Origin of the sequence: Rahnella sp. CG8 (assembly GCF_023701875.1) — a bacterium.
Lineage (GTDB): Bacteria > Pseudomonadota > Gammaproteobacteria > Enterobacterales > Enterobacteriaceae > Rahnella > Rahnella aceris.
Genome location: NZ_JABAED010000023.1, coordinates 1 through 57671, shown reverse-complemented (window position 1 = coordinate 57671; position 57671 = coordinate 1). Strand labels below are relative to the sequence as shown.

The following is a 57671-nucleotide window of genomic DNA, read 5'->3' as shown; positions in this document are numbered from 1 at the left end:
GGACAACGGCTGATGCACCTCGATATAGCGTTTACCGTCCGGTTCGATATCAAACTTGATTGGCTGATTCACGATTTGTACGCGTGTCCCTTTAGGCACCGAGTTAAACAGCGCTTCGATATCGTCAGGACGCAGACGGATACAACCGGAACTCACGCGCATACCAATGCCGAAGTTCGCATTGGTGCCGTGGATCAGATACTGTCCTGTTCCTGCAGACAGACGCATCGCAAACAAGCCCATCGGATTATCCGGCCCGGCTGGCACCATGCCCGGCAATGTGATCCCCTCTTTCAGATAAGCTTTACGGATATTGGCAGTGGGCGTCCAGGTAGGATTGGGGATCTTCTGGCTGACTGATGTCACCATCTCCGGTGTGTTACGCCCTAACTGGCCGATACCAATCGGATAGACAATGACTTTGTCCTCGCCTTTCGGATAGTAGTAAAGACGCATTTCAGCCAGATTGACTACGATACCTTCACGTTTGGTATCCGGTAACAGCATCTGCGAAGGAATGGTCAGCACAGTTCCGGCTTTTGGCAAATAAGGGTCAGTTCCCGGATTCGCTTCCAGCATCGCAATCAGGCCAATCTGGTATTTGGCTGCCACGTCTTCCAGCGGCTTACCGTCGTTGGGCACAACATACGTTGTATTTTCGCCAATCAGGCGGCTATTATCCGGCGGCAATGGATATTCTGCTGCACTTGCGGTCATGGAATGCGTTGCCATTATTGTGCCAACTAACATTGCCAGAAGGGGTAATGCGCGTCTCATACTCAGTCCTTTTTCGGCCTGCGCTCAGCGAATCTGAGGCAAGACAATTATCTTGTCTGGTAATATTAGCAGCACAGAATTTCATGGCAATCAAACCACTGTAAATCAGAAAGTTACCTTACAGAAGTCAGAATAAAAAGCAGGAGGATAGTGGGTTGAAAAATCAGGAGTAAAAGGAGATATACGCAGAGAAAGAAGTCATCTGCCTTGCTCATTAGCAGATAATTCCTAATGAGCAAGGCAGTACAGCAGCGAGCGGTATTAAGACAACTCTGCGGCTTTAGCGCGAATAGAGCGAATCATCGCTTCCAGCCCTTGCGAGCGTGAAGGTGTCAGATGCTGACTCAGTTCAAGTTCAGTGAAAAACGGACGTACATCCAGTTCCACCACATCACGAGGCGTTAAACCCTGATACAGGCTGAAGACAATCGCGACCAGACCTTTAACAATGGCTGCATCACTGTCACCTTCGAAGGTCAGTGCACCATTTTCATCAGTGCGCATCACAATCCATACCTGACTCTGGCAGCCGGAAATCAGGTTTTGATCCTGACGGTGTTCTTCCGGTAAAGCCGGTAACTGGCCACCCAGCTCAATCACGTACAGATATTTTTCTTCCCAATTCGGGCATCGGGAAAAATTTCTGACTAACTTGTTTCTATCTGGCAAAGCCATAAAGACATCCTGATCTGGGCTGTCAGGATTAACCCAACAACCGGTGAATACGTTGCAGTCCAGCGACCAAACGGTCGACTTCTTCACGTGTATTGTACATCGCAAGCGACGCGCGGCACATAGCCGGAACACCGTAGAAGGACATTAATGGCATCGCACAGTGGTGACCGGTGCGGATGGCAATACCGTATTGGTCAAGGAAACTGCCTACGTCGTACGCATGGTGTTTGCCGAGATTGAACGCAATAACCCCAGCTCGGGTGGCAGGGCCGTAGATCTGAATATCAGGCACCTGCGCCATCGCGTTGAGCGCATAGCTCATCAGTTCCTGTTCATAAGCATGGATATTTTCCAGACCCAGCTCAGTCACGTATTCCATTGCCGCACCCAGCCCCATAATTCCGCCGGTGTTGGGTGTGCCCGCTTCAAACCGCCACGGCGCCGCCGCGAATGTCGTGCCTTCGGTCAGACTGACATGTTTGATCATTGAGCCGCCACCTTCCCACGGAGGCATCTGATCCAGCAACGCCTTGCGGCCGTACAGAATACCAATACCGGTCGGCCCGTAAAGTTTATGTCCGGACCAGACATAGAAATCACAGCCCAGCGCCTGCACGTCAACCGCATGATGCATGACCGCCTGCGCGCCATCGACCAGGACGGTCAGACCAGCAGCCTTCGCCTGAGGGATGATTTTTTCGATCGGGTTAACAGTGCCCAATACATTGGAAACATGCGCCAGCGTCAGTAATTTTGTGCGTGGCGTGATCAGCGATTCAAGCTGTGACAAATCCAGCTCACCTTCGGGTGTCAGGTGCCAGACATCGATATGAAGATCACGTTCTTTCGCCAGCATCTGCCATGGCACGATGTTCGCGTGGTGTTCCATTTCAGTCAGAATAATGTGGTCGCCGGCGTGTAAAAACTCACGTCCCCAGGTATTGGCGACCAGGTTAATGGCTTCCGTGGAACCTTTGACGAAGACGATTTCTTCCGCCGATGCGGCATTCATGAAATGGGCGGCCTGAGTGCGGACGTTTTCCATCTGCTCAGTCGCTTCCGCGCTCATGGTGTGAATACCACGGTGAACCGCAGCATAACCTTGTTCGAAGAAAGACATTTCTCGTTGAATAACCTGATGCGGTTTCTGCGCGCTGGCCGCGCTGTCAAGGTAGGCCAGCGGCTGGCCGTTAACTTCACGGCTCAGCACAGGGAAATCGCTACGTACTCTTTCCAGTGGAAAACTCATTACTTACCTCGATTTAGTCTGCCTGCAATACGGGCAATGACGACTTCACGCAGGGTTTCATTCTTAATGGCTTCCGTCAGTTCGGCAGCAAAAGCGAAGATGATCATTTGCTGAGCATCCTGCCCGCTGATCCCACGGGTACGCAGATAGAAAAGCTGTTCGTCGTCGATACGACCCACTGTCGCACCGTGGCTGCACTTCACGTCATCGGCATAAATTTCCAGCTGAGGTTTGGTATCAACCTCAGTGTGTTTGCCCAGCAACAAGTTGTTGTTGGTCATTTTGCCATCAGTTTTCAGTGCGTGCTGGGCCACTTTAATCATGCCGTTGAAAATCGCTTTAGCGCGATCGTTCACGATCACTTTGTGCAACTGTTTGCTGTTGCAATAGCCTTTATTATGTTCCAGATACGTCCGGGTATCGGCAATCTCAGAATCAACCGGCAGAACCAGACTGTTGATATCCAGATTGCTGTTTTCGCCGTTAAGCTGCGCGCTGGTGTTATTTCGGGTCAGGCCCGCCCCCAGCAGGAAACTGTGGCTGGAAACACGTGCATCGCGCCCGATGACCAGATCATTATGCGAGAAGTGGAAACTGGCCTGGCTTTCAAAGGCCAGTTTGTAATGCGTGAAATCTGCATTATCGCCCACATTTATCGTCATACGTGCACCGGTGAAATGTCCCTGGTCGTTCAGACTCAGGTAATGCTCGATAACTTCTGCATTCGCACCATTCTCAATCGCCAGGTGATAACGATGATGAACGGTATTCATTTCGCGCGACTGGTCACGACCACTGCTCAGATGGAGCAGATACAGCGGTTTCTCAGCGTGCTTGCCTACAGGCAAACGCACAGAGAAAGAATCCTGCGCCAGACTTTCAGTCAGATGTAAAAACACCTCTGACTGAATCGGATCCGGTAACGTTTGTTGCGCGGAAGGGCTCAGTTTTTCGATTTCAAACGCACCGGTATCGCTGTCGCTCAGGCTCGCATCAAAACGGCCATCCACGAAAACCAGACGGTAGCACTCCAGTGGCAGCGCAAGGGATTTGATTTTCTCAACCGTCAGCGCCTGCTGCTGAGGAGCAAAGAACTGATTGCCCAGCAGTGAAGAAACCGGCGTGTATTTCCAGTCTTCCAGTTTGGCATGCGGAAAACCGAGGCGCAGCACCTGTTGCCAGTGAGCATGCGCGTGGGGGGATTGCTCACCGCCACGGCTTTCAAAAAGACGGTAAAGTTGCTGCATGGCGTGCGAACTGCCCGCCGCAGGGACATTACTCTTCGTCGGTAAGCCAGCCATAACCTTGCTCCTCTAACTGTTTAACCAAGGTGAAATCGCCGGATTTAACAATGCGGCCCTGATACAGAACGTGCACGTAGTCAGGCTTGATGTAGTCGAGGATACGCTGGTAGTGGGTGACAATAACGAATGAACGTTTGCCGTCACGCAGTGTGTTGACACCATCAGAAACAATCTTCAGCGCATCGATGTCCAGACCGGAGTCGGTTTCATCAAGGATGCACAGGTTTGGTTCAAGCGCTGCCATTTGCAGAATGTCGTTACGCTTTTTCTCGCCACCGGAGAAACCTACATTCACTGAACGGGTGAGCAAATCGGCAGGCATCTTGAGCATCGCGATTTTCTCTTCGATGAAATCTGCGAAGTCAAAACGATCCATCGGCTCCTGCCCGCGGTATTTACGCACCGCATTCACTGCTGTTTGCAGGAAGAAATGGTTGGTCACACCAGGGATTTCTACCGGGTACTGGAAAGCCATGAATACGCCTTCGCCAGCACGATCTTCCGGCGCGAGTTCCAGCAAATCTTTACCGTTGAAGATGACGGAACCGTCAGTGACTTCGTAATCTTCACGGCCAGCCAGTGTCGCGGAGAGCGTACTTTTACCTGAGCCGTTCGGGCCCATGATGGCGTGTACTTCACCCGGTTTGATCTCCAGATCAAGTCCTTTCAGAATTTCCTTTTCTTCGACACGGACCTTCAAATTCTTAATGCTTAACATACGTATCCTTGAGTTTGCGCCTGGGCGCTCATAATTCTGTTTTATGCTGTGACTTTGAGAACTCACACCTGCACGTCGCACACATCACACCATGCTGCGACGGCAGGGAAAACGTACGGCGAATTAACCGACGCTGTGTTCAAGGCTGATCGCCAGCAGTTTCTGTGCTTCGACAGCAAACTCCAGCGGCAGCTCGGAAAAGACATCTTTACAGAAACCATTCACAATCATGGAAATAGCGTCATCTTCGCTGATACCACGTTGCAGACAGTAGAACAGCTGGTCATCGCCGATTTTTGACGTCGTGGCTTCATGTTCCAGCTGAGCCGTATTATTGCGCACTTCAACATACGGGAACGTATGCGCGGCACTGTCGGCGCCAATCAGCATGGAGTCACACTGCGTAAAGTTACGGGCATTTTCTGCACTTGGCAGGATCTTCACCAGACCGCGATAGCTGTTCTGGCTGTGACCGGCGGAAATACCTTTGGAAATAATGGTCGACTTGGTATTTTTACCAATGTGGATCATCTTGGTACCGGTATCCGCCTGCTGTTTACCACTGGTCAGCGCAACCGAGAAGAATTCACCGATTGAGTTATCACCTTTAAGAATAACGCTTGGGTATTTCCAGGTGATAGCTGAGCCGGTTTCAGACTGCGTCCAGGACATCTTCGAGCCAGCGCCTTCGCACAATGCACGTTTAGTCACGAAGTTCAGAATACCGCCGCTGCTGTCTTTGCTGCCGGAGAACCAGTTCTGCACGGTGGAATATTTCACTTCCGCGTCTTTGTGCAGGATGACTTCAACCACCGCTGCGTGCAGCTGGTAGGTATCACGTACCGGCGCGGAGCAGCCTTCGATGTAACTGACATAACTGCCTTCGTCAGCAATCAGGATCGTACGTTCGAATTGACCGGTTTTCGCTGCATTGATACGGAAGTAAGTCGACAGTTCCATCGGACAACGCACGCCTTTAGGCACGTAAACAAAAGTACCATCCGAGGCCACTGCCGCATTCAGCGCCGCAAAGAAGTTATCCTGCGCAGGCACGACGGTACCCAGGTATTTGCGCACCAGCTCAGGGTATTCATGAATTGCCTCACCAAATGAGCAGAAAATGACGCCCGATTCAGCCAGCTTATCGCGATACGTTGTGGAGACAGATACGGAGTCAAAAATCGCATCAACGGCGACTTCTTTGCCTTCACGAACCGGAACGCCCAGCTGTTCGAAAGCCTTTTCAACTTCGCTGGTCAGATAATTATTCGCTTCGCCCGCAGGAACACCGAGGGATTCGCCGCCCGATTGCTGCGTCGCACCCGGTTGTGAGCCACAACTATCATCGCAGCTGCCACAAGATGGCGCGGAATAATAGCTGTAATCCTGGTAATCCAGAGGCGTGTAATACGCCTTCAGCCAGTGTGGCTCTTCCATTTTCAACCAGGCATGATAAGCCTGCAGACGGAACTCCAGCATCCACTCAGGCTCGTTGCGCTTAGCGGAAATCGCACGCACCACATCTTCGTTGATGCCTGATGCTAATTCATCGGTTGCCAGCTGGGTAAAGAACCCTTCCTTGTAATTCGTCCCCTCGCCGACCCAAGACTGCACATCATCTGGAATTTCTACGTTGCTTCGTGACATGTTGGTTACATCGCTTTGTTTACAATAATCTTAGAAACAGAAAGTTTTAAACACCGAAACTTTCGCCACACCCGCAGGCATGCTGAGCTTTAGGATTATTGAATTTAAATATCTGATTCAGTCCTTCGCGGACAAAATCTACCTCGGTTCCGTCGATGAAAGGCATGGCCTTCAGCGGAACAAACAGCAAAGCGCCGTCATGTTCAAACACCAGGTCATCGCTGGCCGGTTGTTTGGTTAAATCCAAAACGTAGCCAAAGCCAGCACAGCCCGATTGTTTCACGGAAAGCTGGAGACCTTTGACTTCGGGATCCTGAGCCACCAGAGTATTAATCTGTTTCGCTGCAGAATCTGTCAGGCTAACGCCTTGCCATACGTTGTCGTCTAAAGAGAAAGAGCCGACAGTTTCAGTTTGCATCTGTCTTACCTCATAATTTTACGGTCATAGACAAGACCTATTGTCTCTATTCTAGTGATAACATTAATCACTTCAACCTCTTGTTTTAAGAGGGTATAGCGATTACACACGAGGAAAGACACTCAATGTGCACCGTCTTTACATCTGGCCACTGGCGGGTCTTGAACACCGCGACCATCAACTGATTGAATAAATTGTCAATTTTTTGTTAAAAATTGAAATAAACCTTATAAAAGGTAAGGTTTAATAGCTTTCATTGTGTCTATTATAAAACATTCATCGGAAATGCCTATTTATGAATTCGCCATATTTGAAGAATTAAAGCTCTTTTTGCTTACTGGTTTAATTACACAAAAATAAAAAAACCGGATGAAAACGTTGATCCGGCGATTTTTTGCCAATATGATGTTCATTATTTGATAATGATTATCATTCAGATAACCCGGAATACTGAGAATGACTCAATCGGTAAATGCGTGGTTGCAAGGCAAGATCGACGAATATAAATCGAGTGTCCGCGATGCCACCGTGGATTTTTATATGGCGGATGCCGCCTTACGACGCCCGGATGCGCATCTTTGCCAGCTCAAACGCTTCAACAGCATCTGTCTGGATATGGCCAATCTGTGCCTGCAAAACGGGGATGATCACAGTTATCTTCATGCGTTATGCAAATTACATAACCGCCTGATCCTGGAAATCAACAGCGTGGTTCGGTGTGAACTCTTCCGTGTTCAGAGTTACCATTTCGCACGGCACACGTTAAAACTCATTTGTCAGTATTATGCCATGATGGGCATCTGGGAAAAAGCAACGGCATTTCAAACTGACTTTGCCAAACGCGTTCCGTTCCAGCTTTGATGTGCTTTCAACAGGTTACTTCCCTTTACTAAGTCAAATAAAAAAGCGGACACATTCATCATGCATCCGCCTGTCCACTTTCTGACTGTATGATCAGTGTTGATTAACAGCCTGTATTAATGTTCGATTACCATGGTCGTCAACCGCGATACGCAGCACAGATTCCCTTTCTGATCAAAAATCTCAATCTGCCACACCTGACTGCGGCGGCCGGTGCGCAATGCGCGGCAAACACCGCGCACATGCCCTTCCCGTGCAGACTGCATATGGCTGGCATTAATTTCCACGCCCACTACAGTTTGATTTCCTTCGCAGCATAAATAACCCGCCATTGATCCCATCGTTTCGGCCAGAACAACAGATGCGCCGCCGTGCAGTAAACCAAAAGGCTGTGTTGTGCGTACATCTACCGGCATGGTCGCTTCGAGGAAATCCTCACCCAACTGCGTGAACTCAATCCCCACATGGCCCACCATACATCCTTGACTGCGCTGATTCAGGGCTTCAAGCGTGGTACTCCGTTTCCAGAATGACATAATACTTCCTTATTGTTAGGGGATGATTTCCAGCAGTGCCTGTAACGGATGGCGAACACCGTTTCCTTCGATTCGTTTTACCTGGCTGCGGCAGGAATAACCGGTTGCCAGACAGCGCTGGCGTGGCAACCGTTGCAAAGAGGTATGCCAGGAAAGCTCATAAATTCCCAGTGAGTTTTCGAGATTCTTGGTTTCATGACCGTACGTCCCTGCCATTCCGCAACACCCGACACTGACGTTTTCCAGCTTCGCACCGTAGCGGGCAAAGATGTCGCCCCACTGTTTGCCGCTGTTGGGCAAGGCGGTGCTTTCCGTACAATGTCCGAACAGATACCAGGACTCGCCACTTTGTTGTTGTGCCGGACGCTCAGCCAGCCAGCTGCCAAGCCATTCATGCACAAGCTGGACCTGGAACGATCCGCGTGTGTCACCGAGAATTTCTTTATATTCATCGCGATAACACAGTACCAGCGCAGGATCGACCCCCACCATCGGCATTCCCAATTGCGATACACGGTTAAGGAACAGTGACGTTTTCTTCGCTGTTTTGGCAAAGCGGGTCAGGAAACCTTTTATGTGCTGCGCTTTGCCATTAGGTGAGAAAGGCAACAGAACAGGTTTAAGGCCCAGTTTTTCAATCAGACGGATAAAATCAGCAACGACCTGAGCATCATAAAAACTGGTAAACGGATCCTGTACGACCAGCACGTATTCACCACGCCGGGCAGGCGGAATGGCTTCCAGTTGTTCAAGCGTCATCTTACTGGCGCGATGCCCTGATAACTGCTCGCGCAGTGTCGGAGAAGACAGCAAAGGCAAATCAACCATGCCGATATTTTTCCGGCTCATCTCGCGCAACCAGGGTTGCCTGAGGAAGAAGTTGAACACCTTGGGGGCTTTGGCCATCAGGGGGGCATAGCTTTCAACACTCGCAACAAAATGGTCGCGTGCCGGGCGCAGATAACGCGTGTGATAAAGCTGCAGGAAACGTGAGCGGAACCCCGGCACATCAATTTTTATCGGGCACTGCGTCGAGCAGGCTTTGCAGGCCAGACAGCCGGACATTGCCTCTTTCACTTCATGGGAGAAATCATATTCGCCTTTATTGGCATGCCAGGTGTTACGCGTACGTTCGATCAGGCTGCGGAAACTCATGCCTTTCTCCGGCAGCGCATTCTCAAGCGCCAGCGGATCTACACCTTGTTCTGACAATAAACGCAACCATTCGCGAACCAGACCCGCGCGACCTTTTGGCGAGTGGATACGGCTGCCGGTAATTTTCATTGACGGACACATCGGGCTTTTCACATCAAAGTTAAAGCACAGGCCGTTACCGTTACATTCCATCGCACCGCGGAATGACTGACGGACTTCCAGCGGAATACGGCGATCCAAGGTTCCGCGTTTTGGCGCATCGACTTTCATCATCGGTTCATCGCACTCAAGCGGCGCGCAGATCTTACCGGGATTCAGGCGGTTATCCGGATCGAATACGGTTTTGATCCGGCGCAGTTCATGGAACAGCGCTTCGCCAAAGAATGCCGGGCTGTATTCTGCACGGAAACCCTTTCCGTGCTCTCCCCATAGCAAACCACCATATTTAGCGGTCAGGGCTACGACTTCATCGGAGATTTGTTTGAGCAATATCTCCTGTTGCGGGTCACACATGTCCAGTGCGGGACGCACATGCAATACACCCGCATCGACATGCCCGAACATGCCATAACTGAGATGATGACTGTCGAGCAGCGCACGGAATTCGACAATATAATCCGCCAGATGCTGGGGAGGCACACAGGTGTCCTCCGCAAACGGCAACGGTTTAGCCTGCCCTTTGGCATTACCCAGCAGACCGACGGCTTTCTTGCGCATATTATAAATACGCTCGATACCAGCCAGATCAGCGCAAATCTGGTAGCCAATCACACCGCCTTCTTTATCACTTATCAGGCTATCAAGGCGTTCGCACAACGCACTGACCTGAGTTTCAATCAGGTCTGCATCATCTCCGGCGAACTCAACAATGTTCAGTCCCTGCATGTCTTTGCCTTCAACGTCGGTGATGTAATCACGAACGCTGTGCCAGACAATGTCTTCTCGCGCCAGATTCAGTACTTTGGAATCGACGGTTTCAACCGATAGCGCCTTCGCCTCCACCATAAAAGGCGCATTACGTAACGCTGAATTAAAGGAGTCGTATTTGATATTGACCAGACGACGCACTTTGGGGATCGGCGTGATATTCAGACGCGCCTCGGTGATAAAGGCCAGCGAGCCTTCTGAACCGGTTAGAATGCGTGTCAGGTTGAAGGTTTGCAGATCGTCACTCAGCACATGGCGCAGGTCGTAACCTGTGAGGAAACGATTAAGTTTCGGGAATTTTTCAATCACCAGCGCGCGGTTATCACGACAACTGTCCAGCACGGTGCGGTAAATCCGTCCAATGACCGAATCCTCTTCACCCAGCTTATCGGCCAGCGCCGTCGGAATAGCGGTGGTATCCAGCATGTCGCCACCGAGAACAATCGCACGGACACCGAGAACGTGGTCAGACGTTTTGCCGTAAACCAGCGAGCCCTGACCGGAGGCATCGGTGTTAATCATGCCCCCCAGCGTCGCACGGTTACTGGTTGATAACTCGGGAGAGAAGAAAAAGCCAAACGGGCGCAGATAATCATTGAGCTGATCTTTGATCACCCCGGCTTCGACCTTGACCCACCCTTGTTCCACGTTGATATCCAGAATGCGGTTCATATGACGGGACATATCAACCACAATGCCGCGGTTCAGTGACTGACCGTTGGTACCGGTACCGCCACCGCGCGGAGTAAACACGAGTGTTTTAAAACGTTCCTGCCCCGCAAGGCGGGCAATCAATGCAACGTCTGACGTCGCGATGGGGAATAAGACCGCATCCGGCAGCAACTGATAGACGCTGTTGTCCGTCGCCATCGTCAGCCTGTCGGCATAAGTTGTTGTGACATCACCCGTGAAACCGTTGCTTTTTAATGCTTCCAAAAAATCGAGCACCAGCTGGATGACACCCGGTGCCTGAGAAATCTGTGGGATCATTGAATTATGACTCTGTCTTTGTTGTATGCCTGGCGGGCCCGAGGCGACCTGCCGGATCTGCCGGGCAGATCCACCCTGTTCTTTATCCAGAATAAAAACTAACATACTTCGTTTTTAAGCGCTCCGTCTGGTTCACCTTTGTTGCAGATGTTTCATGACGTACCGCAAAAAGCACGTACGGCAACAACGCCTTGCAACTAATTATGTGGCGGGCTATCCAAAAGCCGTCGTATGTTCCATGCTTATTTTTAGCCCCCTGTTTATGAATATAGTGTTTGGAGGCACAGGGTTTGTGCCTTACTTCGTTTATCACATTGAGAAACATGAATGAATCTCCCAATTAAACGTTATGACTTGCCCCAGATTATGTTTGGGGTGCTATTTATTGCCCTGATGACCGTTGCCAGCATCTGGATTGTACAGCCCTTTATTCTCGGGTTTGTCTGGGCCGGGATGGTAGTCATTGCCACATGGCCATTAATGATCAAGCTCCAGCGCCTTCTCTGGGGACGCCGTTTTCTGGCCGTCATTATCATGACGCTGTTGTTGATCTTATTATTCGTCTTGCCTATCGCCTTGCTGGTCAGCAGCGCCGTGGAAAATGGTGCGCCGCTGGTCGAAATTGCGAGCCATCCTTCATCGTTACATATGCCTGATTTTCAGTGGCTGAACGCGATCCCGCTGGTGGGTAATAAGCTTTACAACGGCTGGCATGCCCTGATCAATGGCGGCGGGAACGCGCTGATGAGCAAAGTGCAGCCCTACGTCGGACAAACAGCAGCCTGGTTTGTGACGCAGGCAGGTCATCTGGGCCGTTTCATTGTCCACTGTGCGCTGATGTTATTGTTCAGTGCCCTGCTTTATAGCCGTGGAGAAAATGTTGCCATGGGTATCCGCCATTTCGCGGTGCGACTGGCAGCAGAACGTGGTGATGCAGCCGTTATTCTTGCCGGTCAGGCAATCCGTGCCGTGGCGTTAGGTGTCGTTGTTACCGCCATTGTTCAGTCAGTTCTGGGTGGGATCGGACTGGCCATCGCTGGCATTCCTTATGCCACCGTGCTGACCGTCGTGATGTTCGTGTGCTGCGTCGCGCAAATCGGTCCGTTACTGGTTCTGATACCGGCCATCATCTGGCTGTACTGGTCCGGCGACAATACCTGGGGCACCGTTCTGCTGGTATGGAGTTGCGTGGTTGGTTCCCTGGATAACGTGCTTCGCCCGGTTCTTATCCGCATGGGTGCGGATTTACCGATGCTGCTTATCTTGTCCGGTGTTATTGGTGGTTTATTTGCTTTTGGCATGATTGGCCTGTTTATCGGACCGGTCGTGCTGGCTGTCTCATATCGTCTGATTTCGCTTTGGGTCAATGAGGCTCCTGAGCCTGACATGGAACCTGAAGAAGCACTAAAAGCGCTGGATGAATAATTTCGTTGCGTTTTAACTGACCACCGGCGCTGCCCCTGATAATTCAACCGGGCAGCGCTTTTTTTATTCCTGCTTCCTTCCTGAATGACTCACACTAAAAACACTTCTTCTCATCAATTAGCATGAGAATAATATCTATTAGGAGAATTCTTACAGACTAAATACCTTGAGAAACTTAGTATTATTAACAGTTCGGATTTCAACCCACTGATTTATATACAAGCTTCCCCCTGAGCTGGTATATCCCAAATTGCTGTGTGTAGTCTTTGCCTGTCTGCTATGACGGGCTTTTTTTTTATTTCTTTTCCTCACCGTTATTTTTATTCCCGTAACTTCCATCCCGGTAAAAAAGAAAAAGGCCGCCACCCGAAAGTGACAGCCTTAGCGTCAGTCATTAGTCATTTATTTACTTTTCAGCTAACGCTAACCAGGTCTGGACAACGGTATCCGGGTTGAGTGACAAACTGTCGATTCCTTCTTCCATCAGCCATTGCGCGAAGTCCTGATGATCTGATGGCCCCTGCCCGCAAATACCGACATATTTCCCCTGCTTCTTAGCGGCTTTGATTGCCATCGACAAAAGGGCTTTAACGGCTTCGTTTCGTTCATCAAAGAGTTCAGAAACCACGCCGGAATCACGATCCAGCCCCAGCGCAAGCTGCGTCATGTCATTAGACCCAATAGAGAATCCGTCGAAGTGCTCAAGGAACTGATCTGCAAGCAATGCATTTGACGGTATTTCACACATCATAATCACTTTCAGGCCATTTTCGCCCCGTTTCAGCCCCTGACTCGCCAGCTCTTTAACGACAGCTTCAGCCTGTGCCACGGTACGAACAAACGGGATCATCACTTCAACGTTAGTCAGCCCCATATCATTGCGCACGCGCTTCATGGCCTCACATTCCAGCGCGAAACAATCCCGGAAGCTGTCAGAGACATAACGACCCGCACCACGGAAGCCCAGCATCGGGTTTTCTTCGTGAGGCTCGTATTTTTCGCCGCCGACCAGATTGGCGTATTCATTCGATTTAAAATCGGACAAACGCACAATCACCCGTTTCGGCCAGAATGCAGCGCCGAGCGTCGCGATCCCTTCCGTCAGACGTGCCACATAATATTCACGCGGGCTGTCATAGCCCTGGATCATCTTATTGATGGTTTCCTGCAACTCCGCCGGCTGCTGATCAAACTCCAGTAATGCTTTGGGATGAACACCAATCATACGGTTAATAATGAATTCTAAACGCGCCAGCCCGACACCTTCATTCGGCAGACAGGCAAAGTCGAATGCGCGGTCAGGGTTACCGATATTCATCATGATCTTCAGCGGTAATTTTGGCAGCTCATCAATTTCAGAGCTCTGCACGGTGAAGTCCAGCTCATCCTGATAGACGTAACCGGTATCGCCTTCAGAACAGGAAACCGTCACTTTCTGGTTTTCTGTCAGTTTTTCAGTGGCATCACCACAACCGACTACCGCAGGAATACCCAATTCACGCGCAATGATGGCTGCGTGACAGGTACGCCCGCCGCGGTTGGTGACAATCGCCGATGCCTTTTTCATGATCGGCTCCCAGTCAGGGTCCGTCATGTCAGTTACCAGAATATCACCTGCCTTAACATGGTGCATTTCGCTGATATTATGAATGATTTTTACCGGTCCGGCCCCAATGCGATGGCCGATAGCGCGGCCTTCAACCAACACTTTACTGCTGCCATTTAGCTGATAGCGTTCCATCACCTGACCGTTTGAACGAACTGTCTCCGGACGTGCCTGCACGATATAAAGGTTGCCGTTATGTCCGTCTTTCGCCCATTCGATATCCATCGGACGACCATAGTGTTTTTCAATCAATAATGCCTGACGTGCCAGTGCCTGCACTTCGTCGTCCGTCAGGGAGAAACGGGTGCTCTGTTCAGCCGGCACATCTTCAATCTGAACCTGTTTGCCATGTTCCTGGCTCGGAGCATATACCATGCGAATTTTCTTCGAGCCCATCGTACGGCGGACAATAGAAGGCTTATTCTTTTCCAGCGTAGGTTTATGTACGTAAAACTCATCAGGGTTAACCGCACCCTGAACGACCATTTCACCCAGACCATAAGCTGAGGTGATAAAGACCACCTGATCAAAACCCGACTCGGTATCAATGGTGAACATCACGCCTGCAGAAGCGAGATCAGAACGCACCATGCGCTGCACACCCGCAGACAGCGCCACGCCACGATGGTCGTAGCCCTGATGCACACGATAAGAAATGGCACGGTCATTAAATAAGGAAGCGTAAACATGTTTCACGGCGGTCAGTACAGCATCAAATCCCTGAACATTCAGGAAGGTTTCCTGCTGTCCGGCAAATGATGCGTCCGGCATGTCTTCGGCAGTTGCGGAAGAACGCACAGCGAATGACGCATCAGGCTCACCGTCGGAAAGCTGCTGATAGGCCTCGCGGATGGATTTCTCAAGTTCAGGCTGGAATGGCGTCTCAATGATCCACTGGCGGATTTGCATGCCCGCCTGAGTTAATTGCCCGATATCGTCAACATCCGTTTTATCCAGCAACTCATGAATACGGTGGTTGACACCGCTCTGATCGAGAAAATCATTGAATGCCTGAGAAGTCGTTGCAAAACCATTTGGAACTGAAACACCCAGATCAGACAAATTGGTGATCATTTCCCCGAGGGATGCGTTCTTGCCCCCGACTTTATCAACGTCCTTCATACCCAGTTGGTTGTACCAGATAACATTGCGTAAATCGGGATCGAGATGAGCCATGAAACAATCCTTTCTTATTTATTTACAGTAAAAGTCAGTAGGCGTGCAAACCGGTTGTCTAGTCATTGTCAGCGACGCTTTTTCTGTCATTTAACAACGCTGTCATTTTGAGATTAGCATAATGATCCATAAGAGATGGACAGGTGAATCGATCCAGCAAATCAAACTATTTTTGTTTAGGAAAATTCCACAGCAGCAAAATTACTCACGCGATGGAAATCAACAATATTCCTTATGAATCATGGAGAAGTTGCCTTTAGTTTCGAAACTAAATTAATGCTAACAGAGCTGCTGAAGCTCTGCTGAAGCAAATCAAAAAGCTGCGAGAAATCGTGGAAAATTTAAAATACCATTTCATTTATTACAGTCATTTTGCGCACTGTCTCGCAGCAATGAGCAGAACATTGCTGGCTGGAACGAATACGCTTTTTATTTCCTGAAATTCTGGTTATTACTAAATAAGCGATAAGTTGAAGATAAATGAAGTGCGATAACTCAGGAGCAGTTTGTGGACAGATGCGTGTTTTACATTTCGGACGGTACCGCGATTACAGCAGAAGTTTTAGGCCATGCTGTGCTTTCACAATTTCCGGTAAATGCCACAACCTATTCACTCCCCTTTGTTGAAAGTGAAGAGCGCGCCAAAGCTGTCTGCCGGCAAATTAATGAAATTTTTGAGAAAACCGGTGCCCGCCCACTGGTGTTTTATTCCATCATTTCACCCAACATCCGCGACATCATTAAAAACAGTGAAGGTTTCTGTCAGGATATTGTTCAGTCGCTGGTCGCCCCCTTACAGAATGAGCTGGGCGTAGATCCTACCCCAATTGCCAACCGGACGCATGGCCTGACAGCCAGCAACATCAGCAAATACGATGCGCGCATTGCCGCGATTGATTACACGCTGGCCCACGACGACGGGATTTCCCTGCGCAACCTCGATCAGGCGCAGGTGATTTTACTGGGGGTCTCGCGTTGCGGTAAAACGCCGACCAGCCTTTATCTGGCATTACAGTTTGGTATCCGCGCGGCTAACTACCCATTTACCGCCGACGATATGGACAATATCCAGTTACCTGCCGCGTTAAAACCGCATATGCATAAGCTATTTGGCCTGACCATTGACCCTGAACGACTGACGGCAATTCGCCAGGAACGCGTTGAAAACAGCCGCTATGCATCTTTGCGCCAGTGCCGGATGGAAGTCTCTGAGGTAGAAGCCTTATTCCGCAAAAATCAGATCCGTTACCTCAACAGTACAAATTATTCTGTTGAGGAGATTTCGGCGAAGATCATGGACAGCTTCGGCATGAGTCGCCGGATGTTCTGAATCCTTTTACTGATGTAGATGGCATATCCTGCCGCCAATGGTTGAATTCATCGGGTTTTGCGTTATTGTGATCGGCATCACTTCCCGGTATTCCTGCCGCAGCGAAGAAACAAATTTTTCGAGAACACGATGTCACAAACAGATGAACTGCGTACGACGCGCATCGACAGCCTGATTACGCCTCAGGCACTGGCAGACAAACTGCCAATTTCCCCGTCGGTCGCACAACACGTGATGGAATCACGTAAACGAATTGAAAAGATTATCAGCGGTGAAGATCAGCGGTTGCTGGTCGTTGTCGGCCCCTGCTCAATCCACGATATAGAAGCGGCTATTGATTACGCGGGCAAGCTCAGCGTATTGCGTGAAAAGTATCAGGATCGCCTGGAAATCGTCATGCGTACGTACTTTGAAAAGCCACGTACCGTTGTCGGCTGGAAAGGCCTGATTTCAGACCCTGAACTGAACGGTTCCTGCCGTGTTAATGACGGTATTGAGCTGGCACGTAAGGTATTACTGACCGTCAACCAACTAGGCATCCCGACAGCGACCGAATTCCTTGATATGGTGATCGGACAATATATTGCCGACTTGATCAGCTGGGGTGCCATCGGCGCTCGCACCACCGAAAGTCAGATCCACCGCGAAATGGCCTCGGCACTTTCCTGCCCTGTTGGTTTTAAAAATGGCACTGACGGAAATACCCGCATCGCCATCGATGCTATCCGTTCGTCGCGCACCAGTCATATGTTCCTGTCACCGGACAAAAAGGGTCAGATGACCATTTACCGTACCGCCGGCAACCCTTACGGCCATGTGATTATGCGTGGAGGTAAAAAACCGAATTATCATGCGGATGACCTCGAACAAGCCTGCCTGAATCTGGCGGAATTCGATTTGCCGCAGCGGCTGGTGGTCGATTTCAGTCATGGCAACTGCCAGAAACAGCACCGTCGTCAGCTTGAGGTAGCAGAAGATATTTGCCAGCAAATCATCAGCGGTTCAACTGCCATTGCGGGCATCATGGCGGAAAGTTTCCTGGTTGAAGGCACACAGCCCATCGTTCCCGGCAAACCTCTGATTTACGGCAAATCGATTACCGACCCATGTCTGAGTTGGGAAGACACCGAGACATTACTCTCAATGCTTGCGCAGGCAACAAACAGCCGGTTCTGATCACTTTGCTGTAACCTTCTTAAGGGCAACTTTGGTTGCCCTTTTTTGTGTCAGTAGCAGGCCTGGGGGCGTGTAACCCTCTGTCTGTTCTGATGCTTCTCCGCGCATCCCCTCCTGCTTCCCCTCTTAAATTAAGGGGTTAACGCCACAGAATTACATTCCAGCGACAAAAATCTTCTTGATGTGTTTAGGTAATGATTTGATAATGATTATCAAATTGATATTAATTCCTATTACCACGCGTATATTAAACGCACTCTTGCCATAAATATTTTTACAAATCATTCACATAACATCGCAAGCTTTATCCGCCAAAGAGCGGGTGACTTTAGACAACGAGGAAACAGCAATGCATTCAGTTCACTATCAGGACTATTTACAGGCAAAAGAAGCTAATCCCGGTAAATATGCCCGCGATCTGGCGGGAATTTTACGGATAAGCGAAGCTGAGTTAACGGCTTTACGTGTTTCCCATGATGCTGCGCGTCTGGATGTTGATGCCCGTAGCTTGCTGGCTGCTCTGGAGAATGTCGGTGGCACCAAGTCAATCACCCGTAACAACTTTGCCGTACACGAGCAGGAAGGTCGCTATGAGAATCAGCATCTCAGCGGTCACGCCGGTCTGATCCTTAATCCACGCGCGCTGGACCTGCGTTTGTTCCTGCAACACTGGCTGCACATTTTCAGCCTGTCAGAAACCACGGCCCGCGGCGTTCGCCACAGCATTCAGTTCTTCGATGCGCACGGTGATGCCGTTCATAAAGTGTATAACACCGATGAAACTGACATGGCAGCATGGGACGCGCTGATTGCGCAGTACAAAAGTGACGTCAATCCTCCGCTGCAAATTGAAGTCGCCCCTGAAGTTCCGGCTCCGACGACAGCCGCCGACACCAGCACTCTCGATGCTGAATGGCGTGCAATGACCGACGTTCACCAGTTCTTCCAGTTGCTGAAACGTCACGATGTCACCCGCCAGCAAGCGTTTAAAGCTGTCGGGGATGATCTGGCATGGCGCGTCGATAACGGCTCGCTGACGCGTTTACTGAATATCGCCAAAGATGACCAAAACGAAATCATGATTTTTGTAGGCAACCGGGGTTGCGTGCAAATTTTCACCGGTCCGATTGAAAAGGTCATGCCGCACGGTGAATGGATTAACGTCTTCAACAAACAGTTCACCCTGCATCTGGTGGAAAGTGCTATCGCGGAAAGCTGGATCACCCGTAAGCCGACCAAAGACGGTTTCGTGACCAGCCTGGAGTTATTTGCCGCTGATGGTACGCAGATCGCGCAACTTTACGGTCAGCGTAACGAAGGCAATCCTGAACAAACTCAGTGGCGGGAACAACTGGCGCAACTTAGCAATGAAGGTGTTGCAGCATGAACAAAACCTTGAAAATGGTGGCCGCTATTACAGCATTGCTGGCGACCCCGATGCTGTATGCCGCTGAAAAGCTTGTCAGTATTGGCGGTGACGTTACCGAAATTGTTTACGCACTCGGTGCGGGCAACGAAATGGTTGCCCGCGACAGTACCAGTTTGCGTCCGCAGGCAGTACTGGCTCTGCCGGACGTCGGCTATATGCGCCAGCTCAATACTGAAGGGATTTTGTCTATGCACCCGTCGCTGGTGCTGAGCAGCGAACTGGCAGAACCCTCACTGGTGTTAAAACAGCTTGAGCAGAACGGCGTAAAAGTGGTTCGTGTGCCGGGGACACCCTCTGCGGACACCGTCCCGGATAAAATCGAAGTAATTGCCGCAGCGCTGAACCGTCAGGCGGAAGGTGAAAAACTGATCGCGACCTATCGTTCGCAGATTTCTGCTATTCAACACGATGCCCTGCCGGTGAAAATGTTGTTTGTGATGAGCCACGGTGGCATGTCATCTATGGCAGCAGGTCAGAATACTGCGGCAGATGCGATGATTACGTCTGTCGGGGCGAAAAATGCCATGCAGGGATTCAGTCGTTACCGTCCGCTGTCACAGGAAGGGGTGATTGCCGGTGCGCCGGATATCCTGCTACTGACCGCTGACGGAGTTAAAACCCTGGGTGGAATGGATCAGGTGTGGAAACTGCCGGGTGTTGCTATGACGCCTGCGGGCAAAAATAAGCGTGTGCTGGTCATCGATGATATGTCCCTGCTGGGCTTTGGTTTGCAAACACCTGCGGTGATGGCACAACTTCGTCAGGCTGCGGAACAAGCAAAATGAGTAGCATGAGCCCTCCGGTGCCGTCAGGTCGCCGTTCGCCAGTTTGGGCGATGATTGGCCTTGGCGGCGCTCTGCTGGTGCTGGCCGTGATGGCCGCGAATACCGGCGCGATGTCACTGTCGTTAAGGACGTTACTCGCACGTCCATTTGGCGATAGTTTATGGCAGGTCTGGCTGACAATCCGCCTTCCCCGCGTGCTGCTGGCGGTGGTAGTCGGTTGCGCGCTGGCCAGTTCCGGTGCGGTTATGCAGGGATTGTTTCGCAACCCGCTGGCTGATCCCGGCCTGCTTGGGATCAGCAGCGGCGCGGCGCTTGCGGTTGCCCTGACTATAGTGATGCCACTGGCATTGCCACCCTTGCTGGCCCTGTACAGCCATATGATCAGCGCATTTGCTGGCAGTCTGGCCATTTCAGCCATCGTCTTTACACTGAGTCGTTTCGGCCATGGTGGGTTATCGCGCTTACTGCTTGCCGGTATTGCCATCAATGCACTGTGCGGTGCCGCTGTCGGCGTGCTGACCTACGTCAGTGATGACCAGCAGTTACGCCAGTTCTCTTTGTGGAGCATGGGCAGTCTCGGGCAGGCGCAATGGCCGACACTGGCTGTGGCCTCTTCGCTGATCCTGCCAGCCTGTGTTGCTGCCCTGTTCATGGCGCGGCGCCTGAATATCCTGCAATTAGGTGAAGAAGACGCGCACTATCTCGGTGTGAATGTCCGCCGCACGCAGTTGCAATTATTGCTGCTGAGCGCCCTGCTGGTCGGGGCTGCTGTCGCGGTTTCTGGTGTGATCGGTTTTATCGGTCTGGTGATCCCGCACCTGTTGCGGATGCGTATTGGCGCAGACCACCGCTGGCTATTACCGGGATCGGCCATGGCCGGTGCCTGCCTGCTTTTGCTCGCTGACACGCTGGCTCGCACACTGGTTGCTCCGGCAGAAATGCCGGTGGGATTGCTCACCAGCCTGATTGGCGGGCCGTATTTCTTATGGCTGATCCTGCGCCCGGGAGTTCCGCGTAATGTCTGACTTTACTTCATCAATGGTTGCAGAAAATCTGACGTATTCCGTCAATAGCCGCCGGTTAATTGACGATGTTTCACTCAGCTTGCAAAGCGGAGAGATGGTGGCGTTGATTGGGCCAAACGGTGCCGGAAAATCAACACTGATGCGTATGCTGACCGGCTACCTGATGCCACAATCGGGGCAGATTTCGCTTCAGGGAAGACAACTCAATGACTGGCCGGCACAGGAACTGGCGCGCACCCGGGCAGTTATGCGTCAGAACAGTACATTGGCGTTTGGCTTTAGCGTGCGGGAAGTACTGACACTCGGGCGTTCACCGCACGGTCAGCAAAATATGCAACGGGCACTGACTGAAGTCATGACGCAAACCGATTGTCTGAATCTGGCAGAAAGAGATTATCGCCATTTATCGGGGGGCGAACAGCAGCGGGTTCAACTGGCGCGGGTACTGATCCAGCTCTGGCAACCCGACCCTTCCTCACGCTGGTTGTTTCTCGATGAACCTACATCGGCGCTGGATTTATATCATCAGCAACACGCGTTGCGTTTGCTGCGACAGCTAACCAGGCAAACGCCGCTGGCGGTATGTTGCGTGCTGCATGATCTCAATCTTGCGGCGTTGTATGCCGACCGGATTATTTTATTGCACGGCGGAAAAGTGGTCGCCAGCGGGACGCCCGTTGACGTACTGAGCGAAGCCATACTGAGCCGCTGGTATCAGGCCGATTTGAACGTCTGCCCGCATCCGGAAACCGCATTGCCGCAAGTTTTCTTACGCCAGTAGAGACGGTTCAATAAAAATGCCACATTCAGATGTGGCATTTTTTATCTCAGCTCGAACAAGATATTTCGAGGTGTTTTCCCCAGTCGGGTGGCAATTTCGCCATTTCATCATACTGAGGCGCATCGCTGTAAGGGTCACGCAATGCCTGGTGAAGTTGCTCCAGCGCACTGATATCATCCACTTCAGCCCTTTCGATGGCTTTCTGCGCCAGATAATTTCTCAAAATAATGCGTGGATTACTTTGTTTCATGGCGTCCTGCCGCGTGGCATCATCAATATCTTCCGTTTGTAAACGATGACGATAAGCCTGATACCAGCTGTCAAAAGCGTCACGGTCGATGAATTCATCCCGTAAAGGCGACGCGGCCTGCTGTTGTTCTGTCTGGCTGAGCAACCTGAAAGTCTGCGTGAAATCCCGCCCCTCTTTCGCCATCAGACTTAGCAGCCCGGTGAGCAGATCGTTATCCTGTTTATTCTCGGTAAAGAAACCGAGTTTGCCGCGCATCAGCGTGCCATAGGCTCTCATCAGCGCCGGTTCATACTCGCCAAGCGCGGTCTGGAGCTGTTCCGTGGACATCAGGCCGGATAACGTTTGTGCCAGACGATGCAGGTTCCAGTAAGCCACCGCCGGCTGATTATCGTAGCTGTAACGCCCCTGATGATCGGAATGGTTGCAGATATAACCCGGCTGATAATCGTCGAGGAAACCGTAAGGGCCGTAATCGATAGTCAGTCCGAGAATCGACATATTGTCGGTATTCATTACGCCGTGTGCAAACCCGATACTTTGCCATTGTGCAATCAGCGCAGCGGTTCGTTCCACCACACTGGTAAACCATTGCTGGTAGCGTGATGCGTCAACCGGCTCACTTTCCAGCAACCGGGGCCAGTGATGTGCGATGACATAATCTGCCAGTTGCCTGACATGTTCAGGCTGTTTGCGGTAGTAGAAGTGCTCGAAATGACCAAAGCGAACATGGCTTTCCGCCACGCGGATCAGCATCGCACCGCGCTCAGGCTGCTCGCGGAAAACCGGCTCATCACTGGTGGCAATCGTCAACGCCCGCGTTGTCGGCACCGATAAATGATGCAGCGCTTCCGAGGCGAGAAACTCACGCACGACAGAACGCAAAACCGCACGACCATCTCCCATTCGTGAGTAAGGTGTCAGCCCGGCCCCTTTCAGATGCCAGTCGAACCGTTTTCCGGAAGGTAAAACCTGTTCGCCCAGTAAAATACCCCGTCCGTCGCCCAGTTGTCCGGCCCACTGGCCGAACTGATGCCCGCTATAAACCTGAGCCAGAGGCTGCATACCGGGGAAGAGTTTTTCACCGCACCAGTATTCGCGATGCTGAGCATCGAAAAGCGAGTCATCCAGCCCCAGTTCACGCGCCAGTGGTTCGCTGTGATAAAGAAGCCGTGCGCCTTTTAGCGGCGTCGGTTGCAGTTGCGTGTAAAAGTCAGGCAACTGGTCAGCATAATGATGTTCAAATCGCGGCATAAATCCCCCTTTTTAATAGTGTAGGACTGCGGGACGTTAATTAACACGGAGCGAATGCAGGGAGATTATGACCTTGAGTGATAAAAAATCCCGGCACAGCAGGCGCTGGCCGGGATCCTGAGAGTGAAACAACCTGCGACGATCAGTGAAATTGGGTGGGCCGCACAAGCAGGCTGTCCAGTTCAGCGGGCTCAACACCAGGCCATAGCAAACCCTTCACCCCTTGTATTTCTACTTTGCGTAACGCATCAAAATAGTCCTGAGAGTCGAGCCCGTCGACCACAATATTACGGCAAAAACGGTTAACATTTCTTATCAGCGAGGGCATCACGATAGTGAAATGTTCCCCCTCACAGAGCTGCCAGAAAAGATTTTTGTCGAGCTTCACCCACTGAAAAAGATGGTCAAAAACGGGCACCATGTTAATAGTGCCTGAGCCGAAGCTTTCCAGACAAAGTGGAAAATATTGTTTTAATGCAACCAGTTGCTGGTTATTTTTGCCTTCGGAAAGACGCGGAAACGACTCGCTCAGATTAAGATGAATGAAAGTATGCATGCTGAACGCATTGCGGAGATTTTCATCTTCCAGCAATAAGGCCACCTGTTTTTCCTCAACACTGATATTCAAAATAACCTGATTATCGCTAAACCATCGGGCATGCTCACCCGCCCATATCTGTTGCTCATTAAGAAACCGTAATAACTGCTGCGGTGTTAACAGGTTCAGTACCAGTTCTGTGGGCATGACTAACTTGCTGTCTGCGCTGGAAAAACGGCAAATTAATTCTATGGCGAGTAATTTCCCGTCAATGGTATAGACCGGCTGGCACAGGTAGCTGCTGTTAAAGGCCGTATCGAATTGTATTTTCATTTTTGTCCAAAACATCAACGGCACGACTAATTGATTAATAACTTTTTTGACTATCAATCAGATCATAAAGATACCGGAGCCCCGAGGCGAAACCGAAATATTAGAGAAATTGATATCAATAAAGAGCCTGTCCGGTTGTAAGTGTACAGAGACGACCACACGAGCGGCTGCGATTCAAAGTTTTTAAAAACGCCTTTCCCTTATTGCCTTCTTTTTAGGGGTTATAACAGTCAACACAGGGATTTCAGACTAATCTTATCGCCAGAGGTGAAAACACGCAACTTGCCTTGTGAGCGCTATCAATCCTTTTTCAACAAGAATTCCTGCTTTGTTTTGTGCTAATGCCCAAAAAGCATGTTACTAAATATTTTAGCTAATGGTTATAGTGTCTTATGGAATATTGCGCAAGTGACGGGATTCACAACCGGGCTTTTAAGAATGATGAGTAATTTCGCTAAGGTAATAATAAACCGGAGGTTATTCGTCATCATCAGCGACCTCCGGCATTCTCAACTTTACTGGATACAACGCACCAGCCAGTTTTGCAGTTCAGTGAGTTCAGCCTGCATCGCCGGATATCGGATAATGATGCGCTGGCAGGCTTCCCCGACGTCCTGCGCGTGATAGCGCGTGCCTGCCAGCTCTGCGGCTAATCTCTGTAACGGTGCGGGATTAAGGCTGTCGGTGAAAATCTGCGCACGGCTGATGTTGCCCTTCTCCACATCAAAGTGAATATCCACCCCGCCCCAGACAAACCGTTCGTTCAGTAAATGGCTGAAGGCCGGTGCTTTGCCGAAATTCCATTCCCAGCTGCTTTGCTTAGCAAATCTTTCGGGGAATCCCGGAATGTCAGGAAACACCTCCGGAGAGATGATTTCAGGTTTTACATTCCCACCATACCAGTCGAAAAATGCCGCAATCACGGCCTGGCAAATTTGCTCATGATTGATATCCGGCACAAACTCATTGAGATTCGCGACCCTCGAACGCACCGAAGTGATCCCTTTCGCCTGCAACTTTTTGACGTCCGGATTGAGATAGTTGGCGAGACGGCTGAGATCGGCATTAAGCAGTAACGTGCCGTGATGGAAGCCGCGGTCGGCTGTTTCACGATAGGCGGAACCGGAAATTTTCCGCTCGCCTTCCGGCGTCTGTACCACCAGATCGTTACGACCCGAGGCAGTAGCATCGATACCCAGCGTTTTTAGTGCGTTGAGAATAATGCCGGTTGAAATGCTTTTATCGTATTCCGGTTTACCCGCCATGAAGGTGAAGCAGGTATTCCCGAGATCGTGAAAAACCGCCCCGCCGCCACTGCTGCGCCGCGCCAGACGAATGCCGTCTTCTTCCATTCTGCGGGTATTGCATTCTTTCCACGGATTCTGCGCCTGCCCGATAACCACGGTTTCGGAATTTCGCCAGAGGAATAACACACGCTGCGTGGTCATCTCGCGGAAAATACAATCTTCTACGGCCAGATTGAACCAGGGATCGTAAGAATCGGAAAGTAATAGTCTGAGAGGTTTCATTGCATATTCATCCTGAATGAGTCTGCTTTGATAATAACAGCAAAAAACAGGATGAAATACGCAGTGAAATCAGGGGGAATGCGATTGGGCACCGTGTCAGATACGGCGCGCCTGCCAGTACACTTTTCGCCAGTAAACGTTGTCGAGTGAAGAACGGGTCACGCCCTGGCTGGTCGAGGCATGAATAAACTGATCGGCAGTATCATAAATACCGACATGCAAACCATTTTCACCGCTGCCGGTTTTGAAGAAGACTAAGTCGCCGGGCAACAATTCATCACGTGGCACTTTGGTGCCAATTTTGGTCTGGTCGGCGGTCGTTCTCGGCAGCACGACGCCAAACCGATCGCGGTAAGTGCGGAAGACAAAACCAGAACAGTCAACGCCGCTCGGTTGTAATCCGCCGTAACGATACGGGGCACCGTGCCATTGGCTGAGCTGGTCGTTAAGCTCGGCCACGACAGTAATAGAATCGGCAAACCTGCCGCTTGGCGGCGGAGCGTGGCTGCTGCAACCGTTAAGAATTAATGCGGCAACGGCCAGCAGGGAATACATGGATACGGATGAGCAGCGCATAGTGCATTCCTTCTCGAATAGCATCACGGCCTGACCAGACGCGAAGGTTTACGCGCGCCGGATAAGTCGCCGTTATCTAAGAACTAATAGAATTTAGCGCTATTTTATCCGTCATCCAATGTTTAATGATGTTTTTTATCGTCATAAAAATCATTCAATGGGATTTTTTTACCGGTTTACTGTGGATAAGCCAGACACCTGACAGGATAAGCAACCCGCCAATTGTTTTACTTAAGCTGATGCTTTCATTGAACCAGGGCAGCGTTACTGCGGCAATATACACCAGCGCATAACTCAGACTCAGTAAGGTATACGCCCGGTTGAGTGGCAGGTAACGCAAGGCAAAGAACCAGCATCCCATCGATAATATATAGCCACACAGCCCCATAAAAACGGCAATCAGGGCATGTAAATGGCTAACAATAAAGGGAGTATCTATAGCGGCCAGTGAAAACAACGGGATCTGCACTATGCCCCATTTCATCAGTAATTGTGCCGCCGTTACCAGCAAAACACTTCCCGCACTCCACAGGTATCCTTTCATAAGCTGACACTCATTAGTGCAATACCACACATGATCAGTGCGACGCCGCACCAGTGGCGGCCATCGACAGCTTCACCGAAGAACCAGCGGGCACACAGCGTGATCAAGACGAAATTCAGGCTGAGCATCGGATAAGCCAGGCTCAGCGGCAATAATTGCAATACACGTAACCATAACAGCATGGCGATACCGAGCAACAATATCGCCAGCCCGAGCCAGCGTAAAACCCTCGCCATGCCATGCGCAGCAACCTGTGCGGCCTGCTTCTGACAAAGCTGACCGGCACAGGTGACAACGCTGACGACAAGAACCAGAAGGAAACCGGTCATGGCAGTTTTTTGTAGAATAACAGTGCCTGACGGTCGATCCGCACCGTTTGATCCGCAGGAGGCAGAGAGGATTTCACCGCAGCATTACGGTCAAGTCTGAGGATCAGAGAGACATTTCCTGCCTGACGCGCTTGTTGCAGCCACTGTGAGAAATGTGCCGCATCGACAAAATTGTCTTTGGCATCCGGATAGCTCAAACCGTATTGCAGCTCACCCTTTTCATCAAACATCAGAATATCGCTGCGCTTGAGTGTCCACGCAACTGCGGTTGCCACACCGACGTTATCTGTCAGCACATAACGACTGTCTTTCAGCAACGCCATATTTTGCGTCAAAAAGGGCTGTGGCTGTTTGGAATCCATCACTTTTTTCGGAATAGCCTGTCCGGCCAGCAATGCCAGCACCAGCGGGCAAAGGGCAGCCCAATACCAGCGCTTTTTCAAATCCGTCAGCGACACTGCGCCAGCCAGCGCCCACACGGCAAAACACAGAATACCGATCAGGGCATGCGGCAACTCAGAACGACTGAACACGGCTTTGATGTGGAAAGGTAATATGCCGGAGATCAACAGAACTGCCACGGCCAGCAACACACCAAACACGATGTTGAGGGTCCCATTGGCTTTCAGTGCACGTAATTTTCCTGACTCAAGGATCTTATCTAAATAATCCGCCATCAGCAGGGCAAGCGGCGCAAAGCACGGCAAAATGTAAGTCGGCAATTTACCTTTAGCAATGCTAAAGAAAATCAGCGGCATGATTGCCCAGCTCAGCAGGAAGAACAATTCCGGACGCACGACGCGTTGTGTCCAGCCCGCCCGCAGAGCACCCGGTAACAACCCGAGCCATGGCAGCGCCCCCAGAAACAGCACCGGCAGGTAATACCAGAAAGGTGCCTTGTGCTGAGCATCAGCCTCAGCAAAACGCTGAATATGCTCAACCCAGAAGAAGTAGTTCCAGAAGTCCGGCTCCCGGTGTGCTATCGCCAGCACCCACGGCAGGCTCAGTACCGCCGCACTCACAATCGCCAGGGGCCCCCAGCCAAGCAGGGTTTTGAAACGCTTTTCGCGCCAGATAATCGGCAGAACCGCAATAACCGGTAACGCCAGCGCCAGAAAGCCTTTGGTCATAAAACCCATACCACAGGCCAGCCCGAGTGCAATCCAGCTCAGGGCTTTTTGCGGTGTACGCGATACCCGCAGGCAGAAATAGCTTGCGACCATTGCGGCCGTCATCCACAGCGTGATCATCGGATCCATCACACTGTAAGTCCCGATGCCGAAAACCAACGTCATGGACAGATAAATCAATGCCGCAGTGTAAGCCGTCTGGCGGTTGCGCCACATAAGATGCGCCAGCCAGAATACTAAAATCGCGCTAAGCGCCGTGCTGAATACCGATCCAAAACGCACGGCAAAGTTGCTGTCGCCAAAAATCATCTGGCTGATATTGTTAAACCAGTAACCCGCGACGGGTTTCTCAAAATAGCGTAACCCGAGAAGATGTGGCACAACCCAGTCGCCGCGCTGAAGCATTTCGCGGCTGATTTCTGCATAACGGGTTTCATCGGGTTGCCATAAGAGACGGGTGTTAAGAGGAACAAGGTAAACCAGGGCAAAGAACACCAAAATCAGCGTGCCCCACAAGCCTTTAATTGTTTTCGACATCAGGAAAAACCTTCTTGCTGACAGCCTAACCAGCCTTCCCGACCCGGGAAACTGGCGCGAACCACTTTGCCTCTTGGCAATGTACTGAGATCTTGCGGCAGCAACTCACCCAGCGCGCAAAACTGGATCCCCTGCGCAGACGCACGGGTTAACAATTCATCGAACTGTTTAGCCAGTGACATGCCTTCCACTTCGGCATGAATGGTATAAACCGGTACACCATGATCTTTCGCAATAGCATCAAGAATAAAGTCGTTGAAGTTATCGGCGTTAATCTCGCCGCCAGCCACTTCGTCATAAGTGGGTAACGTCACGGGAATCTGCACAGTGCCCAGTGTTCCGTTTTCCAGTACCGGCAGGAAAGGTCGCGTTCCGCGGCAATCACTGTTGTAGTAAAAGTGGAAACGTTCTTTGACTTCGATAACCCGCTCATCGGCACGCCAGCCTGCGACAGCCGAACATTCGACATCATGGCCCAAACTTTTTTCGAGCGCATCCAGCCCCAGGCGGATTTGTGCTTCCAGCTGTTTCTCGGACCATTTCCCGACTTTTGCCTGCCAGCCCTGATGATCCCAGGCGTGCAGCCCGACTTCATGCCCGCGTTTTGCAGTTTCATTCATCAGATAACCGAGATCACGCGCGATAAGTTTACCCGGCCACGCGGTGCCTGCCAGTAAGATATCCCAGCCGTAAAGAGACGCCGCATTAGAGCGCAGCATTTTCCACAGGAAGCGCGGTTTAAGCAGGCGCCATAAATGACGCCCCATATTATCCGGGCCAACGCTGAAGAAGAAACTGGCAGTAATTTTATGATTTGCAAGAGTTTGCAGAAGCTGAGGGACACCCTCGCGGGTGCCACTCCAGGTATCCACATCAATGCGCAGACCCACTTTCTTCATGACGGGCACCGTTTCAGGCTTTGCCAGCGTCAGGATTTACTGAACGCAGGAAGAAATCCAGGGTTTCAGCAACGGTTTTATCCATGCCGATTTCCGGTTTCCAGTTAAGCAGACGACGGGCATTTTTGATGCTCGGCGTACGGTGCTCCACGTCCTGATAGCCTTTTCCGTAATACGTGCTGCTTTCCACCAGATTGAAACCAGCGAACGGCGGGAACTGCGCGCGCAACGGATGTGATTCAAAACTGCTCAGCAGCATTTCTGCCAGTTCACGAATGCTCGCTTCGTTAGTCGGGTTACCGATGTTAATAATCTGGCCATCACATAAGTTGTCGCGGTTCTCGATGATCCGGAACAACGCTTCAATACCGTCGTTGATATCAGTGAAGCAACGCTTTTGCTCGCCGCCATCCACCAGTTTGATCGGTGATCCTTCAACCAGATTAAGAATCAGTTGGGTGATCGCACGGGAACTGCCGATACGCGCAGCATCCAGGTTATCCAGACGTGGTCCCATCCAGTTGAACGGACGGAACAGGGTGAACTTCAGGCCTTCTTTCGCGCCGTAAGCCCAGATCACGCGGTCCAGCAGTTGCTTGGAAACAGAGTAAATCCAGCGCTGTTTGTTGATCGGGCCGACAATCAGACGGGAATGATCTTCGTCGAATTCCTTATCATCACACATGCCGTAAACTTCAGACGTTGACGGGAAGATAATGCGTTTTTTGTATTTGACGCAATCGCGGACAATTTTCAGGTTTTCTTCGAAATCCAGTTCGAATACGCGCAGCGGATTACGGGTGTATTCGATTGGCGTTGCAATCGCCACCAGCGGCAGAACGACGTCGCATTTTTTGATGTGATATTCGATCCACTCTGAATGGATGCTGATATCGCCTTCCACGAAGTGGAAATGCGGATTGCCCATAAAGCGGCTGATCGCGTCAGAGCTGATATCCAGGCCATAAATTTCATAGCGGTCTTCGCGAAGCAAACGCTCGCTCAGATGGTTACCGATAAAACCATTCACGCCGAGGATTAAAACACGGGTACGGCGTTTCATCACCGCTGTGGGCAGCGTTGCGACACGCATATCCGGCATAATGCCCAGTTCCAGCGCCAGACGGGAACCCTGTACATACAGGCCGTTTTCACTCTGCCCTGCCAGAATTTCCAGCGCGCCTTCGCCACAGGCGATGGTCAGCGGATCAGAAGAAAGCACGGTGCCCGGTTGTTTGTCGTGCTGAGTTGCCAGCGGACGTGCGCGCCAGATAGTCAGCTTACGTTGGCCGAGATAAGAGAATGCGCCGGGATAGGGTTCAGTCACCGCGCGGATCAGGTTATTAATTTCAGTGGCCGATTTGTGCCAGTGAATTTCACCGTCAGCGGCGGTACGGCGACCAAAGTAACTGGCCTGAGATTCGTCTTGCGCCGTCAGTGTGATGTTACCCGCTTTCATTTCCGGCAACAGATCTGTCAGTAATGCTTTCGCTGCCTCACGCACTTTGGCATGAAGTTTCAGCGCCGTGTCATCGCCAGTGATCGCCACTTTGCGCTGACCGACGATATCACCTGCATCCGGTCGTTTGACCATTTTATGCAAAGTGACACCCGTTTCGGTTTCACCATTGAGCAGCGCCCAGTTAACCGGTGCACGACCACGGTAACGCGGCAGCAATGAACCGTGCAGATTGAAGCCACCCTGCGGCGCCAGAGATAAAATCTCTTCGCTCAGCATATTACGGTAGTAGAAAGAGAAGATGATATCGGGCTGTAAAGCACGGATGCGGTCAACCCACAATGGATGGTTAACATCTTCCGGTGCATAAACGGGCAGGTTCAGCTCAGCGCCCTGACGGGCAACGGAAGAAAAGAACTGGTTTTCATTCGGGGAATCAGTGTGGGTGAAAACTGCCTGAACATCATAACCCGCGTCAACCAGAGCCTGTAAACCAACACAACCAATATCATGATAGGCAAATACAATCGCTTTCATTACTCTTCTTCCTGACTGTGGTCTTCGGAACGAACGCCGACGACTTTTTGAACAAAATAACGGGGACGCGCACGAACATCGTTGTAGATCCGCCCGATGTATTCACCGAGTAATCCCATACCGACAAACTGCGCACCGATAAACATAAATAACAATGCAAATAGCGTGAATACGCCTTCCGCAGACCACTCAGGGCCGTTGATCAGGCGCATTAAAATGAGGAATACCGCCAGCAGGAAACCGAAGATGGCAATCACACTGCCAACAACACTGAGCATTCTCAGCGGTGTTGTCGTCAGACAAGTGATCAGGTCATACATCAGGTTAATCAGTTTCATCAGACTGTATTTGGAATCACCAAACTCACGCTCAGAATGCTGAACCGGAATTTCTATGGTTCTGCGCGCGAATGTGTTGGCCAGAATAGGAATAAAGGTACTGCGCTCATGGCAATGCAGCATAGCTTCGATAATGTGACGGCGATAAGCCCGTAGCATACAGCCGTAGTCACCCATCGATTTACCGGTGGCACGTTGGATCATCATGTTGATCATCTTTGATGCCGTTTTACGGAACCAGGAATCGCGACGATTTGCACGTACGGTGCCGACAACGTCATAGCCTTCATCCGCCGTGGCGACCAGGCGCGGGATTTCTTCCGGTGGATTTTGCAGGTCAGCATCAAGCGTAATGACCAGATCACCGGTCACATGGCTAAAACCGGCCATAATGGCGGAATGCTGGCCGTAATTGCGGTTGAGCAAAACGGCAATAACATGGCTGTCCGGTTGTTCTGCAGCGGCAGCGAGCATGTCGCCGGAGCTGTCAGAACTGCCGTCATCCACCAGAATGATTTCGTATTGCTGGGTTAATTGCTGACAAGCGGCCTGCGTACGAGATAACAACGCCGGCAGGCTTTCTTCTTCGTTGTAGACCGGGATAACCACCGAGACTTTACGGATTGGTTCGTATTGCGCCACTACTGCGCCTCCAGAAGGGAAAAAAGAGCCGCGACAACGCGGTCCACATCGCTGTCCTGCATATCAGGGAACAGCGGCAAACTGCATAAACGTGCCGAATTCCATTCACTGTTTGGCAGGCTCAGATGCGGATAACGTTCGCGGTAATATTTTTGGGTGTGAGCTGCACGGAAATGTAAACCCGTTCCGATCCCCTGCTCTTTCAGACGTTCCATCAGTGCGTCACGGCTGATACCACAACGCGCTTCATCCACACGGATCATGAATAAGTGCCACGCATGAAGGTGCGGGTAAGCCGGTACAGCCATTGGCAGATAAGGTGAGCCCTGTAATTTATCCAGATAACGCTGTGCCAGCTCCGCACGGCGGGCATTCATTTGTGCAAGACGTTTAAGCTGCACGACAGCCACAGAAGCATGAATGTCGGAGAGATTGTATTTAAAGCCTGGCTCAACCACTTCAGCCTGCGGTTTACGCCCCAGCACCTGACGATCAAATGCATCAACCGCCAGACCATGGAATTTCAATGCACGTACTTTTTCAGCCAGAGCATCATCGTCGGTGGCAATCAGACCGCCTTCTGCGCAGGTCATATTTTTGATCGCGTGGAACGAGAAAATTGCTGTCCCCTGTGCGCCAATCCAGCGTTCACGGTATTTTGTGCCTGCCGCGTGCGCAGCATCCTCCACGACCGGAATACCGTGTTCATTAGCAACAGCATAAATCGGGTCAAGGTCTAAAGGCGCGCCGGCGTAATGCACCGGGATAATCGCTTTGGTTTTTGGCGTGATAGCCGCAGCAACCGCGTCGGCACTGACCATCAACGTGTCAGGATCAACATCAATCATCACCGGTTCTGCGCCGAGCAGGACAATCATGTTGATGGTTGAAACCCAGGTCTGTGAAGGCGTGATCACTTCATCGCCCGGTCCGATGCCGAGCGCCATCAGGGTGACATGCATGCCGCCGGTCGCAGAACTGACTGCGATAGCATGCTTACAACCGAAAGTGGCAGAAAAATCCTGTTCAAGCTGATGAGTCTGTGGCCCTGTGGTGATCCAGCCAGAACGTAAAACCTGCCCCACTGCAGCTATTTCTTCTTCGCCCATAGACGGACGGGAAAAAGGCAAAAAGTTTTCCATTACGCTATCCCAAAAAGGTAATTACCGATACCGACTGTAGACCGCATTTATTTAACAGTAAGTAAACGCCGTCATGAAATTATGGATCTTATGATGTCGGTTTAATCTTAATTTAACCTTAAGGATTTACCAGTCACGCGAAGCTAAACAGAAAGTAAATAAACAAAAATTAAATAGCAGGAAAAAATAAAAATCATTTAATAACAATCAATTACATTAAATTATGTTTTTATGAAAAAAATGAACTTTATTAAAACAATGCATCTTCTGCGTTTTTTATGAACAAATAAGAATTGGGGTAAAGCGTAAACCCCAATAATAATATAATTAAACCGCTATGCATTAAGCTCAGGTCGCCATTATCCATTGCCTGCCTGCCAGTTCGTGTATCTGAAATGCCACTTTGTACACGTCTGAAAGTATTTCAGGCTGCATGACATCAGCACATTTTCCCGCCGCCATCACCTGACCCTGCGACATAAGCCAGATCTGATGTGCGTAATGGAGGGTATGGTTGAGATCATGATCGCTTAACACCACGGAACGTCCTGCCGCGCAAAACTCCGCAAGTAACTGATCCAGCGCCTGCTGCTGGGCAACATCCAGGCTGTTCATCGGCTCATCAAGGAATAAAAGCTGACTATCAGGATTCACCGTCGGCCACACTTGCAATAAAGCAGCCGCCAGCCTCACCCGCTGCCATTCCCCGCCGGATAAATGCGTGACCGGCCGGCCAAGTTTGTCGCTGAGATGTAAAGCATCACATAAACATGAAACCGTGCGCTCAAGAACAGCAGGATCCACTTCTCGCGGCTGATGAAGGGACAAATATTGAAATACCGGCATCAGGGATGCCGGGGTCAGTTGCTGGCATAACCAGGCGCGAAGACGTGCCAGCCTGGGTCCGGGAACGTCGGCAAGCCGTTGGCCGTCGAGAATAACCTCGCCTCCCCCTGCCGACATACCCGCCAGACGGGTCAGTAAAGTGCTTTTCCCGGCGCCATTCGGGCCGATAATATGGATCCGACAGCCCGGCACAATCTGCGCGCTAAATGCGCTAAGCCGCCCCGCAACGGTTATCTCACGACATTCCAGCATTGGTGTATTCACACGCAAATTATTTCGCCAGTGCGGCTTTGATGGTTTCCATAAGGATCGGATCTTCCGGTGTCATATCGGGTGCAAAACGCTGAACCACGGTGCCGTCACGACCAATCAGGAATTTCTCAAAGTTCCACAAGATGTCATCGGGCTTAAGAGGTTGACGACCTTTGCTGGCCAGACGTTCGTAGAACGCACTGTCTTCCGGTTTGACGGCTGTCGGACAGGCTGCAATCAGCGCTGAATACAGCGGATGACGGTTGTCTCCGTTGACGTTAATTTTGCTAAACATCGGGAATTTCACGCCAAAATGGGTGGTGCAGAAGGTTTTGATCTCATCTTCAGTGCCCGGTTCCTGCGCGCCGAATTCATTGCACGGGAACCCCAGCACTTCAAAACCACGATCGTGCCAGGCCTGGTAGATATTTTCCAGCCCCTCATATTGCCTGGTCAGGCCACATTGTGATGCCACATTCACGACCAGCAATACAGAACCTTTATAAGCACCGAGCGTCGTGGTTTCGCCATCGATAGTTTTCAGGGAGATATTATAAATTTCATTACTCATCGTTTTCGTCCTGATATTTGTAGGTTAGGGGAAGGGTTTCAGTGAACAGCATAGCCGACACACCGAAAAGCATCAGCGGATTTGTCCGGTTCTGGTCAGCAACCAGATGAATACCGGTGCACCCAGCGTGGCAGTCACCACACCAATCGGTAATTCCGCCGCGGATAAACCAATTCGCGCCAGCACATCCGCTAACAGTAAAACTGAAGCGCCGCAAAGCGCACAGGCGGGCAGCAAACGGCGCTGATCGGTGATCCCACAAAGCCTGAGAATATGCGGGATGATCAGCCCGATAAAACCGATGACGCCCGATAAGGCGACGCTCAGCCCGACCATCCAGCCGACGGCAAGCACCAGAATATAACGCCAGGTGTTCAGCGATATGCCGAGTTGCCTCGCCTGCTGCGTCCCGAGAGACAATAGATTGAGTGCATTCCCCTGTAAGACCAGCCACAGTAAAACAGGCAGCAACATTAATCCCAGCCAGAGCTGATTCCAGTCAACACCGCCAAATCCGCCCATCATCCAGTACATCAACTGCCGTAAATCGAGATTGTTGCTGAAATAAATCGCCCAGGTCATTAAAGCACTGCAGACAATCCCAATAGCAATCCCGACAAGAAGCATACGGGCATTCGTCAAAAGGCGTTTACGGGCAATATATAGCAGAAAGAAAGTGACAATCAGAGCGCCCGCGATGGCTGCCAGACTCATGATCCAAACAGGCAACAGGCCGTGGCTTAACATGACACATAAAACCAGCGCGACGCAGGCACCATTGGCAACACCGAGTAAACCGGGCTCGGCAAGAGGATTTTCGAACAACGACTGCATCACTGCCCCGGAGACAGCGAGACTTGCGCCCACCAAAATGACAGCGACAGCGCGCGGAAACCGTAATTGCCACACGAACAGACGCGCCTCAGTGCTGAACCATTGATCCGGCCACAGCCAGCGTTCACCCGCACTCAGACTGAACACCCATATCAACAACAAGAACATACCCAGCCCGTATAACCAGCGGCGGTCACGGTATTTCTGTTGCTGTTCAAAGGCAGAAAAGGTCTGCGGGATAGGCATGAATGGCTAATTCCTGGGGCTCACGGGAAGTGACTATCCTACCGATATTAGGCAGTTAGCTCTAGCGAAGAACGGCTGAATACCATAAATAGAAATTGAAAAAGCCGGTGACTGAGCACCGGCTTCGGACACGTTGGGCATTTACAGGGAAAATCAGTGTCCCTGATAACCATTCGGCGGGATCGGCTGGCCGTTCCCCTGATGACCATTATTATCATGATGATCATTACCGTTTGGACGGCCCGGGTTATGGGGCTGCGGTCCTGGCTGATTACGCCCCGGCTTATCATGGTTACGCTGCGGTGGTTTAGCGTCCCAGCGATTACCGTGCCAGTACATGCCATGTTCATTACGCTCACCGTAATGATGGCCCTGATGATCATGCCACCACTGCGGTGGGCGCCAGTCATAGCCATCCCAATAGTAACCGCGCTGATCCTGATCCCCGAGGTGAAGTGATACGCCAGGTACGTTGAGGTCAATAGAAACATTTGCCTGCGCGATCACAGGCAAAGCCAGTGCACAACAAAGCAATAAGAGAGATTTTTTCACGTTAGTTACGCCTTCTTTATTTTTTATGACGTGATTTTTATATCAGTCAGGTATTGAAGAAAATATAAGAAATAAGCGTATTTTCGGATAACTTGCTCTGACCTTACAATAAAAACACAAACATGTCCTGGTTGAAATAATTCAACAAGACGGCGTGTGTTATCTATTCAATTCCTATTAAGACACTAACAAATCTTAACGCAAGCCTGACAACAACCTGTCTGCATTCTATTTATAATCGACCTGTTTATTCAAACGAAGGATGTATTTTATGCGTCGTATTTTCGCTCTGCTGAGCATTGCTCTGGTTGTCGTCAGCCTCAGTGGCTGTTTATTCCCACCATTTTGGGGTCCTGGTGGTGGCGGTCATGGCGGCGGTGGGCACGGTGGCGGCGGTCCGGGTGGACCTCGTATGTTCTATAACCACTAGTCACCTTTTATAATTCCATTCTCCCGTTCCCGGCTAATTTGTCCGGTAACTTTTATTCAGATATTAATATGTAAATATTATTAACTGAACATAATGAGTGACTTACCATAGGGGCTTCGGCCCCGTTTTATTTGAATGGCATCCGGATAAATAATAAACCAAAGTTCTTTTCAGGCCTTGAAATTTAATCTATCAGACTAATCCTGAACCGCCTACCCCTTTAACGCTATCTTTTCACTTTCTGTGCTAATTACTTAAAAGCGTTAAAACCTATTGTTTCCGATGACACTGCACTCTTAAAAGTCAGATAAAAAAAAAGGCCGCTTTCGCGGCCTTTTTGATGTTTTCACTTATTCTTTCGGCGTGGCATTCTCTACACGACTTTTCAATTTCTGTCCCGGACGGAAAGTCACCACACGACGCGCCGTGATCGGAATATCTTCGCCGGTTTTCGGGTTACGTCCCGGACGTTGGTTTTTGTCACGCAAATCAAAATTGCCAAAGCCAGACAGTTTAACTTGCTCGCCATTTTCCAAAGCACGACGTACTTCTTCGAAAAATATTTCAACAAGGTCTTTGGCATCCCGTTTGCTCAGCCCGAGCTTTTCAAACAGGTGTTCTGACATTTCAGCTTTAGTAAGCGCCATAGGTTCAATCCCTCAAGGATGCTTGGAATCGCTGTTTTAGAGCCTCTACACATTTTGCAACGGTAGCGGCGATCTCCTCTTCTTCCAGTGTACGGCCGGTATCCTGCAACACCAGACTGATAGCCAGGCTCTTGTAACCTTCAGCTACGCCCTTGCCACGGTACACATCAAACAAGTTTACGCCAACTACCTGATTTGCGCCAACTTTCTTGCACTCTGCCAAAATATCGTCTGCGGGCACGTTTTCGGCCACTACCACAGCGATGTCACGACGGTTCGCCGGGAAGCGAGAAATCTCTTTCGCATCAGGCAGCACGCGGTCTGCGACCTTATTCCACAACATTTCGAAGACCACGGTACGACCATTAAGATCGAGTTTACGTTCCAGCTCAGGGTGTACTACACCAATGAAACCAATACGTTCGCCGCGTAAATAAATTGCTGCGCTCTGCCCAGGATGCAACGCAGGATTCGCTTCCACCTTGAACTGTACATCGTTCATTTTGCCGGTAAGCTCAAGAATAGCCTCAAGATCACCTTTCAAATCGTAGTAGTCAACTGCCTGACGCGCCAGATCCCAATGCTCTTCATTTTTAGTGCCGGAGATCACACCAGACAGCATGACATCCTGACGGATACCCAAATCGGCTTGCGTATCAGGTACAAAGCGCAGGCCGCTTTCAAATAAACGTACGCGACTTTGCTGACGATTCTGGTTATTTACTACAGCAGTCAGCAGGCCAGACCACAGGGAAAGACGCATTGCAGACATTTCAACCGAGATCGGGCTGGGTAAAATCAGCGCTTCTTCGCCAGGATGCAGCAGAGCCTGCACTTTTGGATCGACAAAACTGTAAGTGATCGCTTCCTGGAAACCACGATCAACCAGCAGATTTTTCACACGTTTCAGTGAAAGGTTCGCTTCACGGTGTTTGGTCATCACCAGACTGGCTTTAACCGGCACATCAGGAATGTTGTTGTAGCCGTAGACACGCGCGACTTCTTCCACCAGGTCTTCTTCGATTTGCATATCGAAACGCCAGCTTGGCGCCACAGCTACCCAGTGGTCGCCATTATGCTGAACCTTACACCCCAGACGGGTCAGGATGTCAGTCACCTGAGCATCTTCAACATGATGCCCGATCAGGCGATCCAGTTTTTCACGACGCAAGGTGATGGTTGCCGCTTTCGGCAAATCAACGTCGGAGGTCGCTTCAATGACCGGACCGGCTTCACCACCACAAATGCTCAGCAACAACGCAGTAGCCCGTTCGATAGCTTTGAACTGCAGCTCAGGATCCACACCACGTTCATAGCGATGAGAAGCATCCGTGTGCAGACCCTGACGGCGTGCACGGCCAGTAATTGAGAGCGGAGCAAAGAATGCAGATTCCAGCAGGACGTCCTGCGTCTCGTCGTTCACACCGGAATGTTCGCCACCAAAGATACCGGCCATTGCCAGGGCTTTCTCATGGTCTGCGATGACCAGCGTATCTTCCGCCAGTTTCGCCTCTGTGCCATCGAGCAACGTTAATGCTTCGTTTTTCTGCGCCATGCGCACGACGATGCCACCACTGATGCGATTCAGATCAAACGCATGCATTGGCTGACCGAGTTCGAGTAACACGTAGTTCGTGATATCGACCACTGCGTCGATAGAACGGGTGCCACAGCGACGCAGTTTTTCACGCATCCACAATGGTGTAGGTGCTTTAACGTTGATGCCTTTAACGACACGGCCCAGATAGCGCGGACACGCTTGTGGCGCCTGCACATCAATGGGGATGGTGGCATCAATCGTTGCTTTCACCGGGTTCATTTCCGGCTCAACCAGTGGCAACTGGTTGATGACAGCAACATCACGCGCCACGCCGAGGATACCCAGGCAATCAGCACGGTTTGGCGTTACGCTGATTTCAATCGTGGTGTCATCGAGTTTCAGGAATTCACGGATATCTGTACCGACTGGCGCATCAAGTGGCAGTTCAATAATACCGTCGTGATCCTCTGAAATACCCAGCTCAGAGAACGAACACAGCATGCCTTCTGAAGGCTCGCCACGCAATTTGGCAGCTTTGATTTTGAAATCACCCGGCAATACGGCGCCCACCGTTGCAACTGCAACTTTAAGGCCCTGACGACAGTTTGGCGCGCCACAAACGATGTCCAGCAGACGATCGCCGCCCACATTGACTTTAGTCACACGCAGTTTGTCTGCGTTTGGATGCTGACCGCATTCGACAACTTCACCGACAACCACGCCATTAAATGCGCCTGCAACCGGCTCAACGCCATCAACTTCCAGGCCGGCCATAGTAATTTGGTCTGATAATGCTTCGCTGCTAATGGCTGGGTTTACCCACTCACGCAACCAGAGTTCACTGAATTTCATGTGATATTCCCGCCTTACTTAAACTGTTTGAGGAAACGCAGATCGTTTTCGAAGAATGCACGCAGATCAGTCACGCCATAACGCAACATAGTCAGACGTTCCATCCCCATTCCGAAGGCAAAACCGGAATACACTTCAGGGTCGATGCCCACATTGCGCAGGACATTCGGATGCACCATGCCGCAACCCAGCACTTCCAGCCATTTGCCATTTTTGCCCATTACATCCACTTCTGCGGAAGGTTCTGTGAACGGGAAATAGGAAGGACGGAAACGGATCTGCAAATCAGCTTCAAAGAAGTTATTCAGGAAATCGTGCAGTGTGCCTTTCAGGTTGGAGAAGCTGATGTCTTTATCAACGATCAGGCCTTCCATCTGATGGAACATCGGGGTGTGAGTCTGATCGTAATCGTTACGATAGACGCGGCCCGGCGCGATAATACGAATTGGCGGCTGCTGGTCTTTCATGGTGCGGATCTGAACACCGGAAGTTTGCGTGCGCAGCAGGCGTTTGGCATCAAACCAGAAAGTATCGTGATCGGCACGTGCCGGGTGATGACCCGGAATGTTCAGGGCATCAAAGTTGTGATAGTCATCTTCGATTTCAGGGCCGGTTTCCACGGTAAAGCCTAATTCACCAAAGAAGGTTTCAATGCGGTCGATAGTACGGGTCACCGGGTGCAGACCACCGTTTTCGATGCGACGGCCAGGCAGGGAAACGTCAATCGTTTCCTCTGCCAGGCGGGCATTCAGTTCAGCGGACTCCAGCATATTTTTACGCGCGTTCAGGGCTTCCTGAACCTGCGCTTTCGCTTCATTGATGACCGCGCCCGCAGCCGGGCGTTCTTCCGCAGGTAATTCACGGAGGGTTGTCATCTGGAGTGTCAGGTGGCCTTTCTTACCCAGATATTCGACACGCACATTATCCAGCGCGGCGATATCCTGAGCACTCTCTACGGCTGCCTTGGCATTGGCAACCAGCTCTGCGAGATGTGGCATTGCTTTCCTCTTCTTCTGGCCAATATGGCCCGATGTAAAATAACCGTGATTAATCAGGGGCGCGATTTTGACCCTGAACCTTAGCGTATAAAGCACAGATACAAAAAAGCCTCCACGAGGGAGGCTTAGGCGCTACTTTTCGTTTCTTCTCTTACGCGCGAAAGCCTTCCAAAGTCAGGCGCTAAAGTAAAAAAAGAAACGGAAAATAGCAGCATTCATGCTTGCGTTACCTTGTCGGTTGTAAATCTTGTGCCGTAATTGAAACGAAACTGTGGGTATTAAACAACGAAACAGAATGTTTTTAAACACAAAATATAAAAGAGGGAGCAAGCTCCCTCTTTCACCTGACTTACGCCAGAGCTGCTTTCGCTTTTTCGACCAGTGCAGAGAATGCCACTTTGTCGAATACTGCGATGTCAGCCAAGATCTTACGGTCAATTTCAATAGAAGCTTTTTTCAAGCCGTTAATGAATTTGCTGTAAGACATGTCGTTCTGACGAGCTGCTGCGTTGATACGCGCGATCCACAGCTGACGGAACTGACGTTTCTTTTGACGACGGTCACGGTAAGCGTATTGACCAGCTTTGATAACAGCCTGGAATGCAACACGATATACGCGAGAACGGGCACCGTAGTAGCCTTTCGCCTGTTTTAAGATTTTCTTGTGACGTGCACGTGCAATCACACCACGTTTTACGCGAGCCATATGCTCTCCTGAGTTTTATATTCTAGATGAAAAAAAGTGTATTTATGCGTACGGCAGACATGCAGAGACCAGACCCAAATCGTTCTTGGATACCAGGCCTTTTGGACGCAAGTGACGTTTACGCTTAGTAGCTTTTTTGGTCAGAATATGACGCAGGTTTGCGTGCTTACGCTTAAAACCACCATTGGCGGTTTTTTTGAAGCGTTTAGCGGCGCCGCGTACTGTTTTGATCTTTGGCATTTTAAATTCCACTTCGCATTGTTATTAACATGAATCAGAAAGGCGAATCCAGAATACGCGGTGCGAACACCGCGTAGCAGGATTACTTGGAAGCCTTACTGTTTCTTCTTAGGTGCGAGCACCATGATCATCTGACGACCTTCGATCTTCGTAGGGAAGGATTCGACAACGGCCAGTTCAGAATCTTCACACAGGTCTTTACGGACGCGGTTAAGCACTTCCATACCGATCTGTTGGTGCGCCATTTCACGCCCACGGAAACGCAGGGTGATTTTGGCTTTATCGCCATCTTCCAGAAAGCGAATCAGGTTGCGTAGTTTGACCTGATAGTCGCCATCATCGGTACCAGGTCGGAATTTGATTTCCTTAACCTGAATAACTTTTTGTTTCTTTTTCTGCTCTTTGGTCGACTTGCTCTTCTCGTAGAGGAATTTGCCGTAATCCATGATTCGACAAACTGGCGGCTCGGCATTCGGACTGATTTCTACTAAATCGACGCCCGCTTCCTCAGCTTTTTCAAGAGCTTCATTCAGACTGACAATACCAATCTGCTCGCCATCGACGCCGGTGAGGCGAACTTCTTGCGCGCGAATCTCTTTGTTAATGCGATTAGGACGCGCCGGTTGAACTCGTTTTCCGCCTTTAATACTTTATTCCTCCAGTTGATGAAGACTTCTGCTGCGGATTTCCGCCAGCAGTTTGTCAACGACTTCGCTAACATCCATGCTTCCTAAGTCTTTGCCGCGGCGGGTACGAACAGCAACTTTGCCTGCTTCGACCTCTTTATCGCCACAAACTAACATATAAGGAACACGGCGTAGCGTGTGTTCGCGGATTTTAAAGCCAATCTTCTCATTTCTCAAGTCGGCTTTAACGCGAATGCCTGCATCTTGCAGTTTTTTAGTTAATTCTTCGACATAGGTAGCTTGTGAATCAGTGATATTCATAATCACTACCTGAACCGGAGCCATCCAGGTTGGGAAGAAGCCCGCGTATTCTTCAGTCAGAATACCAATGAAGCGTTCCATTGAACCCAGGATAGCACGGTGAATCATTACCGGAACCTGACGGTCGTTACTTTCGCCAATATAAGAGGCGTTCAAACGACCAGGTAATGAAAAGTCGAGCTGCACGGTACCACACTGCCACGCACGATCCAAACAATCATGCAAGGTAAATTCAATTTTTGGACCGTAGAACGCCCCTTCACCCGGCTGATATTCGAACGGAATGTCGTTTTCCGTCAGCGCAGCCGCCAGGTCATCCTCAGCACGAGTCCACATTTCGTCAGTACCAATGCGCTTCTCAGGACGGGTGGACAATTTCACCACGATTTTTTCGAAGCCAAACGTGCTGTACATGTCATACACCATGCGGATACAGCTGTTCACTTCATCACGCACCTGCTCTTCTGTACAGAAGATGTGAGCATCGTCCTGAGTGAAGCCACGAACACGCATCAGGCCATGTAATGCACCAGATGGCTCATTACGGTGGCAACTGCCAAACTCAGCCATACGCAATGGCAGATCACGGTAAGATTTCAGACCCTGATTGAAGATCTGAACGTGTCCCGGACAGTTCATTGGCTTGATGCAATATTCACGGTTTTCAGAAGAGGTCGTGAACATCGCTTCTTTGTAGTTTTCCCAGTGACCGGTTTTTTCCCACAGCACGCGGTCCATCATGAACGGACCTTTTACTTCCTGATAGTCATAAGACTTCAGTTTCATGCGTACAAAGGCTTCCAGCTCACGGAAAATGGTCCAGCCGTCGTTGTGCCAGAACACCATACCTGGTGCTTCTTCCTGCATATGGTACAGGTCAAGTTGCTTACCAATTTTACGGTGGTCACGTTTACCGGCTTCTTCCAGACGCTGAATGTAAGCATTCAGTTGCTTTTTATCCGCCCACGCAGTGCCGTAGATACGTTGCAACATTTTGTTATCGCTGTTGCCACGCCAGTAAGCACCGGAGGTTTTCTGCAGTTTGAAATGATGGCAGAAACGCATGTTCGGTACGTGCGGACCACGGCACATATCCACGTATTCTTCGTGGTGATACAGACCCGGATGGTCATCATGACTGATGTTTTCATCCAGAATCGCCACTTTGTATTCTTCGCCACGGCTTGCAAAGGTATCGCGCGCTTCCTGCCAGCTGACTTTCTTTTTAATGACGTCGTAATTCTTTTCAGCCAGTTCGTGCATGCGCTTTTCAAGCAGTTCGATATCTTCCTGAGTCAGCGTACGATCTAAATCGACGTCGTAATAGAAGCCATTATCGATAACCGGGCCGATTGCCATTTTGGTGTCTGGCCACAGTTGTTTAATGGCATGACCCAAAAGGTGCGCACAGGAGTGGCGCAAAATTTCAAGACCGGCTTCGTCTTTAGCGGTGATGATCGCCAGTTGCGCGTCAACCTCAATCAGGTCGGTTGCATCAACCAGTTCGCCGTTAACACGACCAGCGATACAGGCTTTCGCCAGGCCAGGGCCGATATCAAGGGCAACATCAAGGGGAGAAACGGGGCGATCAAAAACGCGCTGGCTTCCATCAGGAAGAGTAATGACAGGCATGCTAATTCCTTAATCTACAGTGGTGCCCCACACGACAGAGCACATCTAGAAAAATATTTGAGTTTAAATTCACGTAGTTATTCACGCTATTTAGCTTTACCTTGCCAAATATAGACACCCTGAATACATCACGTAATTGTATCGGGATGCGACGCGAAAACAGTCCATAAGTTTAGCATTCGTAAAGTGCGAATTTCCAGCAACCTGTGTTGCTAAACGCGGATATTTTTCGTGTAATCCCCCCTGACACGTTAAGGTAACCAGAGCAGCATTTAAAAAAGGGAAGGATATGACAGAAGTCAGGCAGTTATTTGAAGTACTGGGATTGGGCCTGATGGTACTGCTTCCGCTGGCAAATCCACTGACGACCGTGGCTTTGATGCTCGGTCTTTCCGGGAATATGACCACACAGGAAAGAAACCAGCAGTCGCTGATGGCCTCGGTCTATGTCTTTATCATCATGATGGTGGCGTATTACGCGGGACAGTTGGTGATGAATACGTTCGGGATTTCCATTCCCGGCCTGCGTATTGCGGGGGGACTTATCGTCACCTTTATCGGTTTCAGAATGCTTTTCCCACAGCCACACGTGGAAGAAAGGATCCTTATCGAGAACAAAACGGCGGAAATGAAAAAACAGGATTCGCCAAATATCGCTTTTGTTCCTCTGGCGATGCCAAGTACCGCCGGGCCGGGCACCATTGCCATGATCATCAGCAGTGCTTCAACGGTGAAATCATCTGATTTCCCGCACTGGATTATTACCGTTGCTCCGGTGATGATTTTCTTTTTAGTGGGTTTGATTTTGTGGATATCTCTGCGCAGTTCGGGGGCGATTATGCGTCTGGTCGGGAAAAGCGGGATTGAGGCTATTTCACGTCTGATGGGATTCTTGCTGGTGTGTATGGGCGTTCAGTTCGTTATCAACGGGGTTCTTGAGATTATTAAAACCTTCCCGCCAGCAGCCTGAGCCGCTGGCGGAAACATCAATGCTTACCGCATCGCGAGGTAGGCATTGTTCACTTTCCACAGATAGCGTGGCGCTTGTGGCGCCGGGTGTTTTTTCTGCACATGGGCAGAAAACTCAGCAGGCGTCATCAGATTGATTTTCGCAATCGCATACGTCTTATCTTTGTCGAACGTTCTCAACAACGCCCCTGCTCCGTTCACATATGCCAGTGTGGTGGCGTAACGACGAGTTTCAGGGTTATTAATACCCGCAAGCTGCTGTTGTAAAATACTTAAATAAGCCGTACCCAGGTCAATGTTCACCGCCGGATCTTTTAAATCACGCGGCGTGGGCTGACCGTAACGTCCTTTCATCCGGTAGGCATCGCGTCCTGCCGTTGAGGCCTTTAGCTGCATTAACCCAATCGCATTCGATTTGCTGACAACGGTTGGGTTATATCCAGATTCGACCTGAATGATTGCTTTAACAAGTGTTTCATCGACGCCATAGGTATTTGCCGCCTGGTGAATAACATCACCATAAGGCCCTGGATGCATTAATGAAGTATCGCGCTGAGGTGGCGGCGATGGATTCAAAAAACGCGTCGTCTGAACCGGTGTTTCTTTAGCGCAACCCGCCAGCAATAGCGCGGCCATCAAATAAAGAATGTTTGGTTTCACGTTATCTCTCTCGCGACTGGGACGAGATGTAGCATATACATCTTCTTCCAACACCTGAATATATTTTTCGTCTATTATTATTATTGTTTTGTTAAACAAAGGGGTTAGAGGGATGTCGATAAGACAATTCCGTTTATAAAACCCGTTTCATGTCACATATTCCTAAATTAATCTGTCCGCTGATGATACGTTCTATTTAGACATCTGAGAAATTGCATAAATTGACATCATCATCTGATTCAGCCGTGCGCCGGATCGGGTTTTCGAAGCTGAAAAAACGCTAACTTAATGAATTATCTGGCCAGTCAGAAGGGGTCATACCATGTGGCAAGCCGTCAATCGTTTGTTGAGTGAACACTTAGGCAATGCTGAAATCCGCGAACGTGTTGAGCTTCCGGGAGGCGAAATCCACCCGGCATGGCGGCTGAGCTACGGCGACAGAAACGTGTTTGTGAAATGCAATGCACGCGAAATGTTGCCTATCTTTGCCGCTGAAGCCGATCAGTTGGCCTTACTTGCGCGCAGCCAGACCGTCAGGGTGCCGGAAGTTTATGGTGTAGGTAGCGACCGTGATTACAGTTTCCTCTTGCTCGAATATATCCCGCAAAAACCTCTGGATGCACATAATGCCTATGTTTTAGGCCAGCAACTTGCCGCATTGCATCAGTGGAGTGAACAACTGCAATTCGGTCTGGATTTCGATAATGAACTGGCGACAGTTCCGCAACCCAACAGCTGGCAACGGCGCTGGGCTGCCTTCTTTGCCGAGCAGCGCATTGGCTGGCAGCTGCAACTGGCTGCTGAAAAAGGGATGATATTTGGTAATATCGAAGATATCACCGCCATGGTTCATGCCCGCTTGCAGAATCATCAGCCGCAACCTTCACTTTTACACGGCGATTTATGGCCGCATAACTGTGGCTTATCTGATGATGGTCCGGTGATTTTTGACCCGGCCTGTTACTGGGGAGATCGGGAATGCGATTTGGCGATGCTGCCGTTATATCCGAATGTTCCGCCGCAATTATATGACGGTTATCAGAGTATAACGCCACTCCCTGACGACTTCATTTCGAGGCAACCGATCTACCAGTTATATTACCTGCTTAACCGCAGTAATTTATTCGGTGGCCAGCATCTTGTGGTGGCGCAACGCGCCATAGAAAGGCTGTTACACGAAGATATCAGTTAGCGGGATAAATATTTCAGCTCTGAACAAATAAGACCTGAAAACGTTAATATTCAGGCCTTATTTTTCATTTTCACAGAAACCCGTTATAAATATGTCGTCAAATTATCAGGCCATTAATCCTAATAATTTCAAAATGAAGTAGCCGATGACAGCGATGATAATTGGCAAAATATACAATGGAAAATACTGCACCAAAATCGTGTGTCGCGGTATCACGATACGCTCTTCAATTTGCGGACGTGTCCGGCCTTCAGCACCTTTCGCCTGTTCCAGAATAAGCTGATCCTGGATCCCTTCGCGAATGTGTTTTACCTGACGGGACATTCTCGCGCCGGAAGCCTGAAGTGCCAGCCCCACAAAAATCAGCCAGTAGATAATGAAGAACATGATGTTCGCGCTGGTGAAACCCTGCCCTAAAGCTGGCACCGGTGAGTTGTACCAAAAGACATTGAGAAACGAGGTATTGAACTTCACCATATCCACCATCACGTGGATGAAATCCAGCATGACCGCGTTGATGCCCTGCTCCGTCTTAGTGTGCTCGTTGATAAAATTCAGCAAAGAAATCAGCGTAGAAAGCAGCGCAGGGATAAAAATGATCCATCCCGCAATTCGTTTAATTACTGCCACACGTCCGGCTTGTTGGTACGTCATGAATTCCCCTTGTTAGGATACCTAAAGCAACGGCTAAGTTTACCCACAGAAAGCCTGCTCCGCCCAATGTTTTAATCAGTTAGCGTAACGCTGTACCGGGAACGTCCATCCTGTCCATTTTCACATCAGATTTCACCTGCATTCCCACCGATGTTAAAGTGGGTTTCTATTTATTGTGAGGGAGTCCGCTTTCATGGCTTATGTCCGCCCTGTTAATGCAGCAATTTTCGATATGGATGGTCTGTTAATTGATTCTGAACGGTTATGGACTCAGGCTGAGCTGGACGTTTTCAGTCGCCTGGGCGTTGATATTTCCCAGCGCCATTTGCTGCCGGATACGCTAGGTTTGCGTATCGATCAGGTGGTCAGGATGTGGTATCAGGCGCTTCCGTGGCAGGGTCCGGGTCAGGAAGAAGTGTCCTCAATGATTATTGCCCGCACGATTGAACTGGTAGAACAAACCCGGCCGTTACTGCCTGGCGTGAATCATGCCCTTGAGCTTTGCCGTGATCAGGGGCTGAAGATTGGTCTCGCGTCGGCATCACCGCTGTTTATGCTCGATACCGTGCTGGAAATGTTTAATTTACACTCCTTCTTTAAGGTTCGTGTTTCAGCGGAAAAGCTGCCTTACAGCAAACCGCATCCTGAGGTCTATCTGCTGGCTGCCGGAGAATTACAGGTTGATCCGCTCAACTGTGTGACGCTGGAAGATTCCTTTAATGGCATGATCGCCACCAAAGCCGCGCGTATGCGCTCGGTGGTGGTGCCGGACCATGAATACAGTGTGGATCCACGCTGGGCGCTTGCCGATGTCAAACTTTCTTCCCTCGAAGAATTGCGTGTGGCACACATCAGCTAAAATTTATGCGCAGCCGCTCATGCCGCTGCGCACCTTCTCTGCTTTCTCTCCTTTCCATATACCTTCTCTACGCATTTCTCCTGCCACAATTTTTGAAGCTTCGTTTAATTTCGTAAATCTTGAACTGACTCATAAAATAAATAAAACGTTATTTCATTTTTATTGAATTCGCATGTCAATGAACCTATGATTCCTGCAACAAGGACGAGCCGGGAGCTCTCCTGCTTCTGTACGCTGTCACTGCCACGCAACGGTCAGACTAGCCCGGTAAGTCCTCCTTGATATCGTCATTCATGAGAGGCACCGACATGCAAGTTCGTCAAAGTATCCACAGCGACCACGCGAAAACGCTTGATACCGCTGAATTACGCCGTGAATTCCTCATTGAGAAAATCTTTGAGAAAAATGCCTATACCATGACTTACAGCCACATCGACCGCATCATTGTCGGCGGCGTCATGCCCGCTGAAAAAACGGTATCCGTGGGTGATGAAGTCGGTAAACAGCTTGGTGTGAGCTATTTTCTTGAACGTCGCGAACTCGGCGTGATTAATATCGGCGGCCCGGGTCTGATCGTGGTTGACGGTACAACCTATGAAATCGGTCATGAAGAAGCGTTGTATGTCGGCAAAGGGGCAAAGCGGGTCGAGTTCAGCAGCGTTGATGCCTCCAGACCGGCCAAGTTCTACTACAACAGTGCGCCGGCACACACGACTTTCCCGAACAAAAAAATCACACTGGCGGAAGCCTCTCCGCAGACCATCGGCGATGCAGCTACCAGCAACCGCCGCACCATCAATAAATTCATCGTGCCCGACGTTCTGGAAACCTGTCAGCTGACCATGGGGCTGACCAAACTGGAAGAGGGGAGCCTGTGGAATACCATGCCTTGCCACACCCATGAACGTCGTATGGAAGTGTATTTCTACTTCAATATGGAAGCGGAAACTGCCGTGTTCCATATGATGGGGCAACCACAGGAAACCCGTCATTTATTAGTGCACAACGAGCAGGCTGTCATCTCTCCTAGTTGGTCAATTCACGCCGGAGTGGGTACCAAAAACTATACCTTCATCTGGGGTATGGTCGGTGAGAACCAGGTATTCGATGACATGGATCACGTCAAAGTCAGCGAACTGCGCTAACTCCCCCTTGCTCTGCCTTCACCGGCAGAGCAACTCATTTTTTATGGCGAACGCGCCGTTGCAAAAGAGACTCTGAATATGATCCTCCGTTCATTTGAATTAAGCGGCAAAGTCGCAATCGTCACCGGTTGCAATACCGGGCTGGGACAAGGCATGGCGCTGGGTCTCGCGCAGGCGGGATGCGATATTGTGGGCATTAACGTTTCCGCCCCTGAAGAAACTGAAAAAAAAGTCACCATGTTAGGCCGCCGTTTTCTCGATCTGAGGGCTGATCTGAGCACCATCACAGGCATTCCTGAGCTGATCGAGAAAGCAGTCGGGGAATTTGGTCATATCGATATTCTGATCAATAACGCCGGTATTATCCGCCGTGAAGATGCCATCGAATTCAGCGAGAAAAACTGGGATGATGTGATGAATGTGAACAGCAAAACGCTGTTCTTTATGTCTCAGGCCGTGGCGAAGCAGTTCATCAAACAGGGTAACGGTGGCAAAATTATAAATATTGCCTCTATGCTCTCGTATCAGGGGGGGATCAGGGTGCCTTCCTATACCGCGTCAAAAAGCGCAGTAATGGGTCTGACCCGACTGATGGCCAATGAATGGGCGAAGCATAACGTCAATGTGAATGCGATTGCGCCGGGGTATATGGCGACTAACAATACGGAACAGTTGCGCGCCGATGAAGAACGCAGCAAAGAAATCCTCGACAGAATCCCCGCCGGACGCTGGGGTCTGCCGGAAGATGTCATGGGGCCGGTAGTCTTTCTGGCATCGAAAGCCTCTGATTACGTTAATGGTTACACCATTGCCGTCGATGGTGGTTGGCTCGCGCGTTAAGGGCAGAATAAGTGACACCAGAAAGGCGTATTCTTATACGCTTTTTTGTTTTTTATCAGTCCGTTGACAATTAGTTACAGGGCATCTCTTCCAAGATTGTGACAGTTTCACTTATACTGGATAAAATAACAGTTATCCAGTTCGGACGCGTCATGACGGCGGAAGGCCATCTCATTTTCTCAATTGCCTGTGCAGTATTTGCTAAGAAGGCCCAGCTTTCTCCCGAACTGGCGCATGGTGACTGGTGGCACATCATTCCAGGGTCTTTGCTTACCTGTCTGCTGCCCGATATTGATCACCCCAAATCGGTGCTGGGCCAGCGTCTCAAATGGTTGTCGGCCCCCATCGCCCGGGCTTTTGGTCACCGTGGATTCACTCACAGTTTGCTGGCGGTGGCTGGAGGGATTTTCCTGCTACGCACTCATTTCCCTCACGACTGGGTGATCCCCGCTGATGCTTTCCACGCCATGATTATCGGTTACCTGAGCCATATCCTGGCAGATATGCTGACGCCTGCAGGAGTGCCGCTGCTCTGGCCTTGTCGATGGCGTTTCCGGCTACCGCTGATTAACAGCCAGAAAAGTAATCAACTCGAGCGCACGCTCTGCCTTATGCTGGTCGGCCTGACGCTTTTCTGGCCAGACTGGACGCCCATCATTGGTGCAATAAATCCTGACTTTTTTAATCACATCCTGAAATTATTCATCTGAATAGCATGAAATATTGCCGATATGATGAAAATTAATACAAACACCAACAAAAAGTTATAATGAATTCCTTTTGGATATAAATACTCAGACCCTCAAACTGATATTCTGCCCCCCAATGCTTTGGGATGGTGCAGTCCTTTTCCGGAAACACCCGTTTCATTTATCAAAATTATAAGTTTGGAGTCTGGTATGAATCTTCCGCTCGTTCTTAACGTAGTGGTTTTCGTTGCCCTGCTTTTGCTGCTGGCACAAACCCGCCACAAGCAATGGAGCCTGGCAAAAAAAGTTTTACTGGGTCTGGCTATGGGTGTCGTATTTGGCCTGGCTTTACAGCTGATCTACGGTTCCGATGATCCGGTACTAAAAACCTCAATTACCTGGTTCAATATTGTCGGTAACGGCTACGTCCAGTTGCTGCAAATGATCGTCATGCCGCTGGTTTTCGTCTCTATTCTGAGCGCGGTAGCGAAACTGCATAACGCGTCATCGCTGGGGAAAATCAGCTTCCTGACCATCGGTACCCTGCTGTTCACCACACTGATCGCTTCTCTGGTGGGTATCTTCGTGACGGGCCTGTTCGGCCTCACCGCTGACGGCCTGGTACAGGGTACGCAGGAAACGGCGCGACTGACGGCAATTCAGTCTAACTATGTCGGCAAAGTGGCTGACCTGAGCGTGCCTCAGTTGATCCTTTCCTTTATACCTAAGAACCCGTTTGCTGATCTGACAGGCGCAAGTCCGACATCAATCATCAGCGTCGTGATCTTCGCAGCCTTCGTTGGTGTAGCCGCCCTGCAACTGGTGAAAGATGATGCAGAAAAAGGTCCGCGCATTCTGGCCTTTATCGATACCCTGCAGGCATGGGTGATGAAGTTGGTGCGTCTGGTCATGAAACTGACCCCGTACGGGGTACTGGCTCTGATGACCAAAGTGGTCGCCGGCTCGAACATTCAGGACATCATTAAACTCGGCAGCTTTGTGGTCGCGTCTTACCTGGGTCTTGGCATTATGTTTGTTGTTCACGCGATACTGCTGTCGTTCACCGGTGTTAATCCGGCGAAATTCTTCCGTAAAGTCTGGCCGGTGCTGACTTTTGCCTTCACCAGCCGTTCAAGTGCCGCGACCATCCCGCTGAGCGTTGAAGCGCAAACACGCCGTCTGGGTATTCCTGAATCTATCGCCAGCTTTGCGGCATCGTTCGGGGCAACGATTGGTCAGAACGGCTGTGCAGGTCTGTATCCAACCATGTTGGCCGTCATGGTTGCGCCAACCGTCGGCATCGACCCGTTTGATCCGGTATGGATTGCAACATTAGTGGGTATTGTTACCCTGAGCTCTGCCGGTGTTGCCGGTGTGGGTGGTGGTGCGACATTTGCAGCCCTGATCGTGTTGCCAGCCATGGGCCTGCCGGTTACGCTGGTTGCCCTGCTGATTTCTGTTGAGCCGCTGATTGATATGGGCCGTACCGCGCTGAATGTCAGCGGTTCAATGACGGCAGGCACTATCACAAGTCAGTTGCTGAAACAGACGGATAAAGCGGTGATGGATGCTGAAGAAACGGCTGAGCTGGCTCACCGTTAATTTCAGATTGCTGCAAACAAAAAACCGAAGCCAGTGGCTTCGGTTTTTTTATGTCTGAAATTCCGCAATCACTCAGAACGCGATTATTCAGAACGGATAGTCGTGAAAACCGATTTGCTCTGAAATATTCCGCGCGGCAGTATGCAGCATTTCTACGTAATGACTTTTGCTTTCTTCGGAGAAACGAATCGTCGGGAAAGAAATACTCAAACCAGCAATCACCACGCCAAAGCGGTCGAATACCGGAACTGCGATACAACGAAGCCCTTGTTCCTGCTCTTCATTGTCTTCGCCGAAACCCTGCGCACGAACCTGATCCAGCGCAGTCTGCAAATCGGCAGCATTCATGATGGTATTTTCAGTACTGCGGGTAAATTCAATTTCCTGCAACAGCGCGCTGACTTCTGCTTTATCGCCCCACGCCAGCAGCACTTTACCGATTGCGGTGGTGTGCAGCGGATTGCGGCGACCAATACGCGAATGCATGCGCAGGTTGTACATCGAATCAATTTTATGGATGTAGACAATCCCGTCTTCATCCAGTGCACCGAGGTGGATCGTTTCGCGGGTCAGACGGGACAATTCGCGCATCTGAATATCAGCGCTGCGGATCAGATCGACGTTTTGCAACGCTTTGGCACCCAGTTCAAACAACTTGAGCGTCAGGGAATATTTCTCTGATTCTCCTTCCTGCGCGACATAACCCAGGGATTTCATGGTCTGAAGAAAACGGTAGACCGTACTTTTAGACATCATTACGCGCTGAGAAAGTTCAGTAATGCCAATCTCACGCTCTTCCCCCAACGCCTGTAAAATGCCAAAAACTTTCAGGACTGAGGAGACGGAATCGGGTTGCTTATCAAGATCTGCGATAGCCATAGGGTGTATTACCTGCTCGCGTTGAGTTTGTTTCAAAAAAAATAGAACGTGGTTTTTATTATACTGGCAAGCATCGCTGAGAAGCAATCAACCCATTGATCAAGAATGTAAGAACTGTTAAGCCAGTTTCATTCCCGACAGAGAGATAAAAAATTCATTACATCATGTGACAATTGTCACTTTACGTTAATTAGCGTAGTAATATTCCCCTCCCTGATGACTACGCACTGACAGAACTCATGACTTCTACACCTGCTGACGGATTACCCATTCCACAACGATATGGTGCCATTCTGGCCATTGCGCTGGGTATTACCGTTTCTGTACTGGATGGCGCTATCGCTAATGTCGCACTGCCCACCATCGCTAATGATTTCCATGCCAGCCCGGCAACCTCTATCTGGGTGGTTAACGCCTATCAGCTGGCGATCACGATTTCTCTGCTTTCTCTGGCGTCACTGGGCGACATATTTGGCTACCGCCGCATTTACCAGACGGGTTTGCTGGTATTTAGTATCACCTCGCTCTTTTGCGCCTTGTCGGATTCACTGATGACACTGACTGTCGCCCGTGTGTTACAAGGTTTCGGTGCGGCAGCGATCATGAGTGTAAATACCGCGCTGATACGTATTATTTATCCGCAGCGTTTCTTAGGACGTGGCGTCGGTATTAATGCACTTATCGTTGCCGTCTCGGCAGCGGCCGGACCCACCATTGCCGCCGGTATTCTGTCGGTGGCCTCCTGGCAATGGCTGTTTGCCATCAACGTTCCGATTGGTATTGTGGCTCTGATACTCGGTCTGAAGTTTTTACCGGCGAACTCGACGCGAAGTCAGGGTCAGCGTTTTGATATCATCAGCAGCGTGATGAATGCCCTGACCTTTGGCCTGCTGATCAGCGCCATCAGTGGATTTGCGCAAGGTCAGAGCCCTATGTTGATCCTGAGCGAAGTCATTGCCCTCCTGATCATCGGCTGGTTCTTCGTACGCCGTCAGCTTTCCCAGCCTTTCCCGCTGCTGCCGATCGATTTATTGCGCATTCCTATTTTCAGTATGTCTCTGGGTACTTCGCTGTGTTCTTTCAGCGCCCAGATGCTGGCTTTTGTTTCACTGCCCTTCTTCCTGCAAAACACTCTCGGTCTGAATTCCGTGGAAACAGGCCTTCTGCTCACGCCGTGGCCGCTGGCGACGATGGTGATGGCGCCGATCGCCGGCCGTCTGGTTGAGCGCTTCCATCCGGGAATGCTGGGCGGGATTGGTCTGATCGTGTTCTCATTCGGGCTCTTTTCCCTGTCATTACTGCCATCAGAGCCTTCGCATCTGAACATTATCTGGCGCATGTTGCTGTGTGGTGCCGGCTTTGGGTTATTCCAGTCGCCGAATAATCACACAATCATCAGTTCAGCCCCGCGAAACCGTAGTGGCGGCGCGAGCGGACTGCTGGGCACTGCGCGTCTTTTGGGTCAGACAACCGGCGCGGCGATGGTTGCTCTGATGTTTAACCTGTTCCCGCAGCATGGCACTCACGCATCACTGATCCTTGCAGGAATGCTGGCCGGAACCGGCGCGCTGGTCAGTTTACTGAGGATGACGCAGAAAACCAGCAGCCAGAAGGAATCGGAAAACCTGAAATCCTGATATGAAAAAGCCCGGCAGAGTAGCCGGGCTTTTTGTTCAGCATTGCTTGAAATAAATTACTTGATGTATGCACCACTGCGCAGCGCTTCGATACGCTTGTCGAGTGGCGGGTGGGACATAAACAGCTCGCTGAATGACTTCGATTTACCGTTGATGCAAAACGCCATCATGCTCCCCGCTTCCTGCGGTTCATGACTGGTTTTAAGGCGCTGCAACGCAGCAATCATTTTTTCACGGCCCACCAGTTTTGCAGAACCGGCATCCGCATGGAATTCACGGTGACGTGAGAACCACATCGTGATGATGCTGGCCAAAATACCGAAGACCAGTTCAAGCACGGTCGCCACGGCAAAATAAATCAGCGGATTGCCGTTACTGCTCTCTTCGCCATCACGGTTGCCGGAAAGGAAGCCCGAGGCCACCTGCGCAATAATACGTGAAATGAAGATCACGAAGGTATTCACGATCCCCTGAATCAGCGTCATGGTTACCATATCGCCGTTCGCAATGTGGCTGATTTCATGGGCGATAACCGCCTCGGCTTCGTCCTGACTCATGCTTTGCAGCAATCCGGTGCTCACCGCCACCAGAGAGGCATCGCGACGTGCGCCCGTGGCGAAGGCGTTAATATCGGGTGCGTGATAAATCGCGACCTGTGGCATCGCAATGCCCGCCTGCTGAGACTGGCGACGCACGGTGTCCATCAACCAGCGCTCAGTTTCGTTACGCGGCTGCTCAATGACTTCCCCCCCCACTGAGCGTAACGCCATCCATTTCGACATCAGTAATGAGACAATTGCGCCACCGAAGCCAAATAGCCCGGCCATGATCATCAGCCCCGGCACGCTGCTGTGCTGAATGCCGGTCAGGCTAAGTACCAGCCCGAATACCAGCATAACGGCCAGGTTAGTCAGCAGGAACAACGCTATACGCATCATAAAATTTCACTTCCTCATTGTTACTTCATTGTTATTAGCGAGTCATACCACCGGCACATAGCATGCCGGGCTGTACTGATCCTATGGGCTTCTTATCAGGATTCAAGACTCCATGCGTTCTGAAGGCCTGAATTCACAATACTTTACATTTTGAAGCGTTTGCTTTTACAGACAGGGCTGAAATACCGATGTTATTCAGAAAAACACCGCATAAAAAATCTATGGTCACCCCCTTTTTTGCAACGTTGATTTTGATTTATGATGGGCTTGCTTAAATCTATACGGCGTCT

The 57671-nt window shown here is 50.4% G+C and carries 53 protein-coding genes, 1 other RNA gene and 1 other annotated feature (1 of these 55 running past the window's edge); of the genes, 17 read left to right on the top strand and 37 right to left on the bottom strand.

Annotated features, from left to right (window positions below):
- From HGO41_RS19385 to sufA, 7 genes are all read right to left on the bottom strand, one after another.
- Nucleotides 1-777, bottom strand: the 5' portion of a protein-coding gene (locus tag HGO41_RS19385; RefSeq protein ID WP_013576095.1) for a L,D-transpeptidase family protein. Its footprint begins 237 nt before the window's first position; only the first 777 of its 1014 coding nucleotides appear in the window; the start codon lies at nucleotides 775-777; the stop codon falls past the left edge of the window.
- Nucleotides 778-1038: 261 nt separating this feature from the next.
- Nucleotides 1039-1452, bottom strand: coding sequence for a cysteine desulfuration protein SufE (sufE, locus tag HGO41_RS19380; RefSeq protein WP_112152177.1), 414 nt, complete (start codon nucleotides 1450-1452; stop codon nucleotides 1039-1041).
- Nucleotides 1453-1480: 28 nt separating this feature from the next.
- A complete protein-coding gene (gene sufS / locus HGO41_RS19375; protein ID WP_112197126.1) occupies nucleotides 1481-2701 on the bottom strand; it encodes a cysteine desulfurase SufS in 1221 nt (406 codons plus the stop codon).
- The gene (sufD, locus tag HGO41_RS19370) at nucleotides 2701-4002 is read right to left on the bottom strand and encodes a Fe-S cluster assembly protein SufD (RefSeq protein ID WP_013576098.1); all 1302 of its coding nucleotides are present in this window, start codon (nucleotides 4000-4002) and stop codon (nucleotides 2701-2703) included. The genes sufS and sufD overlap by 1 nt, the downstream gene beginning before the upstream one ends.
- Nucleotides 3977-4723, bottom strand: a complete 747-nt coding sequence (sufC, locus tag HGO41_RS19365; RefSeq protein WP_013576099.1) for a Fe-S cluster assembly ATPase SufC — start codon at nucleotides 4721-4723, stop codon at nucleotides 3977-3979. Before sufC ends, sufD begins: the two co-directional genes overlap by 26 nt.
- A 123-nt stretch (nucleotides 4724-4846) precedes the next feature.
- Nucleotides 4847-6370 (bottom strand): Fe-S cluster assembly protein SufB, encoded by a 1524-nt coding sequence (gene sufB, locus HGO41_RS19360; RefSeq protein WP_013576100.1) that lies wholly within the window; start codon nucleotides 6368-6370, stop codon nucleotides 4847-4849.
- A gap of 46 nt (nucleotides 6371-6416) precedes the next feature.
- Nucleotides 6417-6788, bottom strand: coding sequence for a Fe-S cluster assembly scaffold SufA (gene sufA / locus HGO41_RS19355; protein WP_013576101.1), 372 nt, complete (start codon nucleotides 6786-6788; stop codon nucleotides 6417-6419).
- A gap of 456 nt (nucleotides 6789-7244) precedes the next feature.
- Here sufA and HGO41_RS19350 point away from each other — a divergent pair, with 456 nt between their 5' ends.
- Nucleotides 7245-7649, top strand: a complete 405-nt coding sequence (locus HGO41_RS19350) for a hypothetical protein (protein ID WP_013576102.1) — start codon at nucleotides 7245-7247, stop codon at nucleotides 7647-7649.
- Nucleotides 7650-7765: 116 nt separating this feature from the next.
- On the opposite strand, the gene HGO41_RS19345 is transcribed toward HGO41_RS19350, so the two are convergent.
- The gene (locus tag HGO41_RS19345) at nucleotides 7766-8185 is read right to left on the bottom strand and encodes a hotdog fold thioesterase (protein ID WP_013576103.1); all 420 of its coding nucleotides are present in this window, start codon (nucleotides 8183-8185) and stop codon (nucleotides 7766-7768) included.
- A gap of 15 nt (nucleotides 8186-8200) precedes the next feature.
- The gene (ydiJ, locus tag HGO41_RS19340; RefSeq protein WP_250981317.1) at nucleotides 8201-11257 is read right to left on the bottom strand and encodes a D-2-hydroxyglutarate dehydrogenase YdiJ; all 3057 of its coding nucleotides are present in this window, start codon (nucleotides 11255-11257) and stop codon (nucleotides 8201-8203) included.
- A 327-nt stretch (nucleotides 11258-11584) separates the two neighbouring features.
- Here ydiJ and ydiK point away from each other — a divergent pair, with 327 nt between their 5' ends.
- Together ydiK and rprA are read left to right on the top strand one after the other, a co-directional pair.
- Nucleotides 11585-12682, top strand: coding sequence for an AI-2E family transporter YdiK (gene ydiK / locus HGO41_RS19335; RefSeq protein ID WP_013576106.1), 1098 nt, complete (start codon nucleotides 11585-11587; stop codon nucleotides 12680-12682).
- Nucleotides 12683-12869: 187 nt separating this feature from the next.
- Nucleotides 12870-12980, top strand: an RNA gene (gene rprA / locus HGO41_RS19330) — antisense sRNA RprA.
- A gap of 108 nt (nucleotides 12981-13088) precedes the next feature.
- Here the strand turns inward: rprA and ppsA are convergent.
- Complete coding sequence (gene ppsA / locus HGO41_RS19325) at nucleotides 13089-15464, bottom strand: phosphoenolpyruvate synthase (protein WP_131637928.1); 2376 nt, start codon at nucleotides 15462-15464, stop codon at nucleotides 13089-13091.
- Nucleotides 15465-15972: 508 nt separating this feature from the next.
- Between ppsA and ppsR the strand changes: the two genes are divergently transcribed.
- The 6 genes from ppsR to HGO41_RS19295 all read left to right on the top strand — a co-directional run bounded on the left by ppsR (nucleotide 15973) and on the right by HGO41_RS19295 (nucleotide 21990).
- Nucleotides 15973-16794 carry a posphoenolpyruvate synthetase regulatory kinase/phosphorylase PpsR gene (gene ppsR, locus HGO41_RS19320; protein ID WP_013576108.1) on the top strand — a complete coding sequence of 274 codons (822 nt, stop codon included), beginning with the start codon at nucleotides 15973-15975 and terminating at the stop codon, nucleotides 16792-16794.
- Between the two features lie 129 nt (nucleotides 16795-16923).
- Complete coding sequence (locus HGO41_RS19315; RefSeq protein ID WP_037035279.1) at nucleotides 16924-17970, top strand: 3-deoxy-7-phosphoheptulonate synthase; 1047 nt, start codon at nucleotides 16924-16926, stop codon at nucleotides 17968-17970.
- 349 nt (nucleotides 17971-18319) lie between these two features.
- On the top strand, nucleotides 18320-19357 hold the full coding sequence (locus tag HGO41_RS19310; RefSeq protein WP_013576110.1) for a hemin-degrading factor: 1038 nt from the start codon (nucleotides 18320-18322) through the stop codon (nucleotides 19355-19357).
- The gene (locus tag HGO41_RS19305; protein WP_217243912.1) at nucleotides 19354-20184 is read left to right on the top strand and encodes a heme/hemin ABC transporter substrate-binding protein; all 831 of its coding nucleotides are present in this window, start codon (nucleotides 19354-19356) and stop codon (nucleotides 20182-20184) included. Before HGO41_RS19310 ends, HGO41_RS19305 begins: the two co-directional genes overlap by 4 nt.
- A complete protein-coding gene (locus tag HGO41_RS19300; protein WP_013576112.1) occupies nucleotides 20181-21209 on the top strand; it encodes a FecCD family ABC transporter permease in 1029 nt (342 codons plus the stop codon). The genes HGO41_RS19305 and HGO41_RS19300 overlap by 4 nt, the downstream gene beginning before the upstream one ends.
- Nucleotides 21202-21990 (top strand): heme ABC transporter ATP-binding protein, encoded by a 789-nt coding sequence (locus HGO41_RS19295; RefSeq protein ID WP_223510162.1) that lies wholly within the window; start codon nucleotides 21202-21204, stop codon nucleotides 21988-21990. Before HGO41_RS19300 ends, HGO41_RS19295 begins: the two co-directional genes overlap by 8 nt.
- Before the next feature lie 46 nt (nucleotides 21991-22036).
- Here HGO41_RS19295 and HGO41_RS19290 read toward each other — a convergent pair whose 3' ends face one another.
- The 23 genes from HGO41_RS19290 to thrS form a co-directional block, all read right to left on the bottom strand.
- Entirely contained in the window at nucleotides 22037-23491 is a 1455-nt protein-coding gene (locus HGO41_RS19290) for a protein adenylyltransferase SelO (protein ID WP_223510161.1), read from the bottom strand.
- Between the two features lie 142 nt (nucleotides 23492-23633).
- Nucleotides 23634-24362: an EAL domain-containing protein gene (locus tag HGO41_RS19285; protein ID WP_112197135.1), complete on the bottom strand. Its 729-nt coding sequence runs from the start codon at nucleotides 24360-24362 to the stop codon at nucleotides 23634-23636.
- 515 nt (nucleotides 24363-24877) lie between these two features.
- Nucleotides 24878-25891, bottom strand: coding sequence for a lipoate--protein ligase (lplA, locus tag HGO41_RS19280; protein WP_223510160.1), 1014 nt, complete (start codon nucleotides 25889-25891; stop codon nucleotides 24878-24880).
- Nucleotides 25892-25987: 96 nt separating this feature from the next.
- Complete coding sequence (locus tag HGO41_RS19275) at nucleotides 25988-26467, bottom strand: NlpC/P60 family protein (protein ID WP_013576118.1); 480 nt, start codon at nucleotides 26465-26467, stop codon at nucleotides 25988-25990.
- Between the two features lie 154 nt (nucleotides 26468-26621).
- On the bottom strand, nucleotides 26622-27011 hold the full coding sequence (arnF, locus tag HGO41_RS19270; RefSeq protein WP_013576119.1) for a 4-amino-4-deoxy-L-arabinose-phosphoundecaprenol flippase subunit ArnF: 390 nt from the start codon (nucleotides 27009-27011) through the stop codon (nucleotides 26622-26624).
- Nucleotides 27008-27340, bottom strand: a complete 333-nt coding sequence (arnE, locus tag HGO41_RS19265; protein WP_112152172.1) for a 4-amino-4-deoxy-L-arabinose-phosphoundecaprenol flippase subunit ArnE — start codon at nucleotides 27338-27340, stop codon at nucleotides 27008-27010. Before arnE ends, arnF begins: the two co-directional genes overlap by 4 nt.
- The gene (gene arnT / locus HGO41_RS19260) at nucleotides 27337-29007 is read right to left on the bottom strand and encodes a lipid IV(A) 4-amino-4-deoxy-L-arabinosyltransferase (RefSeq protein ID WP_037035287.1); all 1671 of its coding nucleotides are present in this window, start codon (nucleotides 29005-29007) and stop codon (nucleotides 27337-27339) included. Before arnT ends, arnE begins: the two co-directional genes overlap by 4 nt.
- A complete protein-coding gene (arnD, locus tag HGO41_RS19255) occupies nucleotides 29007-29906 on the bottom strand; it encodes a 4-deoxy-4-formamido-L-arabinose-phosphoundecaprenol deformylase (protein ID WP_250981316.1) in 900 nt (299 codons plus the stop codon). Before arnD ends, arnT begins: the two co-directional genes overlap by 1 nt.
- A 13-nt stretch (nucleotides 29907-29919) precedes the next feature.
- Nucleotides 29920-31902, bottom strand: coding sequence for a bifunctional UDP-4-amino-4-deoxy-L-arabinose formyltransferase/UDP-glucuronic acid oxidase ArnA (arnA, locus tag HGO41_RS19250; protein WP_112197123.1), 1983 nt, complete (start codon nucleotides 31900-31902; stop codon nucleotides 29920-29922).
- Nucleotides 31902-32882, bottom strand: coding sequence for an undecaprenyl-phosphate 4-deoxy-4-formamido-L-arabinose transferase (arnC, locus tag HGO41_RS19245; RefSeq protein ID WP_013576124.1), 981 nt, complete (start codon nucleotides 32880-32882; stop codon nucleotides 31902-31904). The genes arnA and arnC overlap by 1 nt, the downstream gene beginning before the upstream one ends.
- Nucleotides 32882-34024 carry a UDP-4-amino-4-deoxy-L-arabinose aminotransferase gene (gene arnB / locus HGO41_RS19240; RefSeq protein WP_013576125.1) on the bottom strand — a complete coding sequence of 381 codons (1143 nt, stop codon included), beginning with the start codon at nucleotides 34022-34024 and terminating at the stop codon, nucleotides 32882-32884. Before arnB ends, arnC begins: the two co-directional genes overlap by 1 nt.
- Before the next feature lie 348 nt (nucleotides 34025-34372).
- Nucleotides 34373-35122: a vitamin B12 ABC transporter ATP-binding protein BtuD gene (gene btuD / locus HGO41_RS19235; protein WP_121019045.1), complete on the bottom strand. Its 750-nt coding sequence runs from the start codon at nucleotides 35120-35122 to the stop codon at nucleotides 34373-34375.
- 19 nt (nucleotides 35123-35141) lie between these two features.
- Nucleotides 35142-35693 carry a glutathione peroxidase gene (locus HGO41_RS19230; RefSeq protein WP_013576128.1) on the bottom strand — a complete coding sequence of 184 codons (552 nt, stop codon included), beginning with the start codon at nucleotides 35691-35693 and terminating at the stop codon, nucleotides 35142-35144.
- Nucleotides 35694-35765: 72 nt separating this feature from the next.
- Nucleotides 35766-36773: a vitamin B12 ABC transporter permease BtuC gene (btuC, locus tag HGO41_RS19225; RefSeq protein WP_013576129.1), complete on the bottom strand. Its 1008-nt coding sequence runs from the start codon at nucleotides 36771-36773 to the stop codon at nucleotides 35766-35768.
- 153 nt (nucleotides 36774-36926) lie between these two features.
- Complete coding sequence (locus tag HGO41_RS19220) at nucleotides 36927-37325, bottom strand: DUF2502 domain-containing protein (RefSeq protein WP_013576130.1); 399 nt, start codon at nucleotides 37323-37325, stop codon at nucleotides 36927-36929.
- A gap of 780 nt (nucleotides 37326-38105) precedes the next feature.
- Nucleotides 38106-38402: an integration host factor subunit alpha gene (gene ihfA / locus HGO41_RS19215; RefSeq protein ID WP_004089944.1), complete on the bottom strand. Its 297-nt coding sequence runs from the start codon at nucleotides 38400-38402 to the stop codon at nucleotides 38106-38108.
- Between the two features lie 4 nt (nucleotides 38403-38406).
- The gene (pheT, locus tag HGO41_RS19210; protein WP_013576132.1) at nucleotides 38407-40794 is read right to left on the bottom strand and encodes a phenylalanine--tRNA ligase subunit beta; all 2388 of its coding nucleotides are present in this window, start codon (nucleotides 40792-40794) and stop codon (nucleotides 38407-38409) included.
- A 14-nt stretch (nucleotides 40795-40808) separates the two neighbouring features.
- Nucleotides 40809-41792 carry a phenylalanine--tRNA ligase subunit alpha gene (gene pheS, locus HGO41_RS19205; RefSeq protein WP_013576133.1) on the bottom strand — a complete coding sequence of 328 codons (984 nt, stop codon included), beginning with the start codon at nucleotides 41790-41792 and terminating at the stop codon, nucleotides 40809-40811.
- 99 nt (nucleotides 41793-41891) lie between these two features.
- Nucleotides 41892-42016 (bottom strand) — a sequence feature (Phe leader region).
- A complete protein-coding gene (gene pheM / locus HGO41_RS19200; RefSeq protein WP_106120997.1) occupies nucleotides 41967-42011 on the bottom strand; it encodes a pheST operon leader peptide PheM in 45 nt (14 codons plus the stop codon). Its footprint overlaps the feature before it by 45 nt.
- A gap of 125 nt (nucleotides 42017-42141) precedes the next feature.
- On the bottom strand, nucleotides 42142-42498 hold the full coding sequence (gene rplT / locus HGO41_RS19195) for a 50S ribosomal protein L20 (RefSeq protein WP_013576134.1): 357 nt from the start codon (nucleotides 42496-42498) through the stop codon (nucleotides 42142-42144).
- A gap of 42 nt (nucleotides 42499-42540) precedes the next feature.
- Nucleotides 42541-42738: a 50S ribosomal protein L35 gene (gene rpmI / locus HGO41_RS19190; protein ID WP_013576135.1), complete on the bottom strand. Its 198-nt coding sequence runs from the start codon at nucleotides 42736-42738 to the stop codon at nucleotides 42541-42543.
- A 95-nt stretch (nucleotides 42739-42833) separates the two neighbouring features.
- Nucleotides 42834-43385: a translation initiation factor IF-3 gene (gene infC, locus HGO41_RS19185; RefSeq protein ID WP_013576136.1), complete on the bottom strand. Its 552-nt coding sequence runs from the start codon at nucleotides 43383-43385 to the stop codon at nucleotides 42834-42836.
- Between the two features lie 3 nt (nucleotides 43386-43388).
- Complete coding sequence (thrS, locus tag HGO41_RS19180; RefSeq protein ID WP_013576137.1) at nucleotides 43389-45317, bottom strand: threonine--tRNA ligase; 1929 nt, start codon at nucleotides 45315-45317, stop codon at nucleotides 43389-43391.
- A 289-nt stretch (nucleotides 45318-45606) separates the two neighbouring features.
- Here thrS and HGO41_RS19175 point away from each other — a divergent pair, with 289 nt between their 5' ends.
- On the top strand, nucleotides 45607-46287 hold the full coding sequence (locus tag HGO41_RS19175; RefSeq protein WP_013576138.1) for a MarC family NAAT transporter: 681 nt from the start codon (nucleotides 45607-45609) through the stop codon (nucleotides 46285-46287).
- Between the two features lie 23 nt (nucleotides 46288-46310).
- On the opposite strand, the gene HGO41_RS19170 is transcribed toward HGO41_RS19175, so the two are convergent.
- The gene (locus tag HGO41_RS19170; protein ID WP_013576139.1) at nucleotides 46311-46946 is read right to left on the bottom strand and encodes a transglycosylase SLT domain-containing protein; all 636 of its coding nucleotides are present in this window, start codon (nucleotides 46944-46946) and stop codon (nucleotides 46311-46313) included.
- Nucleotides 46947-47268: 322 nt separating this feature from the next.
- Here HGO41_RS19170 and HGO41_RS19165 point away from each other — a divergent pair, with 322 nt between their 5' ends.
- Entirely contained in the window at nucleotides 47269-48138 is an 870-nt protein-coding gene (locus HGO41_RS19165) for a fructosamine kinase family protein (protein WP_112152167.1), read from the top strand.
- A gap of 105 nt (nucleotides 48139-48243) precedes the next feature.
- Here HGO41_RS19165 and HGO41_RS19160 read toward each other — a convergent pair whose 3' ends face one another.
- Nucleotides 48244-48792 carry a YniB family protein gene (locus tag HGO41_RS19160; RefSeq protein WP_013576141.1) on the bottom strand — a complete coding sequence of 183 codons (549 nt, stop codon included), beginning with the start codon at nucleotides 48790-48792 and terminating at the stop codon, nucleotides 48244-48246.
- Nucleotides 48793-48985: 193 nt separating this feature from the next.
- On the opposite strand from HGO41_RS19160, the gene hxpB reads away from it, so the two are divergent.
- From hxpB to HGO41_RS19135, 5 genes are all read left to right on the top strand, one after another.
- Nucleotides 48986-49651 carry a hexitol phosphatase HxpB gene (hxpB, locus tag HGO41_RS19155; protein WP_013576142.1) on the top strand — a complete coding sequence of 222 codons (666 nt, stop codon included), beginning with the start codon at nucleotides 48986-48988 and terminating at the stop codon, nucleotides 49649-49651.
- 308 nt (nucleotides 49652-49959) lie between these two features.
- Nucleotides 49960-50796, top strand: a complete 837-nt coding sequence (gene kduI / locus HGO41_RS19150) for a 5-dehydro-4-deoxy-D-glucuronate isomerase (protein ID WP_013576143.1) — start codon at nucleotides 49960-49962, stop codon at nucleotides 50794-50796.
- A gap of 78 nt (nucleotides 50797-50874) precedes the next feature.
- Nucleotides 50875-51636 carry a 2-dehydro-3-deoxy-D-gluconate 5-dehydrogenase KduD gene (gene kduD, locus HGO41_RS19145; protein WP_013576144.1) on the top strand — a complete coding sequence of 254 codons (762 nt, stop codon included), beginning with the start codon at nucleotides 50875-50877 and terminating at the stop codon, nucleotides 51634-51636.
- A gap of 152 nt (nucleotides 51637-51788) precedes the next feature.
- A complete protein-coding gene (locus HGO41_RS19140) occupies nucleotides 51789-52346 on the top strand; it encodes a metal-dependent hydrolase (protein ID WP_217243917.1) in 558 nt (185 codons plus the stop codon).
- 189 nt (nucleotides 52347-52535) lie between these two features.
- On the top strand, nucleotides 52536-53927 hold the full coding sequence (locus HGO41_RS19135; protein ID WP_037035298.1) for an L-cystine transporter: 1392 nt from the start codon (nucleotides 52536-52538) through the stop codon (nucleotides 53925-53927).
- Between the two features lie 87 nt (nucleotides 53928-54014).
- On the opposite strand, the gene kdgR is transcribed toward HGO41_RS19135, so the two are convergent.
- The gene (gene kdgR, locus HGO41_RS19130; protein ID WP_013576147.1) at nucleotides 54015-54806 is read right to left on the bottom strand and encodes a DNA-binding transcriptional regulator KdgR; all 792 of its coding nucleotides are present in this window, start codon (nucleotides 54804-54806) and stop codon (nucleotides 54015-54017) included.
- A 239-nt stretch (nucleotides 54807-55045) separates the two neighbouring features.
- Here kdgR and HGO41_RS19125 point away from each other — a divergent pair, with 239 nt between their 5' ends.
- Complete coding sequence (locus tag HGO41_RS19125; protein ID WP_013576148.1) at nucleotides 55046-56443, top strand: MFS transporter; 1398 nt, start codon at nucleotides 55046-55048, stop codon at nucleotides 56441-56443.
- 56 nt (nucleotides 56444-56499) lie between these two features.
- Here HGO41_RS19125 and htpX read toward each other — a convergent pair whose 3' ends face one another.
- Nucleotides 56500-57381 carry a protease HtpX gene (htpX, locus tag HGO41_RS19120; protein ID WP_013576149.1) on the bottom strand — a complete coding sequence of 294 codons (882 nt, stop codon included), beginning with the start codon at nucleotides 57379-57381 and terminating at the stop codon, nucleotides 56500-56502.
- Between the last annotated feature and the right edge of the window lie 290 nt (nucleotides 57382-57671).

Excerpts from the sequence above, each read along its gene's own strand:
- sufE (WP_112152177.1), bottom strand. The coding sequence starts at position 1,452 with ATGGCTTTGCCAGATAGAAACAAGTTAGTCAGAAATTTTTCCCGATGC.
- sufS (WP_112197126.1), bottom strand. The coding sequence starts at position 2,701 with ATGAGTTTTCCACTGGAAAGAGTACGTAGCGATTTCCCTGTGCTGAGC.
- sufD (WP_013576098.1), bottom strand. The coding sequence starts at position 4,002 with ATGGCTGGCTTACCGACGAAGAGTAATGTCCCTGCGGCGGGCAGTTCG.
- sufC (WP_013576099.1), bottom strand. The coding sequence starts at position 4,723 with ATGTTAAGCATTAAGAATTTGAAGGTCCGTGTCGAAGAAAAGGAAATT.
- sufB (WP_013576100.1), bottom strand. The coding sequence starts at position 6,370 with ATGTCACGAAGCAACGTAGAAATTCCAGATGATGTGCAGTCTTGGGTC.
- sufA (WP_013576101.1), bottom strand. The coding sequence starts at position 6,788 with ATGCAAACTGAAACTGTCGGCTCTTTCTCTTTAGACGACAACGTATGG.
- HGO41_RS19350 (WP_013576102.1), top strand. The coding sequence starts at position 7,245 with ATGACTCAATCGGTAAATGCGTGGTTGCAAGGCAAGATCGACGAATAT.
- HGO41_RS19345 (WP_013576103.1), bottom strand. The coding sequence starts at position 8,185 with ATGTCATTCTGGAAACGGAGTACCACGCTTGAAGCCCTGAATCAGCGC.
- ydiJ (WP_250981317.1), bottom strand. The coding sequence starts at position 11,257 with ATGATCCCACAGATTTCTCAGGCACCGGGTGTCATCCAGCTGGTGCTC.
- ydiK (WP_013576106.1), top strand. The coding sequence starts at position 11,585 with ATGAATCTCCCAATTAAACGTTATGACTTGCCCCAGATTATGTTTGGG.
- ppsA (WP_131637928.1), bottom strand. The coding sequence starts at position 15,464 with ATGGCTCATCTCGATCCCGATTTACGCAATGTTATCTGGTACAACCAA.
- HGO41_RS19315 (WP_037035279.1), top strand. The coding sequence starts at position 16,924 with ATGTCACAAACAGATGAACTGCGTACGACGCGCATCGACAGCCTGATT.
- HGO41_RS19310 (WP_013576110.1), top strand. The coding sequence starts at position 18,320 with ATGCATTCAGTTCACTATCAGGACTATTTACAGGCAAAAGAAGCTAAT.
- HGO41_RS19305 (WP_217243912.1), top strand. The coding sequence starts at position 19,354 with ATGAACAAAACCTTGAAAATGGTGGCCGCTATTACAGCATTGCTGGCG.
- HGO41_RS19300 (WP_013576112.1), top strand. The coding sequence starts at position 20,181 with ATGAGTAGCATGAGCCCTCCGGTGCCGTCAGGTCGCCGTTCGCCAGTT.
- HGO41_RS19295 (WP_223510162.1), top strand. The coding sequence starts at position 21,202 with ATGTCTGACTTTACTTCATCAATGGTTGCAGAAAATCTGACGTATTCC.
- HGO41_RS19290 (WP_223510161.1), bottom strand. The coding sequence starts at position 23,491 with ATGCCGCGATTTGAACATCATTATGCTGACCAGTTGCCTGACTTTTAC.
- HGO41_RS19285 (WP_112197135.1), bottom strand. The coding sequence starts at position 24,362 with ATGAAAATACAATTCGATACGGCCTTTAACAGCAGCTACCTGTGCCAG.
- lplA (WP_223510160.1), bottom strand. The coding sequence starts at position 25,891 with ATGAAACCTCTCAGACTATTACTTTCCGATTCTTACGATCCCTGGTTC.
- HGO41_RS19275 (WP_013576118.1), bottom strand. The coding sequence starts at position 26,467 with ATGCGCTGCTCATCCGTATCCATGTATTCCCTGCTGGCCGTTGCCGCA.
- arnF (WP_013576119.1), bottom strand. The coding sequence starts at position 27,011 with ATGAAAGGATACCTGTGGAGTGCGGGAAGTGTTTTGCTGGTAACGGCG.
- arnE (WP_112152172.1), bottom strand. The coding sequence starts at position 27,340 with ATGACCGGTTTCCTTCTGGTTCTTGTCGTCAGCGTTGTCACCTGTGCC.
- arnT (WP_037035287.1), bottom strand. The coding sequence starts at position 29,007 with ATGTCGAAAACAATTAAAGGCTTGTGGGGCACGCTGATTTTGGTGTTC.
- arnD (WP_250981316.1), bottom strand. The coding sequence starts at position 29,906 with ATGAAGAAAGTGGGTCTGCGCATTGATGTGGATACCTGGAGTGGCACC.
- arnA (WP_112197123.1), bottom strand. The coding sequence starts at position 31,902 with ATGAAAGCGATTGTATTTGCCTATCATGATATTGGTTGTGTTGGTTTA.
- arnB (WP_013576125.1), bottom strand. The coding sequence starts at position 34,024 with ATGGAAAACTTTTTGCCTTTTTCCCGTCCGTCTATGGGCGAAGAAGAA.
- btuD (WP_121019045.1), bottom strand. The coding sequence starts at position 35,122 with ATGCTGGAATGTCGTGAGATAACCGTTGCGGGGCGGCTTAGCGCATTT.
- HGO41_RS19230 (WP_013576128.1), bottom strand. The coding sequence starts at position 35,693 with ATGAGTAATGAAATTTATAATATCTCCCTGAAAACTATCGATGGCGAA.
- btuC (WP_013576129.1), bottom strand. The coding sequence starts at position 36,773 with ATGCCTATCCCGCAGACCTTTTCTGCCTTTGAACAGCAACAGAAATAC.
- ihfA (WP_004089944.1), bottom strand. The coding sequence starts at position 38,402 with ATGGCGCTTACTAAAGCTGAAATGTCAGAACACCTGTTTGAAAAGCTC.
- pheT (WP_013576132.1), bottom strand. The coding sequence starts at position 40,794 with ATGAAATTCAGTGAACTCTGGTTGCGTGAGTGGGTAAACCCAGCCATT.
- pheS (WP_013576133.1), bottom strand. The coding sequence starts at position 41,792 with ATGCCACATCTCGCAGAGCTGGTTGCCAATGCCAAGGCAGCCGTAGAG.
- rplT (WP_013576134.1), bottom strand. The coding sequence starts at position 42,498 with ATGGCTCGCGTAAAACGTGGTGTGATTGCACGTGCACGTCACAAGAAA.
- rpmI (WP_013576135.1), bottom strand. The coding sequence starts at position 42,738 with ATGCCAAAGATCAAAACAGTACGCGGCGCCGCTAAACGCTTCAAAAAA.
- thrS (WP_013576137.1), bottom strand. The coding sequence starts at position 45,317 with ATGCCTGTCATTACTCTTCCTGATGGAAGCCAGCGCGTTTTTGATCGC.
- HGO41_RS19175 (WP_013576138.1), top strand. The coding sequence starts at position 45,607 with ATGACAGAAGTCAGGCAGTTATTTGAAGTACTGGGATTGGGCCTGATG.
- HGO41_RS19165 (WP_112152167.1), top strand. The coding sequence starts at position 47,269 with ATGTGGCAAGCCGTCAATCGTTTGTTGAGTGAACACTTAGGCAATGCT.
- HGO41_RS19160 (WP_013576141.1), bottom strand. The coding sequence starts at position 48,792 with ATGACGTACCAACAAGCCGGACGTGTGGCAGTAATTAAACGAATTGCG.
- hxpB (WP_013576142.1), top strand. The coding sequence starts at position 48,986 with ATGGCTTATGTCCGCCCTGTTAATGCAGCAATTTTCGATATGGATGGT.
- kduI (WP_013576143.1), top strand. The coding sequence starts at position 49,960 with ATGCAAGTTCGTCAAAGTATCCACAGCGACCACGCGAAAACGCTTGAT.
- kduD (WP_013576144.1), top strand. The coding sequence starts at position 50,875 with ATGATCCTCCGTTCATTTGAATTAAGCGGCAAAGTCGCAATCGTCACC.
- HGO41_RS19140 (WP_217243917.1), top strand. The coding sequence starts at position 51,789 with ATGACGGCGGAAGGCCATCTCATTTTCTCAATTGCCTGTGCAGTATTT.
- HGO41_RS19135 (WP_037035298.1), top strand. The coding sequence starts at position 52,536 with ATGAATCTTCCGCTCGTTCTTAACGTAGTGGTTTTCGTTGCCCTGCTT.
- kdgR (WP_013576147.1), bottom strand. The coding sequence starts at position 54,806 with ATGGCTATCGCAGATCTTGATAAGCAACCCGATTCCGTCTCCTCAGTC.
- HGO41_RS19125 (WP_013576148.1), top strand. The coding sequence starts at position 55,046 with ATGACTTCTACACCTGCTGACGGATTACCCATTCCACAACGATATGGT.
- htpX (WP_013576149.1), bottom strand. The coding sequence starts at position 57,381 with ATGATGCGTATAGCGTTGTTCCTGCTGACTAACCTGGCCGTTATGCTG.